Annotated in this window: 50 protein-coding genes (2 of these 50 only partly in view); 19 read left to right on the top strand and 31 right to left on the bottom strand. The window is 61.8% G+C overall.

Annotation, left to right across the window (positions count from 1 at the left end; translation table 11 throughout):
- The 6 genes in view from ACP15P_RS14710 to speB are tightly spaced (at most 44 nt apart) and all read left to right on the top strand, a layout consistent with a single transcriptional unit that may run on beyond the window.
- Nucleotides 1–244 carry the 3' portion of a GntR family transcriptional regulator gene (locus ACP15P_RS14710; protein ID WP_424929234.1) on the top strand. Its footprint begins 416 nt before the window's first position, so only the last 244 of its 660 coding nucleotides appear in the window; the start codon falls outside the window, past its left edge; its stop codon occupies nucleotides 242–244.
- Nucleotides 245–288: 44 nt separating this feature from the next.
- Nucleotides 289–1,677: a glutamine synthetase family protein gene (locus tag ACP15P_RS14705; protein WP_424929233.1), complete on the top strand. Its 1,389-nt coding sequence runs from the start codon at nucleotides 289–291 to the stop codon at nucleotides 1,675–1,677.
- On the top strand, nucleotides 1,677–2,978 hold the full coding sequence (locus ACP15P_RS14700) for an NAD(P)/FAD-dependent oxidoreductase (protein WP_424929232.1): 1,302 nt from the start codon (nucleotides 1,677–1,679) through the stop codon (nucleotides 2,976–2,978). The genes ACP15P_RS14705 and ACP15P_RS14700 overlap by 1 nt, the downstream gene beginning before the upstream one ends.
- 18 nt (nucleotides 2,979–2,996) lie before the next feature.
- On the top strand, nucleotides 2,997–4,346 hold the full coding sequence (locus ACP15P_RS14695; RefSeq protein ID WP_424929231.1) for a glutamine synthetase family protein: 1,350 nt from the start codon (nucleotides 2,997–2,999) through the stop codon (nucleotides 4,344–4,346).
- Nucleotides 4,346–5,653: an NAD(P)/FAD-dependent oxidoreductase gene (locus tag ACP15P_RS14690; protein WP_424929230.1), complete on the top strand. Its 1,308-nt coding sequence runs from the start codon at nucleotides 4,346–4,348 to the stop codon at nucleotides 5,651–5,653. Before ACP15P_RS14695 ends, ACP15P_RS14690 begins: the two co-directional genes overlap by 1 nt.
- Nucleotide 5,654: 1 nt before the next feature.
- The gene (speB, locus tag ACP15P_RS14685; RefSeq protein WP_424929229.1) at nucleotides 5,655–6,623 is read left to right on the top strand and encodes an agmatinase; all 969 of its coding nucleotides are present in this window, start codon (nucleotides 5,655–5,657) and stop codon (nucleotides 6,621–6,623) included.
- A 4-nt stretch (nucleotides 6,624–6,627) separates the two neighbouring features.
- Here speB and ACP15P_RS14680 read toward each other — a convergent pair whose 3' ends face one another.
- Nucleotides 6,628–7,572, bottom strand: coding sequence for an ornithine cyclodeaminase family protein (locus ACP15P_RS14680; protein ID WP_424929228.1), 945 nt, complete (start codon nucleotides 7,570–7,572; stop codon nucleotides 6,628–6,630).
- Between the two features lie 185 nt (nucleotides 7,573–7,757).
- Between ACP15P_RS14680 and ACP15P_RS14675 the strand changes: the two genes are divergently transcribed.
- Both ACP15P_RS14675 and ACP15P_RS14670 read left to right on the top strand, forming a co-directional pair.
- Nucleotides 7,758–9,095 carry a dicarboxylate/amino acid:cation symporter gene (locus ACP15P_RS14675; protein ID WP_424929227.1) on the top strand — a complete coding sequence of 446 codons (1,338 nt, stop codon included), beginning with the start codon at nucleotides 7,758–7,760 and terminating at the stop codon, nucleotides 9,093–9,095.
- Nucleotides 9,096–9,241: 146 nt separating this feature from the next.
- Nucleotides 9,242–11,401: an esterase-like activity of phytase family protein gene (locus ACP15P_RS14670; RefSeq protein WP_424929226.1), complete on the top strand. Its 2,160-nt coding sequence runs from the start codon at nucleotides 9,242–9,244 to the stop codon at nucleotides 11,399–11,401.
- A 57-nt stretch (nucleotides 11,402–11,458) separates the two neighbouring features.
- Here ACP15P_RS14670 and ACP15P_RS14665 read toward each other — a convergent pair whose 3' ends face one another.
- The 4 genes from ACP15P_RS14665 to ACP15P_RS14650 form a co-directional block, all read right to left on the bottom strand.
- Nucleotides 11,459–12,973: a malonate--CoA ligase gene (locus tag ACP15P_RS14665; protein ID WP_424929225.1), complete on the bottom strand. Its 1,515-nt coding sequence runs from the start codon at nucleotides 12,971–12,973 to the stop codon at nucleotides 11,459–11,461.
- Nucleotides 12,974–12,977: 4 nt separating this feature from the next.
- The gene (locus ACP15P_RS14660) at nucleotides 12,978–14,225 is read right to left on the bottom strand and encodes a malonyl-CoA decarboxylase (protein ID WP_424929224.1); all 1,248 of its coding nucleotides are present in this window, start codon (nucleotides 14,223–14,225) and stop codon (nucleotides 12,978–12,980) included.
- 137 nt (nucleotides 14,226–14,362) lie between these two features.
- Nucleotides 14,363–15,259, bottom strand: a complete 897-nt coding sequence (gene yghX, locus ACP15P_RS14655) for a YghX family hydrolase (protein WP_424929223.1) — start codon at nucleotides 15,257–15,259, stop codon at nucleotides 14,363–14,365.
- 140 nt (nucleotides 15,260–15,399) lie between these two features.
- Nucleotides 15,400–16,170 carry a transporter substrate-binding domain-containing protein gene (locus ACP15P_RS14650; protein ID WP_424929222.1) on the bottom strand — a complete coding sequence of 257 codons (771 nt, stop codon included), beginning with the start codon at nucleotides 16,168–16,170 and terminating at the stop codon, nucleotides 15,400–15,402.
- Between the two features lie 236 nt (nucleotides 16,171–16,406).
- Here ACP15P_RS14650 and ACP15P_RS14645 point away from each other — a divergent pair, with 236 nt between their 5' ends.
- Nucleotides 16,407–17,168, top strand: coding sequence for an amino acid ABC transporter permease (locus ACP15P_RS14645; RefSeq protein ID WP_424929221.1), 762 nt, complete (start codon nucleotides 16,407–16,409; stop codon nucleotides 17,166–17,168).
- 20 nt (nucleotides 17,169–17,188) lie between these two features.
- Here the strand turns inward: ACP15P_RS14645 and ACP15P_RS14640 are convergent, their stop codons facing one another.
- Nucleotides 17,189–18,445, bottom strand: coding sequence for an aminotransferase class V-fold PLP-dependent enzyme (locus ACP15P_RS14640; protein ID WP_424929220.1), 1,257 nt, complete (start codon nucleotides 18,443–18,445; stop codon nucleotides 17,189–17,191).
- A gap of 128 nt (nucleotides 18,446–18,573) precedes the next feature.
- Complete coding sequence (locus ACP15P_RS14635; protein WP_424929219.1) at nucleotides 18,574–18,774, bottom strand: DUF1127 domain-containing protein; 201 nt, start codon at nucleotides 18,772–18,774, stop codon at nucleotides 18,574–18,576.
- 84 nt (nucleotides 18,775–18,858) lie between these two features.
- Here ACP15P_RS14635 and ACP15P_RS14630 point away from each other — a divergent pair, with 84 nt between their 5' ends.
- Nucleotides 18,859–20,277: an aminotransferase-like domain-containing protein gene (locus ACP15P_RS14630; protein ID WP_424929218.1), complete on the top strand. Its 1,419-nt coding sequence runs from the start codon at nucleotides 18,859–18,861 to the stop codon at nucleotides 20,275–20,277.
- Between the two features lie 7 nt (nucleotides 20,278–20,284).
- On the opposite strand, the gene gcvP is transcribed toward ACP15P_RS14630, so the two are convergent.
- The 7 genes from gcvP to ACP15P_RS14595 form a co-directional block, all read right to left on the bottom strand.
- Nucleotides 20,285–23,137, bottom strand: coding sequence for an aminomethyl-transferring glycine dehydrogenase (gene gcvP, locus ACP15P_RS14625; protein WP_424929217.1), 2,853 nt, complete (start codon nucleotides 23,135–23,137; stop codon nucleotides 20,285–20,287).
- Nucleotides 23,138–23,152: 15 nt separating this feature from the next.
- Nucleotides 23,153–24,250 carry a glycine cleavage system aminomethyltransferase GcvT gene (gene gcvT / locus ACP15P_RS14620; RefSeq protein WP_424929216.1) on the bottom strand — a complete coding sequence of 366 codons (1,098 nt, stop codon included), beginning with the start codon at nucleotides 24,248–24,250 and terminating at the stop codon, nucleotides 23,153–23,155.
- Between the two features lie 132 nt (nucleotides 24,251–24,382).
- The gene (locus ACP15P_RS14615; protein WP_424929215.1) at nucleotides 24,383–25,144 is read right to left on the bottom strand and encodes a hypothetical protein; all 762 of its coding nucleotides are present in this window, start codon (nucleotides 25,142–25,144) and stop codon (nucleotides 24,383–24,385) included.
- Between the two features lie 158 nt (nucleotides 25,145–25,302).
- Nucleotides 25,303–26,088 carry an ABC transporter permease gene (locus tag ACP15P_RS14610; protein WP_424929248.1) on the bottom strand — a complete coding sequence of 262 codons (786 nt, stop codon included), beginning with the start codon at nucleotides 26,086–26,088 and terminating at the stop codon, nucleotides 25,303–25,305.
- Nucleotides 26,088–26,837, bottom strand: a complete 750-nt coding sequence (locus ACP15P_RS14605; protein ID WP_424929214.1) for an ABC transporter permease — start codon at nucleotides 26,835–26,837, stop codon at nucleotides 26,088–26,090. Before ACP15P_RS14605 ends, ACP15P_RS14610 begins: the two co-directional genes overlap by 1 nt.
- A gap of 10 nt (nucleotides 26,838–26,847) precedes the next feature.
- On the bottom strand, nucleotides 26,848–27,618 hold the full coding sequence (locus ACP15P_RS14600; protein ID WP_424929213.1) for a transporter substrate-binding domain-containing protein: 771 nt from the start codon (nucleotides 27,616–27,618) through the stop codon (nucleotides 26,848–26,850).
- 28 nt (nucleotides 27,619–27,646) lie between these two features.
- Entirely contained in the window at nucleotides 27,647–28,447 is an 801-nt protein-coding gene (locus tag ACP15P_RS14595) for an ABC transporter ATP-binding protein (protein ID WP_424929212.1), read from the bottom strand.
- A 381-nt stretch (nucleotides 28,448–28,828) separates the two neighbouring features.
- Between ACP15P_RS14595 and ACP15P_RS14590 the strand changes: the two genes are divergently transcribed.
- From ACP15P_RS14590 to ACP15P_RS14580, 3 genes are read left to right on the top strand one after another with little or no spacing between them, the layout of a single operon-like run.
- Nucleotides 28,829–30,016: a pyridoxal phosphate-dependent aminotransferase gene (locus tag ACP15P_RS14590; RefSeq protein WP_424929211.1), complete on the top strand. Its 1,188-nt coding sequence runs from the start codon at nucleotides 28,829–28,831 to the stop codon at nucleotides 30,014–30,016.
- Nucleotides 30,013–31,626 (top strand): 5-guanidino-2-oxopentanoate decarboxylase, encoded by a 1,614-nt coding sequence (locus tag ACP15P_RS14585; protein ID WP_424929210.1) that lies wholly within the window; start codon nucleotides 30,013–30,015, stop codon nucleotides 31,624–31,626. Before ACP15P_RS14590 ends, ACP15P_RS14585 begins: the two co-directional genes overlap by 4 nt.
- Nucleotides 31,619–32,401: a dimethylarginine dimethylaminohydrolase family protein gene (locus ACP15P_RS14580; protein ID WP_424929209.1), complete on the top strand. Its 783-nt coding sequence runs from the start codon at nucleotides 31,619–31,621 to the stop codon at nucleotides 32,399–32,401. The genes ACP15P_RS14585 and ACP15P_RS14580 overlap by 8 nt, the downstream gene beginning before the upstream one ends.
- Nucleotides 32,402–32,431: 30 nt before the next feature.
- Here the strand turns inward: ACP15P_RS14580 and ACP15P_RS14575 are convergent, their stop codons facing one another.
- Entirely contained in the window at nucleotides 32,432–33,184 is a 753-nt protein-coding gene (locus ACP15P_RS14575; RefSeq protein ID WP_424929208.1) for an SDR family NAD(P)-dependent oxidoreductase, read from the bottom strand.
- A 199-nt stretch (nucleotides 33,185–33,383) separates the two neighbouring features.
- Here ACP15P_RS14575 and betC point away from each other — a divergent pair, with 199 nt between their 5' ends.
- Entirely contained in the window at nucleotides 33,384–34,892 is a 1,509-nt protein-coding gene (betC, locus tag ACP15P_RS14570) for a choline-sulfatase (protein ID WP_424929207.1), read from the top strand.
- Between the two features lie 10 nt (nucleotides 34,893–34,902).
- Here betC and ACP15P_RS14565 read toward each other — a convergent pair whose 3' ends face one another.
- The 7 genes from ACP15P_RS14565 to dctP all read right to left on the bottom strand — a co-directional run bounded on the left by ACP15P_RS14565 (nucleotide 34,903) and on the right by dctP (nucleotide 42,463).
- Nucleotides 34,903–35,679 (bottom strand): metallophosphoesterase family protein, encoded by a 777-nt coding sequence (locus tag ACP15P_RS14565; protein WP_424929206.1) that lies wholly within the window; start codon nucleotides 35,677–35,679, stop codon nucleotides 34,903–34,905.
- Entirely contained in the window at nucleotides 35,676–36,572 is an 897-nt protein-coding gene (locus tag ACP15P_RS14560) for a diacylglycerol/lipid kinase family protein (RefSeq protein ID WP_424929205.1), read from the bottom strand. Before ACP15P_RS14560 ends, ACP15P_RS14565 begins: the two co-directional genes overlap by 4 nt.
- 101 nt (nucleotides 36,573–36,673) lie before the next feature.
- On the bottom strand, nucleotides 36,674–38,560 hold the full coding sequence (locus tag ACP15P_RS14555; RefSeq protein WP_424929204.1) for a bifunctional sugar phosphate isomerase/epimerase/4-hydroxyphenylpyruvate dioxygenase family protein: 1,887 nt from the start codon (nucleotides 38,558–38,560) through the stop codon (nucleotides 36,674–36,676).
- Nucleotides 38,560–39,408, bottom strand: a complete 849-nt coding sequence (locus ACP15P_RS14550; RefSeq protein ID WP_424929203.1) for a shikimate dehydrogenase family protein — start codon at nucleotides 39,406–39,408, stop codon at nucleotides 38,560–38,562. The genes ACP15P_RS14555 and ACP15P_RS14550 overlap by 1 nt, the downstream gene beginning before the upstream one ends.
- Before the next feature lie 137 nt (nucleotides 39,409–39,545).
- Nucleotides 39,546–40,862 (bottom strand): TRAP transporter large permease, encoded by a 1,317-nt coding sequence (locus tag ACP15P_RS14545; protein WP_424929202.1) that lies wholly within the window; start codon nucleotides 40,860–40,862, stop codon nucleotides 39,546–39,548.
- Complete coding sequence (locus ACP15P_RS14540) at nucleotides 40,862–41,410, bottom strand: TRAP transporter small permease (RefSeq protein ID WP_424929201.1); 549 nt, start codon at nucleotides 41,408–41,410, stop codon at nucleotides 40,862–40,864. Before ACP15P_RS14540 ends, ACP15P_RS14545 begins: the two co-directional genes overlap by 1 nt.
- Nucleotides 41,411–41,476: 66 nt before the next feature.
- Nucleotides 41,477–42,463, bottom strand: coding sequence for a TRAP transporter substrate-binding protein DctP (dctP, locus tag ACP15P_RS14535; protein WP_424929200.1), 987 nt, complete (start codon nucleotides 42,461–42,463; stop codon nucleotides 41,477–41,479).
- 135 nt (nucleotides 42,464–42,598) lie between these two features.
- Here dctP and ACP15P_RS14530 point away from each other — a divergent pair, with 135 nt between their 5' ends.
- Entirely contained in the window at nucleotides 42,599–43,240 is a 642-nt protein-coding gene (locus ACP15P_RS14530) for a GntR family transcriptional regulator (protein WP_424929199.1), read from the top strand.
- Between the two features lie 100 nt (nucleotides 43,241–43,340).
- Here the strand turns inward: ACP15P_RS14530 and ACP15P_RS14525 are convergent, their stop codons facing one another.
- Nucleotides 43,341–44,843, bottom strand: coding sequence for a CoA-acylating methylmalonate-semialdehyde dehydrogenase (locus ACP15P_RS14525; protein WP_424929198.1), 1,503 nt, complete (start codon nucleotides 44,841–44,843; stop codon nucleotides 43,341–43,343).
- A 107-nt stretch (nucleotides 44,844–44,950) separates the two neighbouring features.
- On the opposite strand from ACP15P_RS14525, the gene ACP15P_RS14520 reads away from it, so the two are divergent.
- The 3 genes from ACP15P_RS14520 (at nucleotide 44,951) to ACP15P_RS14510 (ending at nucleotide 48,142) form a co-directional block, all read left to right on the top strand.
- Nucleotides 44,951–45,847, top strand: coding sequence for a LysR family transcriptional regulator (locus ACP15P_RS14520; RefSeq protein WP_424929197.1), 897 nt, complete (start codon nucleotides 44,951–44,953; stop codon nucleotides 45,845–45,847).
- 152 nt (nucleotides 45,848–45,999) lie between these two features.
- Nucleotides 46,000–46,932: a formate/nitrite transporter family protein gene (locus ACP15P_RS14515; RefSeq protein ID WP_424929196.1), complete on the top strand. Its 933-nt coding sequence runs from the start codon at nucleotides 46,000–46,002 to the stop codon at nucleotides 46,930–46,932.
- A gap of 241 nt (nucleotides 46,933–47,173) precedes the next feature.
- Nucleotides 47,174–48,142, top strand: coding sequence for an autoinducer binding domain-containing protein (locus tag ACP15P_RS14510; RefSeq protein ID WP_424929195.1), 969 nt, complete (start codon nucleotides 47,174–47,176; stop codon nucleotides 48,140–48,142).
- Nucleotides 48,143–48,211: 69 nt separating this feature from the next.
- Here ACP15P_RS14510 and ACP15P_RS14505 read toward each other — a convergent pair whose 3' ends face one another.
- The 7 genes from ACP15P_RS14505 to ACP15P_RS14475 all read right to left on the bottom strand — a co-directional run bounded on the left by ACP15P_RS14505 (nucleotide 48,212) and on the right by ACP15P_RS14475 (nucleotide 55,923).
- Nucleotides 48,212–49,273, bottom strand: coding sequence for an ABC transporter ATP-binding protein (locus tag ACP15P_RS14505; protein ID WP_424929194.1), 1,062 nt, complete (start codon nucleotides 49,271–49,273; stop codon nucleotides 48,212–48,214).
- 1 nt (nucleotide 49,274) lies between these two features.
- The gene (locus ACP15P_RS14500; RefSeq protein WP_424929193.1) at nucleotides 49,275–50,201 is read right to left on the bottom strand and encodes a DUF4432 family protein; all 927 of its coding nucleotides are present in this window, start codon (nucleotides 50,199–50,201) and stop codon (nucleotides 49,275–49,277) included.
- Nucleotides 50,198–51,730: a sulfatase gene (locus tag ACP15P_RS14495; protein WP_424929192.1), complete on the bottom strand. Its 1,533-nt coding sequence runs from the start codon at nucleotides 51,728–51,730 to the stop codon at nucleotides 50,198–50,200. Before ACP15P_RS14495 ends, ACP15P_RS14500 begins: the two co-directional genes overlap by 4 nt.
- 9 nt (nucleotides 51,731–51,739) lie before the next feature.
- Nucleotides 51,740–52,621 (bottom strand): carbohydrate ABC transporter permease, encoded by an 882-nt coding sequence (locus ACP15P_RS14490; protein ID WP_424929191.1) that lies wholly within the window; start codon nucleotides 52,619–52,621, stop codon nucleotides 51,740–51,742.
- The gene (locus ACP15P_RS14485; protein WP_424929190.1) at nucleotides 52,618–53,493 is read right to left on the bottom strand and encodes a carbohydrate ABC transporter permease; all 876 of its coding nucleotides are present in this window, start codon (nucleotides 53,491–53,493) and stop codon (nucleotides 52,618–52,620) included. Before ACP15P_RS14485 ends, ACP15P_RS14490 begins: the two co-directional genes overlap by 4 nt.
- 54 nt (nucleotides 53,494–53,547) lie before the next feature.
- Nucleotides 53,548–54,870, bottom strand: coding sequence for an extracellular solute-binding protein (locus ACP15P_RS14480; RefSeq protein WP_424929189.1), 1,323 nt, complete (start codon nucleotides 54,868–54,870; stop codon nucleotides 53,548–53,550).
- Between the two features lie 132 nt (nucleotides 54,871–55,002).
- On the bottom strand, nucleotides 55,003–55,923 hold the full coding sequence (locus ACP15P_RS14475; RefSeq protein ID WP_424929188.1) for a LysR family transcriptional regulator: 921 nt from the start codon (nucleotides 55,921–55,923) through the stop codon (nucleotides 55,003–55,005).
- Nucleotides 55,924–56,094: 171 nt separating this feature from the next.
- Here ACP15P_RS14475 and ACP15P_RS14470 point away from each other — a divergent pair, with 171 nt between their 5' ends.
- Nucleotides 56,095–56,817: a hydratase gene (locus ACP15P_RS14470; RefSeq protein ID WP_424929187.1), complete on the top strand. Its 723-nt coding sequence runs from the start codon at nucleotides 56,095–56,097 to the stop codon at nucleotides 56,815–56,817.
- Here the strand turns inward: ACP15P_RS14470 and ACP15P_RS14465 are convergent.
- Nucleotides 56,804–57,671: the 3' portion of an amidase gene (locus tag ACP15P_RS14465; RefSeq protein WP_424929186.1), read on the bottom strand. It continues 482 nt past the right edge of the window; only the last 868 of its 1,350 coding nucleotides appear in the window; its start codon lies off the right edge, out of view; its stop codon occupies nucleotides 56,804–56,806. The genes ACP15P_RS14470 and ACP15P_RS14465 overlap by 14 nt on opposite strands.

Here is a 57,671-nt window from a genome sequence, read left to right as displayed (position 1 = left end):
CTTCACGATCTACCGCCTGGCCGGTTCCGCGATCCTGTTCCGCACGGTTCAGTCTCTTTGGGTCCAGGCCGGACCGGCACTTCGGGTTGTCTGCGGGCGGTACGGCACCGCCAATCTGCCGGACAAACACAGCACGCTGATGGATGCGCTTGAGCGCGGCGACGGCCCGGCGGCGGCGCAGTCGCTGCGCGAGGATCTCGAGCAGGGGCTGGATCTGGTGCGGGAATCCATTCGGGTCGACTGACAAATATGATCAAAAATTCATCAAAATTTCAGACGGAATGAACAATGGCTAAGCGCAGAAAAGTCACGGAACCGAGTTCATGGCTGGGCGACCTGCCGGGACCATTTCTCGATTACCTGGCCGGGCGGCGCCTGGAGGAGGTCGAGTGCATCATTCCCGATCTGGCGGGCACCTCCCGTGGTAAGGCGATGCCCTCCTACAAGTTTCGGCCTGAGGAGACGTTTTTCCTGCCGATCTCGCTCTTCTACCAGACCATCTCCGGCGAATACGTGAACATGGAGATCGACAACCAGTGGCTGGAGACCGATGTCGTACTGATCCCTGACATGTCGACGGCCACGGCGGTGCCCTGGGCGGATGATCCGACGCTGCAGATCATCTGCGACATGAAAACCCGCGACGGCGTTGAACTGGCGATTGCGCCGCGCAACGTGCTGCGGCGCATCGTTGGGCTCTATCACAAGATGGGCCTCTCGCCGGTGGTGGCACCGGAGATGGAGTTCTATCTCACAAAACCGAATATCGATCCCAATGAGCCGATCGAGCCGCCCGTCGGTCGCACGGGCCGTAAGGGGGCCAGCCGACAGGTCTATTCGATGTCGGCGGTGGATGAATACGGCCCGGTGATCGACACCATCTATGATTTTGCGGACGACCAGGGCCTTGAGATCGATACGGTGATCCAGGAGGGCGGTGCCGGACAGATCGAGATCAACCTTCAGCACGGCGATCCGCTGACACTTGCCGACCAGGTTTTCTACTTCAAGCGGACGATCCGTGAGGCCGCGCTGAAGAACGGGGTGTTTGCGACCTTTATGGCGAAACCCATCCGTGACGAGCCGGGCAGCGCGATGCATCTGCACCAGTCCGTGGTCGACATGAAAACGGGAAAGAACATCTTCTCAAACGAGGATGGCAGCGCGTCGGAGTCGTTCTACCATTTCATTGGCGGGTCGCAGAAATACCTGATGCAGGGGGTTCCGCTTCTGGCGCCCTACGTCAATTCCTACCGCCGCATTACGCGGGACGGGCAAAGCGCACCGTCCAATCTTGAATGGGCGTCTGATAACCGCACTACCGGCCTGCGCGTGCCGCAGTCAGAGGCCGATGCGCGACGGGTCGAGAACCGGGTGATCGGGATGGACTGCAACCCGTACCTGGCCATCGCGACATCGCTGGCCTGCGGGTATCTGGGTCTCGTGAACAGGGTCGAGCCGCGCCCGGCCGCCTTGAACGAGGTTTGGGAAACCGATGATGACCTTCCAGAGACCCTGAATGCGGCGCTAGACCGGTTTGAGGATGCGTCAGAACTGCGGTCGGTGCTCGGGGAGGAGTTCAGTCAGCTTTATTACGACATCAAGCAGGCCGAAAACGAGGAGTACCGTCGCGAAATCTCCCCGTGGGAACGCCAGCATCTGCTGTTGAATGTCTGATGGATCTTCTGACAGCAAATGACCGGATCGGGGAATACCCTGGATCCTTCTACGCCGGTGTAACCGAACACCTGGCGCCGTTTCCGCCTGCGGAAGGCGGGATCATCTGCGACGTCTGTATTGTGGGCGGCGGGTTTACCGGCCTGTCCTCGGCCCTGCATCTGGCGCAGCGGGGGTATAACGTGCGCCTCGTGGAGGCGCAGCGCGTGGGTTTTGGCGCATCGGGTCGCAATGGCGGCCAGGTGGGGCAGGGGCAGCGTCTTGAGCAGGATGAGCTTGAGGAGATGGTTGGCCCCGATCACGCCCGCGAATTGTGGCGGATCGGGATGCAGTCGGTGGAGCTTGTCCGGGAACTGGCCGCATCTGAGGAGATCAACACGCCGTTCCACCCGGGCATTGCCCATGCCGATCACCGCGAGCGCTATGTGGAGCACAGCCGGAAATATGTCGACCACCTGCGCGAGCACTACGGATATGAGCATGTCCGGTTTCTCGACCGGGACGAAATGCGCGAACAGGTGCGGTCCGACGCGTATTTTGGCGGAACGCTCGACACGCGCTCAGGGCATATAAATCCGCTCGCCTTCGCGTTGGGACTGGCGCGGAAGGCGGTGTCGGCCGGTGCGGTCATCCACGAGCGCAGCCGTGTGACGTGGCTCGACCAGGGGTCGAAACCCGTGGTGACAACGGAGACGGCACGGATCACGGCCGATCATGTGATCCTGGCCTGTAACGGATATCTCGGCGACCTGCAGGGCGATGTGGCGAACCGGGTCATGCCAATCAATAACTATATTGTCGCGACCGAGTCGTTGGGGCCCGATGGTCAGGAGAAGCTGATCCGCGACAATATCGCCGTGGCCGACAGCCGGTTCGTGGTGAACTACTTCCGGTTTTCCGATGATCACCGGCTGCTGTTCGGTGGCACGGAGAGCTACGACTGGAAGTTTCCGGCGGATATCGGCGCGATGGTGCGCCGGCCCATGACGCAGATCTTTCCACAGCTGGCGAATGTGCGGATCGATCAGGCCTGGGGCGGGACGCTCGGCATTACCATGAACCGCATGCCCCATTACGCGAGCTATGGCGGCAACATCCTCAGCATGTCCGGTTTCTCCGGGCATGGCGTGGCGATGGGAACGCTGTCGGGCCAGATCGCGGCGGAGATGATTTCAGGTCAGGCCGAGCGGTTTGACATTATGGCACGGGTGCCAAGCCCCCGGTTTCCCGGCGGTGTGAGACTGCGCAGGCCGCTCCTGGTGCTTGCTATGCTTTGGTACTCGTTGAGGGACAGGATTTAGTCAGCATGGAAACCTATCATGTCGGGTGATGATATTGCGGCCTTCATGGCGGAGCATCCGCAACTGAGGTCGGTAACGGTGGCGGTCTGCGACGTAAACGGCGCGTTTCGCGGCAAGCGTCTGCCCCTGGCTCAGATCGAGAAGATCGCGGATGGCGGGTTTCGGATGCCGCTGTCGGCCGTGACGCTGGACATCTGGGGCAGGGACATTGAGGGCAGCGCGCTCGTCTTCGCGTCCGGAGACGCGGACGGGGTGTGCAGCATGACCGGTCGCGGCGTTCTTCTGAGCACTTGGCTGAGCGAGCCGACCGCGATGATTCCCGTTTGGATGAACAGGGAGGACGGCTCGCCGTTTCCCATTGATCCGCGCCGGGCGCTGGCGATGGTTCTGGACCGGTATGCGGCCAAGGGGCTGCGCCCGGTGGTGGCGACGGAGCTTGAGTTTTATCTCACGGAACCCGGTGGCGAGCGGCCGCGACGCCCGAAATCGCCAATGACGGGGGAGCGGCTTCATTCCGATGAAATCCTCTCGGTCAGTGAACTGGACGGTTTTTCCGCGTTTCTCGACGACGTTTATGCGGCCTGCGCCATCCAGGACATACCGGTGGACTCGGCCATTTCCGAAGGGGGGGCGGGGCAGTTTGAGATCAATCTACTCCATACTGATGACCCGCTGAAAGCCGCGGACGATTCCGTTCTGTTCAAGCGCCTGGTGCGGGGTGTCGCGCGCAAGCACGGGTTTGCGGCGACGTTCATGGCCAAACCGTTTGGCGACGGGGCCGGCAACGGTATGCATGTGCATTTTTCGGTGCTCGATCGGGACGGCAACAACATCTTCGACAATGGTGGACCGGAGGGGTCACAGGCGCTGCTCCATGCGGTGGGGGGGCTCCTTGCGACGATGCATGAAAACACGCTGGTGTTTGCCCCGCACCAGAACAGCTACCGCCGCATCAGTCCCGGTTCCCACGCGCCGACCGGCGCCTCCTGGGGGTATGAAAACCGCACGGCGGCCATTCGCATTCCAGGCGGTGACAACAAAGCGCGTCGGATAGAGCACAGGCTCGCCGGAGCGGACGTGAACCCGTACCTTTCCATGGCGGCCATTCTGGGAGGTGCGCTGCTCGGGATGGAGCAGGAGATCGAACCATTGGAGCCGCTGACCGGGAATGCGTATGAGGCGGAAATACCCTCCCTGCCGCTCGACTGGCCGTCGGCAATTGCGGCGTTTGAGGAGGGGGAATACGCGTCCCAAATTTTTGATCCAAAACTGCAGCAGCTTTTCGCGCAGACAAAGCAGCAGGAACTCAAACGGTTTTCCGAAACCGTGACCCGGTTTGAATACCAGACCTATCTGGAGGTGGTGTGATGGCATCCGTGACGCAATATGCCGGCGACGGTCGGCACACGACAAGTTACTACGCGGCCTCCGCCAACCGCACGGAACTGCGTGAACCGCTGAGGGGCAGTCAGGAGTTTGACGTGTGCGTCGTCGGGGCCGGGTTCTCCGGCATTTCGACGGCGCTGCATCTGGCCGAAAAAGGCCACAACGTGGCGGTGGTCGAGGGCGCGCGCATCGGCTGGGGCGCGTCGGGCCGGAACGGCGGACAGATCGTCAACGGCCTGAACGCGTCGCTTCAGACCATTCGGCGCAGATACGGACAGGACACGGCATCCTTCGTGGCCGGAATGGTCATGGAGGGCGGTGATATCATCCGGGAGCGGGTGGTGACCTATGAAATCAAATGCGACCTGAAACCGACCAATGTGTTCACGGCCGTCACTTCGGCGCACATGCGCGAGCTGGAGGAACGGCTGGCTCTCTGGCGCGGATACGGCATCGAGACGCAGGAGATGATCGGAAAGGACCGGATCCGGGATTATGTCGGAACCGATTTCTATGCCGGTGGCATGATCGACCACGCCGGCGGTCACATGCATCCGCTGAACCTCGTTCTTGGTGAGGCGGATGCGTTTGAATCGCAGGGGGGCACGATCTTTGAGATGTCGATGGTGGAGTCGGTCGAGCTCGACGGCGCGCGGCCAAGGATCACGACGAAGGAAGGCTCCATCACCTGCCGCACGCTGGTTCTGTGTGGCAACGCCTATTTGGGCCATGTTGTTCGTGAACTGGAACCACGGGTGATGCCGGTATCCACCCAGGTCATGGCGACGGAGCCCCTGGGCGAGGACGTGGCGGCAAGGCTGCTGCCCACGGATACCTGCATTGAGGATATCCGTTACATTCTCGACTACTACCGGCTTTCCGCGGACAAGCGGCTGCTTTTTGGCGGCGGCACGGTCTACGGGGGGGCGGACCCTGCGGATATCGAATCCAAGCTGCGCAAAAACATGGACAGGGTGTTCCCGGAACTGGCTTCCGTGAAAATCGAATATGCCTGGAGCGGGAACTTCGCGCTGTCCTTCAGCCGTGTGCCTCAGATGGGGCGTCTGAATGACAACGTCTATTTTGCCCATGGCTATTCCGGGCATGGCGTGACGGGGTCGCATACCTTCGGGCGTATTCTGGCGGAGGCCATCAATGGTGACCGCAGCCGGTTTGACGTGTTCGAGAAAGTGCCGTGGATACCGTTCCCGGGCGGACGCATGTTCCGGGTGCCCTATTCCGTAGTGGGGTCGTGGTATTACGGACTGCGCGACAGGCTGGGGATCTGAGATGAGCGGTTACGGGGATCAGGCTTTCCGCAAGACGGAGGCCAAGGGCCGCTGGCCGGAAATGACCTATGGCGGGGCGCTGAGCTTTTTGCGGCGGCCCTACTGCCGTGATCTGGATGGGATCGATGTGGCCGTCATGGGCATCCCGTTTGACAATGCGGTGACCTTCCGTCCGGGCTGCAGGCTGGGGCCGCAGGCCATTCGGGCGGCGTCGGTGCAGCTTGCTGAACTGAATGCGTTCCCGTGGGGGTTCGATCCGTTTGCGACCCTGAGCGTCGTGGATTTTGGAGACGTGTATCTCGACCCCCATCACCCGGAAAGCGTTGGCCCGGCGATTGAGGCTCAGGCGGCTGACATTATTGCGTGTGGCACGAAACTATTGAGCCTCGGCGGCGATCATTCGGTGGCCTATCCGCTTCTGAAGGCTCATGCCGAGCGGCACGGTCCGGTGGCTCTGATCCAGTTCGACGCGCATTGCGACACCTGGGAGGATGACGGCACATGCACCAATCACGGCACGATGTTTGCCCGTGCGGTGGCCGAGGGCATCGTCGATGTGAAGCGGTCCACGCAGGTGGGTCTGCGGACGTTCAACGCCACCGATGCGGGGTTTGAAATCCTTTCCAGCCCCTGGATTCACCGCAACGGTATTGATGCGGCCATTGATGTGGCCCGTGTCCGGGCGGGCGACGCGCCGGTGTATCTGAGCCTGGACGTGGACGGAATGGATCCCGCGTTTGCGCCTGGAACCGGCACCCCGGTGCCGGGCGGTCTGGCCTCGTGGCAGGCGCTGGAATTTGTACGGGGTTTAACACCGCTAAACCTGATCGGCTTGGACGTGGTGGAGGTCTCGCCGCCGTTCGACCATGCCGAGATCACGGCGCTTGCGGCGGCCCACCTGGCCCATGACTGGCTCTGCCTGCTGGCCGAGAAGGCCGGAGCGGAGCGGGTTTCCGTCGGTCGGCTCTGAGCGTTTAGCGGTCCTGGTATTTTTGCCAGGCAAGCGCGGCCAGGGCAAGGTCACCAATTGCGAGGCCACGAAACAGAAACGCCGTGCGCTGGTCGTCGCTCAGACGTCCGGCGAGTTTGCCGGACACGAGGCCGTGGAGGTCGCCGTTCACATCGCGAGGGTCGGCGAGAGGTTTGGGCAGGCTCGCCTCCTGTTCCAGATCGTCGACAGCCAGAAGATCAAGGCTCCCGAAACTCTTCCGGTGCCAGGGCGCGCCCAGGTCCGCCATGATGGCACAGGCGCCGGGGCGAAGGTGGTTCGCATCGAGAAACGGCTCGCTCACGGCGGTATGTGTTACGGAGGTCACCACAATGTCCGCGTTCCGGACCGCATCCTGTGGGGTGTCACAGATCTCCGACGTCAGTCCGCGCGCCTCTGCCGCTTCGCTAAGCAGGTCGATATTGGTCTGACCGCGCCCTGAAATGAGAATGTGCTTCAGCGGAAACAGGTCGCCCATTGCATCGAGATGACTGCGGGCCTGGACCCCGGTGCCGACGAAGCCAATGGTTTGGGTGTCCTTTCGCGCAAGATACCCGGCCGCTACGGCGCTCAGTCCGGCGGTGCGCACGGCGGTGATCCAGTTGCCATCGATGGTGGCGAGCGGCAGACCGGTTTCGCCGTGAATCAGGGAAACGAGACTGTTAATCGGGGGCAGACCGGCCTCGCGGTTGCGGTCGTTCAGCACCAGGGACTTGGTGGCAACGAGGGGAGGATCGCTCATGGCCGCAAGCGTGGACATGATGTAGCGCCCGTCCGGTGGCGTCAAAACAGCTTTCGGCGCGTGCCAGGCGGTGTTGTCCGCAGCGTCGAGGATCAACCGGCTCAGGAATTTCACGACCTCTTCGGTAGTGATGCCGAACCCATCCAGGTCGGCCGGGCTCAGGTGGGGAATTGCACTATTTGCGGTCAAGGTATCGCTCCTTTGGTTGCCGACAGCCTGACGCAAAACGCCACGGGCAACAACCCGCCGCCCGGCCGGGTCTTCGGCGCGGCTGACGGAAAAAGTAGACCTGTGGGATGCTTGTTCCTAATGTGAAGGAATTATTACCAATACAACCAGCGATGGAGGGTGGCTACATGTCTGTGGGAAACAGAATGAGTCTGACGGCCAAGGTCCTGACGGGTATGGGACTGGGTATTGTTTTGGGATTGGCGTTCAATCTTACCGGCATGAATGCGCCGGGAACTCTGGTAAACGAATACGTTGTTAACGGGCTGTTCCACGTGATCGGCACGATGTTCGTTAACCTGTTGAAAATGCTTGTAGTTCCGCTTGTGTTTTTCTCACTGATCTGCGGAGTTTGCGGGATCGGGGATATCAGGATGCTCGGCCGGGTGGGGTCGAAATCCTTTGGTCTTTACTTGCTGACGACGGCCATGGCGATTGCGACGGCAATTATCATCGCGAGTGTTTTCGGCATTGGTCAGGGCCTTGAGATGACCACCGAGACGACCTTTGCGGGGGCGGAGGCACCGCCACTCACGCAGGTTCTGATCGATATCATTCCGACTAATCCGATCAGCGCTATGGCCAATGGTGACATGCTGCCGATCATCTTCTTCTCGATCATCGCCGGTATCAGCGTTCTGATGGTTGGGAACAAGGCGAAGTCCTTCGTGGAAGGGGCCGAGATTGCCAACGAGGTTATGATGAAAATGGTGACCATCGTTATGGCTCTGGCCCCGTATGCCGTATTTGTTCTCATTGCACGCGCGGTTGCAAACCTTGGGCTTGATCTGCTGGTCTCGCTGGCGGGTTATGTTCTGGTCCTGGTCGGCGCGCTGATGTTCCACCTGTTTGTGACGCTGATGGTGGTGCTGAAGGTTTTCTCCGGACTGAACCCGGTGACCTTCATGAACAAAATCCGCAACGTTCAGGTTTTCGCCTTCTCGACTGCAAGTTCCAACGCCACGATCCCCGTGACCATGCGCACGGTGACGCAGCGGTTTGGGGTCAACAACTCCGTTGCCTCCTTCACCGTGCCGTTTGGGGCCACAATCAATATGGACGGCACCGCGATCATGCAGGGCGTGGCGACGGTCTTTATCGCGAATGTCTACGGCGTTGAACTTGGAATTGGCGGATATCTGACCGTCATTTTGATGTCGGTTCTGGCCTCCATCGGGACGGCGGGCGTGCCGGGGGTTGGGCTGATCATGCTGTCGATGGTGTTCGCGCAGGTCGGCCTGCCGATTGAGGGCATTGGCCTCGTGCTCGGTGTTGACCGTCTGATGGACATGATCCGGACAGCAGTGAACGTCTCCGGCGATGCTGCGGTTTCAACCATTGTTGCCAAGAGCGAGGGCAAGCTGGACGTCTCGGTCTATGACGATCCCAATGCCGGGGTTCTGGACGGCGATGAGGGCATTCACATTGATGCGCAGGCGGAGCATGACATCGCCGATTTGGTTGAGGCGACGCACAGCCGCTGACCGGATTTCCCCAAACTAAAACGGCCTGTCGGATCGCGACAGGCCGATTTCCGTTCGCGGGTAACTGTCACAAAACTGTCCCATCTTCGTAACGTTGACGTTGCAAACCCTGTCCATCGGTTTCCCCAAATAAACAGGGGACAATCATGAAATTCACTATTCTCTCCACGGCGTCCGTTCTGGCGATGTCCGCGGCCGTGACGCATGCGGAAAATTTCAACCGCATCGCGTCGTTTCCGGTCGTCAGCAACATGGCGGAGGGAGAGGACACCTCCCGCGAGACTTCCTCGGAAATCATTGCCGCCACTGCCGACGGCAATACGCTCGTCTACACCGACAGCCCGCTTGGCGTGATTGGGATGATCGACCTGACCGATGCCGCCGCGCCGAAGCCGCTGGGCAATGTGGATGTGGACGGGGAACCGACTTCCGTGGGTATCATCGGGACAACCGCGTTCGTCGGGGTGAACACGTCAGAGAGCTACACCGAACCGTCCGGTCTGCTGAAAACCTTCGATGTGGCTTCCGGTGAGGAGATTGCCGCCTGTGATCTGGGCGGCCAGCCGGATTCCGTTGCGGTCGCAAAGGACGGCTCACTGGTGGCCGTTGCGATCGAGAACGAGCGTGATGAGGATCTGAACGACGGCGTCATCCCGCAGATGCCCGCCGGTCACCTGGTTCTCCTGGACGTTGTGGACGGTGCCGTTGACTGCGGGGGGATGCGAAACGTTGACCTGACCGGGCTGGCCGAAGTGGCACCTACCGATCCGGAGCCGGAATTTGTCAGCATCAATGACCTCGGTGAAACGGTCGTGACGCTTCAGGAAAACAACCATCTTGCGGTTGTTTCCCGCGACGGGGAGGTCGTCAGTCATTTCAGCGCGGGTGCGGTGGATCTCGACGGGATCGACGCAACGGATGACCGCGGCTCCCTGATTTTTGACGAGTCCCAGGCCGGTCGCAAGCGCGAGCCGGATGCTGTCAAATGGATCGATGACAGCCATTTCGCCACAGCCAACGAGGGCGACTACGAGGGTGGTTCCCGCGGATGGACGATTTTCAACAAGGACGGCACCGTCGTTTATGACAGCGGCACCTCCTTTGAGCACGCCGTTGTTCAGGTTGGCCATTACCCGGACAAGCGGTCCGACGCCAAGGGCGTGGAGCCCGAGTCGGTCGATTTCGCGGTGTTTGGCGACACGCCCTATGTTTTCGTCGGTGCCGAGCGGGCTTCGGTCGTTGGCGGCTATGACGTAACCGATCCGGCCAATCCGGTGCTGGAACAGATCCTGCCGTCAGGCATTGGCCCGGAGGGTTTCGTGGCCCTGCCGGATCGCAACCTGCTCATCTCCGCCAACGAGGTCGACCTGATCGAGGATGGCGGCGCGCGGTCCCATGTCATGGTCTATGAGTACCAGGATGCGCCCGCGACCTATCCGCATCTGACATCGGCCGGCATGGACGAGCTGACCGGCTGGGGTGCCATTTCCGGTATGGCGGCTGGTGAGGATGGCATGATCTACGCGGTCAATGACAGCTTCTATGGCTATCAGCCCACGATCTTCACCATCGACACGACGCAGACGCCTGCGGCCATCACTGGCGCAATGACCGTCACGCGGGGTGGTCGTGTGGCCCAGAAACTCGACATCGAGGGCATCGCGCTCGACGGAGAGGGCGGCTACTGGCTGGCCTCCGAGGGCCGCACGGACCGGGTCATCCCGCATGCGCTTTACCATGTGGACGCGGGTGGCGCGATTGACGCCGAGATCGGACTTCCGGCTGAGCTGATGGCCGTGGAGAAGCGGTTCGGGTTTGAGGGCGTTGCCCTGATCGGTGACACGCTTTGGATGGCCGTTCAGCGCGAATGGGGCGACGACCCCGCAAACCACGTCAAGCTGGTGGCCTACAACACCGAAAGCGGTGAGTGGGGTGCGGTACGCTACGAGAAGGCTGAGCCGGAAACCGGCTGGGTCGGGCTCTCCGAAATCACGGTATTTGGCGATCACGCCTATATCGTAGAGCGTGACAACCAGATTGGGGCCGCGGCGGTTACGAAGAAAATCTACCGCGTTCCACTGGCTGAACTGTCGCCCGCGCCGCTGGGTGGCGACCTGCCGGTCGTGAGCAAGGAACTGGTTCGGGATCTTCTGCCCGACCTTGTTTCCACCGGCGGCTATGTACTCGACAAGGTTGAGGGTCTGGCAATCATGTCCGACGGCACCGCCTGGGTGTCCACGGACAATGACGGTGTCGATGACCACTCCGGCGAGACCATGCTGTTCCAGTTCAGCGCCAGCGAATAACCACGAAGGCTGCCCGCATCATCTGGTGCGGGCAGCATACCTCTGTTGCGGTTAAGGTCAGGCGGTAAACAGGTCGCCGAACTGGTCCCGCAGCGCGTTTTTCTGAACCTTGCCCATCGTGTTGCGCGGCAGTTCCGGCAAGATCACCATCTCACGCGGCTGTTTGAAGCGCGCCAGTGAGCCGGAAATGCTGGATTTGATCCCTTCGAGATCGGGATGGCCGCCCTTTTCGGGAACGAGCACCGCCACGACGGTTTCACCGAAATCCGGATGCGGCACACCGATCACTGCGCTTTCCAGAACGCCAGGCTGTTCGTCGAGCAGAAGCTCGATCTCCTTCGGATAGATGTTGTACCCACCGGAAATAATGAGATCCTTGTTCCGGCCGACGATGTGAACGTACCCGTCCGCATCGATCTGACCCAGGTCGCCGGTAATGAAAAACCCATCCGGGCGCAGTTCCTCAGCGGTCTTTTCCGGCATCTGCCAGTAACCCTTGAAGACGTTCGGACCGCGGACCTCGATCACGCCAATCTCGCCATCCGCGACCGTGTCACCGGTTTTGGGATCGGTCACCTTCAGTTCCACGCCCGGTAGCGGAAAGCCGACCGTTCCGGCCCGCCGCTCGCCGTCATAGGGGTTGGAGGTGTTCATGTTGGTTTCGGTCATGCCGTAGCGTTCAAGGATGCGGTGACCCGTGCGGTCCTCAAACGTGACATGGGTCTCAGCCAGCAGGGGCGCGCTTCCCGACACGAAAAGACGCATGTGACGGGTCAAATCCCTCGTGAAGCCGGGATGGTCGAGCAGCCGTGTGTAGAAGGTCGGAACCCCCATCATGGCGGTGGCCTGCGGCATCCGCTCCATCATGGCGTCGGCGTCGAATTTCGGCAGGAAGATCATGCTGCCACCCGCCAGCAGCGTGACATTGGTCGCCACGAACAGACCGTGTGTGTGGAAAATCGGCAGGGCGTGGAGCAGCACGTCATCCGCCGTAAACCGCCATTCCTGAACCAATACCTCAGAGTTCGACAGGAGATTGGTCTGGGTCAGCATCGCGCCCTTCGACCGCCCCGTGGTACCGGAGGTGTAAAGGAACGCGGCAAGGTCGTCGCCATCGCGGTCCACCGTGGTGAATTCGGTGGACTGGTTTGCTGCGGCCTCCGGGAAGGATCCGCTGCCATCGCCGTTCAGTGTTTCAATCGCCGCGTCTGCGGCCTGAGTCACTGGCGTGAGCGTATCCACGTTGGCCTCGTCACAGATCAGCAGCTTCGCACCGCTGTTTTCCACAAAATAGGACACTTCCGGCGCGGAATAAGCCGTGTTGAGCGGCAGGAAAATCACACCGGCCTGAACGCAGGCCGCGTAGACAGCGAGAGCCTCCGGGGATTTGGCGATCTGAACCGCGACCCGGTCACCGGTCCGGACGCCCATGTCCCATAGGGTATTGGCAAACCGTGCGGCGGTTTCGAGGAATTTCGCATGGGTTACGGTGCCGCCATCCGGCAGGTGCAGAAAAACCGTGGATTTACCGGAATGGCGGCCAAAGAGGCCGTCGAAAAGAGGATTTGCCAAAGTGTCAGGCTCCCAGGCTGCTTGTTTTTATTGACGCGCTCAGCTGCTGGACCTCAGGCGAGGACACGACGGTCCTGCTTCCGGCGAACTTCTCATGGTTTCGCGATATCTGATCGAGATCGTAGAGATAGTTCACCATGGTTCCGTTGGACTGTTTCATCCCGTTGAGCGACGTGTCCGCATTGTTGTGGACCGCGTGAACCCGGGCGCCGTTGCCGAGATGGAAACGCGCGACCGGGTCATATGGCATACCGTCGGAGCGTTTGGCTTCCAACAGGTAATGTGCTGCCAGAACCCGGTTGTCCCACCGCTCCGCAAAGCCCGGTTCCATGTTCGACAGCCACCGGTTCAGTCCCGGAATGGGCGAAAGGGTCACAAACGTCGACAGGTTGCCGTGATCCCGTGACAGATCTGCCACAACCTGTTTGATCAGCGAATTGCCGAAGGAAATCCCGGCCAGCCCCGCCTGGCAGTTCGAAATCGAATAGAAAACCGCCGTGTCGGCCTCTTCCGCCTCAATGGTCTTGCGCCCATCAGCCAGCAGCGCCTGGATGGAGCCTGGCACTCCCCGGGTCAGGGCCACCTCCACGAAAATCAGGGGCTCACCCGGCATGGATGGGTGGAAAAATCCGTAGCAGCGCCGGTCTGCCGGCGCGAGCCTCCGGCGCAGATCGTCCCAGCTGTCGATGGCGTGGACGGCCTCATAGGCGATGATTTTTTCCAGAATGCTTGCGGGCGTGTCCCAGTCAATCGGGCGCAGCACCAGAAAACCCCGGTTGAACCAGGACGCGAAGAGATGCCGGAAATCCTCGTCCAGCGGCTCGAGATCCGGGTTGTCCCGCATCAGTCTCAAAAGGTCACGCCGCATGGAAACAAGTTGCCCGGTGGCACCCGGCACCTGGTTGAGACGCCGCGCCAGTTCCTGCCGCGCGGGCTCACTGGCTGCGGCGAAGGCCTTCCAGGTCTTTTTCGACGGGCTGTTCTGATAGTCCTGAAGGGTGGAGCGCACCCGGTCCGGGTTGATGTCCAGATCGTGAGTCATGAAGCTGAAGAACGCGCGTTTGCCTTCCTCATCCAGGACAGCAAAGCGGTCCAGAATGGTGTGGGCAAGTGAGGTGCCGGACACCTCCCCGTGGCTTCCGAGCAGCGCGGAGGCGAGTTCGGTCAGGCTTCGGCTGTCCCTGTCGGGGCCTTTTGCCCTGCGGTAGCTTCTCTCAAAAACGGTTGAGATCAGATCCGTGAAAATACTCATGACGTCTGGTGTCCTGTCCCCATTCCCTGCGGGTATCCGCAGGTTGAAGTTACATTGCCGGTCCCCAAAAGAAAAATCCACCGGTCGCCCGGTGGATTTCAGAATTTTCACCTCTGTCAGGAACCGGGCCCTGTGCGTCAGGTAAGATTGGCCTCGAAAAATTCCAGCGTCCGTTCCCAGGCAAGCGTTGCGGCTTCCTCGTCATAGCGGGGTGTCGTGTCGTTGTGGAAACCGTGGTTCACGTCCGGGTAGAAATACACCGTGTACTCCTTGCCGGCCTCCTCCAGCGCGGCCTTGTAGGCATCCCAGCCCGCATTGATCCGCTCGTCGAGCCCCGCATAATGGATGAGAAGCGGCGCCTCGATGGCCGGTACGTCGGCGGCATCGGGCTGACGGCCGTAAAACGGAACTGAAGCCGCAAGGTCCGGATAGGCCACGGCAAGCGCGTTGCAGACACCGCCACCGTAGCAGAAGCCGACCGCACCAACCTTGCCGGTCGAGTCCTCATGGTCGCGCAGGAACTCGAACGCGGCAAAGAAGTCTTCCATGAGTTTCGCGGCGTCCAGTTCCCGCTGCATTTCCCTTCCTTCGTCATCATTGCCCGGGTAGCCCCCCAGCGGCGTCAGGCCGTCCGGCGCGAGTGTCAGGTAACCGGCCTTGGCCGCACGTCGGGCAACATCCTCGATATAGGGGTTGAGGCCGCGGTTCTCATGCACCACCAAAACGGCGGGCAGGGGGCCGGAGGCGTCGGCGGGCCTGGCCAAAAGCCCCTTGATGGTGCCGTGCCCTTCGGGGCTTTCGTACTCGATGACCTCGGTGGTGATGTCCGGGTCGTTCGGGTCGACCTGCTGCGCAAGGGCATAGTTCGGTTGAAGCTGCTCCAGGATCATCGCGCCGGTTACTCCGGCAGCCGCGTATTTTCCCGCGCGGGAAATGAAGTCGCGTTTCGACATCTTCCCGTGGACGTATCCGTCAAATATCTCAAGAATGCGCTGATCGAAATCCTGGGCCTTTTTACGTGCCGGCTGTGTCATGGTTTCCCCTGCCTGTTGCTCCCAAAAAGCCGTCGGCCCGCCTTAATCCTCCATACGGGCCGACGGCCCCTGGAACTTTAGATACGGCGCGCCCGGTTTTGGGATAAATCGCGCCGTGTTGACCATATTGTGATGGGGGGTCAAAGACCCCACTCGCCGCGCACGCCCTCGAAGAAACCCTGGGCCTGTTTGAGCTTGATCCAGTTGTTGACGTAGTTGATCCAGACCTGGTCATCCTGGGGCAGCAGCATCGCAATGGGGGTCGGTTCGCGCGGTTCGGTGTTGGGAACGCGGGCGATGTCGAATTTCTCGGTCAGGGTGGCCCCCTCAATGTTCGAGGTCACAAACACGTCCGCACGCCCGGCAATGACCTCCTGAAAGCCTCTGGCCGGAGCCTCCACGACCTTAAGCTCGGCATCCGGGAACCAGGCGCGCGTCATGGCCTCAAACGACGTGCCGAGGGTGGTGGCGACGGTGACATCCTCCTGATTGATCGAGTCCCAGCCGTCGAAATTCCCGACATTGCCGTTCATGGCGAAGGGAAAAAACTCAACGGAAAGATAGCTTTCCGAGAAACCGGCGGCTTTCATGCGGGCCGGAGAAACGGACGCCGACCCGGTGATGTGGTAGTTCCCGGCAACGATGCCGTTCACCAGGGTTTTCCAGTCGGTCGCCACGAATTCGATCTCGACACCAAGATCGTTGGCAAGCTCGGTCATGACGTCGATGTCAAAGCCCTTGTAGCTGTTGCTCGCCGGGTCGCGCAGGGTCATCGGGTTCCAGTCACCGGTTGTGCCGACCTTCAGCACCCCGCCGTCCAGAATGTCGTTGAGCGCGGACTGCGCGAGGGCGGAAGTGGCTAGTCCCAACGCAAGAAGTGTTGCGGCGGTATTGGCGATCAGTCGGTTCATGTCGGTCTGTTTCCCGTCAGTTGTCACGGTCGAGGAGCGGAGGCGATGGCCGCCAGGCCCGCCCAATGAGGCTTGAATGAGAGGTCAAAGAGACGGTAATCTCAAGTAGCAATTTTGTGTTGAATGGTTCGCCTCGGCGCACTGGTTTTTTGGCGGGAACGGGCGAACATATGGGCGGCAGCGCGGCACGTATTTCAGGGCATTGGTTCAGTGAACCGCGTCGGCGGTTGACCCGCATGGCGGGTCCGGTCGCGGCCCTCTTCTGCGTCCTGCTGCTCTCTGGCTGTTCGTCCTCCGGTGGCTGGGGCTGGTACGTGATCGACCCGACCACGGAGGCGGGACGCACCAACATCCGCTTTCTGGTCGGCGGCTTTGGCGCGACCATCCTGATGTCAGCGGTCGCCGCAATGATTTCGATTGTGGTGGGCCTCATTGTGGCTCTGCCGGCTTTGTCCAGCCGGCGTTGGGTGCGGATCATCAACCGGATCTACGTGGAATTCATCCGTGCGATCCCGCTTCTGCCCATGCTGTTCTGGGTGTTCTATGGCCTGCCAATTGTGTTCCGCTCCATTGGCCTAGATCTTAATATCGATCCGTTCTGGGGGGCGGTCATTACCCTTGCAGTCTCCGACAGCGCATTTACCGCGGAGATCTATCGCTCCGGCATTCAGTCAGTGGGACGGGGCCAGGCGGAAGCGGCGCAGTCCATTGGCCTGAACTACTACCAGACCATGCGCCTCGTCATTCTGCCCCAGGCCATCCGGCGTATCCTTCCGCCGCTGGCGAACCAGTTTATCTACATCGTTAAAATGTCGGCCTTCGCCTCGGTCATCGGGATGCAGGAGCTCACCCGTCGGGCGAATGAACTGGTGGTCACCGAGTATCGTCCTTTGGAAATCTACTCGCTCCTGATCCTCGAATATCTGGTCCTTGTCCTGATTATCAGCGCCTTCGTGCGCAAGCTGGAGCGCAAAATGGCCCCGGAAGAGCGGGCGTGACGGCAGCGGTTGCCGCGGGATCAGACCGCCGCCGCCTCGTTCATGGCGGTCAGGAAGCGGCTTACCTCGCCGGGCGAGTTGTAATGGCTGAATGACACGCGGATGCAGGTGTCAATGCCGAGCGGGCCGAGCACGTTGCCGCAATAGGTGTCGTTTTTGCGGATATGGACGCGGATTTCCCGGTCCTCCAAAAACTGAACGAGGCTGGCCGCGTCCATGGTGTCGAGGGTCAGGGAGACAACACCCTCCCGGCCTGGATTGTCGAGGCCTCCCAACACGGTCACGCCGGGGATGTCGGCAAGGCCGCGCTGGTTGTGGGTGCCCTCAATCATCGCCTGGGCTAGAATCTGTTCCTGCGCGTGGATTGCGGTTGCGGCCGCCTCGATCCGGGTCCGGGGATCCGTGCTTTCGGTGAACAGCCCGCCAAGCCAGAGAAAGTAATCGACCACGTCCGAGAAGGTGGCATAGCTGCCCGCGTCGCGCGTTCCCTGTTCCCAGCCGGTGGGGGAGGAGCCCACAAGCGTTTCCTTGGTGCAGGCGGTCAGCCGGTCCGAGGCCCAGCCGATGCCGTATCCATGGCGCGAAAACACCTTGTAGGGTGACACGGCATAGCCGTCGGCATTGAGCGCGTCGAGGTCGATGCCGCCATGGCTGGCGTGCTGAATTCCATCGACAATAATGAAACAGTCTGGGGCCTTATCGCGGATGGCTGCGACGATCCTGTTCACATCGACGCTGATCCCGGTCACGGGTGACGTATGGACGATGGAGGCAACACGCAGATCGGGCGTGATGTGCGGCAGCCATGCCTCCACATCGACGGTTCCCGTGGCGTCGTCATGGGCCACCAGCGTCAGTGGCCGACCCGTCACATCGGCCCACCGGGACATGGCGCTGCGCGAAGCCGGATGTTCCAGCGTTGTGCCCAGCATTGTCCCGCCGGGTTCAGCGCCAAGTGCTGCCGTGCGGACGAGACGGAACAGAACCTCGGTGCCGCTCTCCCCCACGAACACCTGACCGTCCGGAGCGTTCATCCACAGCCGCATGTCCGCGCGCCCCTTGTCGATGGCGGACTGCAGCGCGGTGGAGGCCGCGTTGATGCGTCCCTGGTTGTCGGGATAGGAGGCGTAGAGGCCGGAGGTCTCGACCACGGATTTCAGTGTCAGCGCCCCGCCGGCGTTCTCAAAGAATATGCGCGGGCCGGAATACGGGCAGGTGTCGATATGGGCGAACCTGTCGCGGACCTGCTCCAACAGTCCTGGAACTTCAGAAATCATGTGCGCCCTCCAGCCGTACCACTCCGGTATTTGTTTGTTCCCGAATGTCTAAAGCCGGGCGCGTCGGCTTGTAACCCCCAAAAAAAAAGTCCGGGTACAACCCGGCCAGTACAGGGAAAATCGTGACTTCAGTCCTGCCAAAAATATTTCGCCGCCTCATCCCGCGCTTCCGCTGGATCGAGCCCGATATCGCGCAGCAGGTTTGCGTCGAGTTTTTCAAGCGCGCGTCGTGTCCGGCGCCGGTGCGCCCAGAATGTCACCAGAGCCAGGATGTTGGAGGTAAAACGACCGGCGTACGCGGTACGCACGGTGAGGAGTGCGTGTGACATGGGATTGTTCCGTATTTGTATTGACACAATGCAACGTAGTGTTACAATTATTGAGTACAATAACATTTCAAACCGGTCCACAAAATGATTGTAGCGGATACAATTTGGCAAACTAATCTCCGGGCCTCGGGCCGGTCAAAATACAGGGCCATCGCCCAGACCATTCGCAACGGCATTGTATCGGGTGACCTGCGTGAGGGGGAAAAGCTGCCCCCGGTGCGGGACCTGGCCTACCGGATTGGCGTGACGCCTGGTACCGTCGCACGGGCCTATGCCCTGCTCACCGATGAGGGGCGGCTGGTCGCGGGTGTGGGCCGTGGCACCTATGTTGCGGGTCGCGCCGGGGCGCCGGTGGAAACCCTGCCGCCGCTAATTCACGACCCGAAAACCGTCACCCGGGATCAGCTTCATCTCATGAGCCCGAAAATGCCCGAGGTGGGGCAGGGCAGGCTGATGCGCGACGCCATGTCCCATCTGTCGCAGACCATGCCGTGGGACCATCTGTTGCAGTATCCCAACCGGGACTCCGACGCGGCGGCGCGGGAGTTGTTCCGAAGTTCGGTGGTCGATACCGCTGTCGGCGCGGTCGAGCCGGAGGACGTCGTCGTCACCAATGGCGGACAGAACGCGGTGGTCATGATCCTGCAGACCGTTCTGCACGGCTCGGCACCCGTAATCGCGGTGGACGAGTTGAGCTATGGCGGTTTCCGTTCCGCGGCCAGATTGTGCCGTGCTGCGGTGGCGGGTGTTCCCTGGGATGCGGATGGCCCGCGGCCGGACGTGTTTGAGGAACTCGTGCGGACCCAGGGCGTGCAGATTTACTGCACCTCCTCGGAGGTCTGCAATCCGATTGTACGTGGCGTAACGCCCGCCCGTCGCCGGGAAATTGCGCGGATCGCCGACCGGTTCGGCGTTCATATCATGGATGACGAATGTTACCGGCTGATGCGCACCGACCGGCAGGGTCCGGGATACCGGTCATACCTGCCGGAGCTGACCTGGCATGTCACCTCGCCGTCCAAATCCCTGAGTGCCGCATTGCGGATCGGGTTCGTCATAGCGCCGGTGGGGTGGGGCGGGGCGCTGGCCCGGACCTCGTCCTTCAATTTCTTCGGTGTGTCGCGCCTGATCACCGATCTCTACGCGCATGTCATGGCGCGCACGGAACTGCCCGGCATTCTTGACCGTGTGCGGGACCGGATCGGAAACGACATCCGGGCCGCGGTGAACGCGCTCGGGCGAAGCAAAATCAACTGGTCGGAGGACGTGCCGTTCCTGTGGCTGGAGCTGCCGGCCGGTTGGCGCGCTGGCGAGTTCTGCAAGGCCCTGGAGGCGGAAAACATCCTCGTAAAATCAGCCGAGGATTTCTCGCTCCGGGATGGCCGCGCCGTCCATGCCGTTCGCATTGCCGTCAACGGACAGGTTCCGCACGAGGCGTTCGTGGCTGGAATGAAGACGGTCCGGCGGCTTCTGGATACGCCGCCCGACCGGGTTTTTGCGTGAACGGCCTTTACTCGGCCGCCTCGCTATAGGCTTCCATCGGCGGGCAGGTGCAGACGAGGTTGCGGTCGCCATAGGCGTTGTCGACGCGGTTGACCGCCGGCCAGTACTTGTCCACCCTCAGCGCGCCAGCCGGATAGCAGGCCGCCTCGCGCGAATAGGGCCGGTCCCATTCGCCCACCAGATCCGCGACCGTGTGCGGTGCGTTTTTCAGCGGGTTGTTTTTGGGATCAATTCTGCCGTCCTCGATGTCCTGCGCTTCCGCCCGGATGGAGAGCATCGCGTCGCAGAACCGGTCGAGTTCAGCCTTGGGCTCCGACTCCGTCGGCTCCACCATCAGCGTCCCGGCCACGGGCCATGACATCGTCGGCGCATGGAAGCCGCTGTCGATCAGGCGTTTGGCGATGTCATCCACCGTCACGCCCGCGCTGTCCGAGAGCGGCCGCGTGTCGAGAATGCACTCATGGGCGACGCATCCGTTATTCCCGGTGTAGAGAATTTTGTACGCGCCTTCGAGACGCTTCGCGATGTAGTTGGCGTTCAGGATGGCAATCTTTGTCGCCTGGGTCAGCCCCGATCCGCCGCAGAGCAGGATATAGGCCCAGCTCACCGGCAGGATGCTCGGAGAGCCAAACGGCGCCGCCGATACCGGACCCACCGCCTGGCCATGCTCAGGATGCCCAGGCAGAAATTCGGCCAGGTGGGCCTTTACGCCAATCGGCCCCATGCCCGGTCCGCCGCCGCCATGCGGGATGCAGAAGGTCTTGTGCAGGTTCAGGTGGCTCACGTCGCCGCCGATGTCCGCGGGCCGGGACAGGCCGACCATGGCATTCATGTTCGCGCCGTCGATATAGACCTGGCCGCCATATTTGTGGGTGATCTCGCAGACCTCCATCACCGTGTCCTCAAACACGCCATGGGTTGAGGGATAGGTGATCATGCAGGCCGCGAGGTTGTCGCCATGCTGCTCCGCCTTGGCCCGGAAATCCTCAAGGTCGATATTGCCATGGGCGTCGGAGCCCACCGGCACGACCTTCCACCCCACCATGCTGGCTGAGGCCGGGTTCGTGCCATGTGCGGAGGTCGGGATCAGACAGACATTGCGATGCCCGTCCCCGTTCGCGACATGCCAGTTCCGGATGGTCAGCAGCCCGGCATACTCGCCCTGCGCGCCGGAATTGGGCTGCTGCGAGATCGCGTCATATCCGGTGATCTGACAAAGCTTGTGGTTCAGGTCGCTGATCAGTTCCGAATAGCCCTCGGCCTGATCCGCCGGAACAAACGGGTGCAGGTCGCCGAATTCCGACCAGGTCACCGGGATCATTTCCGCCGTCGCGTTGAGCTTCATGGTGCAGGAGCCAAGTGGGATCATCGCCCGGTCCAGCGCCAGATCCCGGTCGGCAAGGCGGCGCATGTAGCGGGTCATCTCCGCTTCCGCCCGGTTCATGTGGAAAATCGGATGGGTCAGATAGGCGCTCTCGCGCAGCATCGCCTCGGGCAGGCGGTACTCGCGTTTCTTAACGCTGTCGTAATCCAGTTCCACGCCGAACGCGGCCCAGACCGCCCGGATCGTGTCGGGCCGGGTGCGTTCGTCCAGCGAGATGCCGATCCGGGTGTTACCGATTTTGCGCAGGTTTATGCCGTTGCGCACCGCCGCCTTCATGATGACGTTCTGAAGCGCGCCAACCTCGACGGTAATCGTGTCGAAGAACTCGTTTGGCTCCACGGTGAAGCCCACGCTCTCAAGACCTTTGGCCAGCCGCACGGCCTTGCGGTGGACTGACTGCGCGATGGCCTTAATACCGTCGGGTCCGTGATAAACCGCGTACATGGACGCAATAACGGCCAGCAGCGCCTGCGCCGTACAGACGTTGGAATTGGCCTTGTCGCGGCGAATGTGCTGCTCGCGGGTCTGAAGCGAAAGCCGGTAGGCCTTGTTGCCCCGGCTGTCGAGCGAGACGCCAATGATGCGCCCCGGCATGGACCGTTTCAGCGCGTCACGGCAGGACATGTAGGCCGCGTGCGGCCCGCCATATCCCATGGGAACGCCAAACCGCTGGGTCGAGCCTATGGCAATATCCGCCCCCATTTCGCCTGGGCTTTTCAGCAGGGCAAGCGCCAGGGGGTCGGCGGCCACAATACCTATCGCCTTGTTCTCGTGCAGCGCCTCCATGGCTCCGGAGAAATCCCGGACATGCCCGTAGGTGCCAGGATACTGGAAAATCGCTCCAAACACCTCGGTCGCGTCCAGCTCATCGGGATCCGCAACCCTCACCTCGATGCCCAAAGGTTCGGCGCGGGTTTTGATGACAGCGATGTTCTGCGGGTGGCAGTTCTCGTCGACGAAGAACACGTTCGCCTTCGACTTCGCCGTGCGCTTCGCCATGGTCATCGCCTCGGCCGCGGCGGTGCTTTCGTCGAGGAGAGAGGCGTTGGCAATATCGAGACCCGTGAGGTCGGACACCATCGTCTGGAAGTTCAGCAGCGCCTCAAGCCGCCCCTGCGAAATTTCGGGCTGATAGGGCGTGTAGGCCGTGTACCAGGCCGGATTTTCCAGGATGTTCCGCAGGATCGGGGCGGGCGTCGTGGTGCCGTAATAGCCCTGACCGATAAGCGATGTCAGAACCTGGTTTTTTTCCGCCACCTCCCGCATGTGGAACAGCGCGTCCCGCTCGCTCATCGGCTCGCCAAAATCCAGCGGCTCTTTCTGGCGAATGGCATCGGGAACCGTGGCCGAGATCAGGTCATCAAGCGTGTCGTATCCGATGGTCTCCAGCATCTGCGCGATCTCGGAGGGCGAGGGACCGATGTGACGACGGTTGGCAAAGTCATAGGCTTCATAGGTGGTCAGTTCGAAAACCATGTCGGTATACCTCGGTCAGCGCTTGTAGTTCTGTTTGACGAACGGAAGTTCAACGATTTCGGCAGGCTGTGGCTTGCCCCGTATAATCAGGTTCACCTGCGTGCCGGGTTCGGCCAGATCGCTGGTGACATAGCCCATCGCAACCGGGGCCTCCACCGTGGGTCCGAAGCCGCCGGATGTGACCGCGCCAGCCGGCGTGCCGTCCGTTGACTGCACCTCAACACCGGCCCGCGCCGGGGCCCGGCCAACCGGTTTGATGCCCACGAGTTTGCGCGACGTGCCCTCGGCCAGTTCCTTTTGGATGCGGTCCGCCCCGGGGAAGCCGCCTTCCTCGCGGCGTCGTTTCTGAATGGCCCAGGTCAGTGACGCCTCAACCGGGCTGGTGTCGTTGTCGATGTCATTGCCGTAAAGGCACAGCCCCGCCTCCAGCCGAAGACTGTCCCGCGCGCCGAGCCCGGCGGGTTCGCAGTCCTCATGGTCCAGCAGCTTTTTGGTGATCCGGACCGCGTCCGCCCCGGGGATCGAAATCTCAAAGCCGTCCTCGCCGGTATAGCCCAGACGCGAAATGCGGCATTCCACGCCGTCGATGTCCGCCGTGGTGGTTTCCATGAATTTCAGATCGCGCGCCGCGGGGCAGAGCCCGCCCACGACATCTTCCGCTGACGGCCCCTGAACAGCCACCAGCGCCCGGTCGAAAATCTCTGTGACCTCAACCCCTTCAAGGTTGTTCGCCATATGCGGGATGTCCTGATGTCGCATGGACGCGTTAACCACGACGAAAAGATGATCCCCTGCGTTTGACACGATCAGGTCGTCCATGATGCCGCCCTGATCATTGGTGAAAAACGTGTAGCGCGCCTTGCCCTCTTTCAGCGTCGTCAGCGCCGACGGCACCAGGGTCTCAAGCTTTTCCGACACATTGTCACCGCGCAGGATCACCTGACCCATATGGCTCACGTCAAACAGACCGGCCTTGGCACGGGTATGTTTGTGCTCGGTCATGATGCCCTTCGGGTACTGAACCGGCATCTCCCAACCGGCGAAGTCCACCATCTTCCCCCCAAGCTCCAGGTGCAGATCATGGAGTGGCGTACGTTTGGCTGCGTCTGACATGACGGATCCTCCCCCGAAAATTCTCCGGGAGAGTCATGCCACAGTCAAAGGGCGACAGAAAGGTGGGAAACGCGCCTCAGCCCGTCAGCAACGGACGCCGGACCAAAACGTGATCGAAACCTGATGCGATGCTCAGGCCTGATGGGGGGTGGACAGGTCCGCGCCCAGCATGTCGCTCAGGCAGTCCCACAGGACCCCTGCGGCCAGTTCCGCTCCTTCGGAACTCGCGTGGTAGTCATCCGTGTCATAGACCGGGTGTCCGCTCTCAACCGCCGCCAGCCAGCGCGCCGGGACCGGAGCCACGGTGAAGCCATATTCCTGCGACACCTTCTCGTAGAACTCCATTGTCCGGTTCGCAAACTCGCGCGGGTTTTGTGGGGTCAGGTCAAAACCGTAATGGATGCGGGAATAGAACGGGTGCCCGGCGGCGCGGGGCCAGGGCGGGTAGAGCAGCACGCGCTCCGGCTCTGCCATGGAGGCAAGCCGGGTCATGGTTTCCCTCGACAGCCTGCGGTCATCCGTCCGGAACGGGGTGGTGGTGTGATCCTGCAGAACCAGCACGTCCCAATGCGCCCGGTCCAGCATCATGGTCAGGTGCTCGGACATGATGGTCTCGCGAAGCCGTGCGCCGTCCCGCGCGGCCATGCCGATCCGGACCCTGGCACCTGCTTTTTCCGCCAGTGCCGCCACGCGCGAGGGCACGTCATGCCGGCGCGTGATCGAGTTGCCAACAAACAGAATGCGCGGTTCCTTCAGCCCGGCGTCCGGGGTCTCCGCGGGAAGGGTGTCACTCGGGGCGTGCGCGAGGGCGGGGCCACTGATTGCGGTTGCCACACCGCCAGCGAAAAGAGCCAGCAGGTCGCGTCGGGTGGTTTGGAATTTCGTCCGGGCCATACCTGTCCATCCACGATGCGTTGACGTTTTCCCTGAAACGTTTTTCCGCCAAAGGGGTTTCTGGATGGTTAACGATGCGTGCCAAACTGTCTGTGAACGGCTTCATACTGCCTGCAAAACAGGCACGTTCAGGGCTGCTCCGGGTTAACGAAACCGGGTCAGTTGCGGCTGACCCGCGAGGGAATGCGCTGCTCAAATTTACGGAAGGCAAAGGCGATGACCCCCGCAATCATCATGTAGACAAGCGCGAGCAGGAGCAGCGGCTCATATACGATAAACGTGTCCTGCCGCACCCGCGATGACACCGCGAAAATCTCAACCACGGTAATGGTGGCGACAAGCGGCGTCGCCTTGAGCTGGAGAATGGTCTCTCCGCCCAGTGTGGGAAGAACGTTGCGGATCGCCTGCGGCAGCCAGATGCGCCGGAACATGGTGAAGGGCGGCATTCCAAACGACCGCGCCGCCTCAAGCTGGCCACGCGCGACCCCGGAAAAAGCACCCCGCATGATCTCACCCTCATACCCTGCGAAGGACAGGGTCAGGGCCAGAACGGCATAGGGCCAGGCCTGGCGCAGGTAGGGCCACATCCAGGTTTCGCGAATTCCATCAATGGTTGGGAAAAGCGATCCAAGCCCATAATAAAGCAGCCAAATCTGCAACAGAAGCGGCGTGCCACGAATGATGGTGCAAAACACCTTGGCGGGCCAGGCCAGATACCACGGCCCAATGGCCTGCGCGATCCCCAGCGGTATGGCCAGCAGGAACCCCAACACAACGCTGGCCGCCAAAAGCCAGATCGTCCGCCACAGGGCCTCAAGCGCCAGCGGCGCATATTCCGGCAGCCAGTCCCAGCGCAGCGATACCGCCGCCCAGATCACAATGCCCACAAAAATCAGAAACAGAATAATCCGGTGCGGCACAAGGAACGGGCGAATGGCCTCCATCATCCTGCCCCCCGCAGCTTCGGCTGACCCTTCCGGGCCCAGTTCTCCACGTATTTAAACACCACACCGGACAGCAGCGTGACCATCAGATAGAGGAAACCCGCTGCCAAGAAGAACGTAAAATACGCCCGCGTGGAAGAGGCTGCCTGGCGTGTCTCAAGCGTCAGTTCGCTAAAACCCACCACGGCGAGCAGCGCCGTGTCCTTGGTGGCAATCAGCCACAGGTTCGCGAGACCCGGCACGGCAAAGGACATCATCGCCGGTATGGTCACCCGCCGCATGATCAGTGTGGGGGACATGCCAAAGGACCGTGCGGCCTCGATCTGCCCTGGTGGCACGGCCTGAATCGCGCCACGCAGGATTTCCGTGGAATACGCTCCCTGAACAATGCCCAGAACCCAGATCCCGGCGGCAACGCCACTGATCTCGACGGGACCGCCCCCAAGGGCCTCGGAGGCCTTGTTGATGAGGTCGGTTCCGACAAAATACAGGATCAGGATGAGCACAAGCTCCGGCACGGCCCGAACCACGGTGGTGTAGATGGCCAGCAGGTCACGTGTGACCGGCCCGCCATAGAGCTTGCCACAGGCCCCGAAGAGACCAATGACCAGCCCGAACCCGAAGGCACCCAGCGCGATCTGAAGCGAGTTGGCCAGCCCCCTGAGAAGGTTGGCCCCCCAGCCAGGCTCAGACAGTGACAGAAGCTGCGCGCTTTCCGTCAGCCCGAACAGTTGCAGGAGCGTTTCCAATGGCCTGGCGTTATCCGCTGATGTCTACCGAGAAGTATTTCGCGGTGATCTCATCATAGGTGCCGTCTTCCTTGATGGCGGCAATCCCCTTGTTGATTGCATCACGGATCTCATCATCGCCCTTGCGGATGCCCGCACCAACGCCGGAGCCGAGAATGGCCTCGTCATGGGCGACGCTGCCCTTGATCTCGCAGCAGGCGGCGCCGGTCTCGGACTCAACAAAATCGGCCATTGCGATGCTGTCGGCCTGGGTTGCGTCAATACGTCCGGAGAACACGTCCTGGTTCGCCTCGTCCTGCGTCTGGTAGACCCGGATCTCGGAGTCCGGGAAGTATTTCTGCGCATAGGTCTGGTGAATGGTCGAGGCTTGAACGCCCACGATCTTGCCAGCCAGCGATTCCGGTGTGGGTTCAACATCAAGCGATTTGTCCGCCACGATCACCGCCGGGGTGTTGTAGTAGGGATCGCTGAAGTCGATGGTCTTCTGACGCTCCTCGGTGATCGACATGGAGGACATGATCACGTCGATCTGCTTGCCGGTCAGCGACGGAATGATGCCGTCCCAGGCAACCGGCGTCAGCACGCAGTCCAGTTCGGCCGCCGCACAAACCGCGTCCATAATCTCAATTTCCCAACCTTCCCACTCACCGGAGGAGTTGGGGGAGGAGAACGGCGGATAGGGCTCGGCGGCGACGCCGATCTTGAGTTCCATCGCGCCGGCGGTGCCTGCAATCAGGGCTGCGGCCGCCAGACCGGAGGCCAGTACATTTTTCAGTTTCATCAGTATGTTTTCCCGTGTTGTTGGTTTGTCAGTTTATGGTTTTCAGGAACTGCCGAAGCCGTTCCGACTTTGGATTTCCAAAAACCTCCGACGGAGGTCCCTGTTCCTCGATCCGCCCCTCATAGAGATAGACAACATGGGTTGCCACCTCCCGGGCGAAATTCATCTCGTGGGTTACCACAAGCATTGTGCGACCCTCCGCCGCGAGATCCCGCATCACGTTCAGAACCTCGCCCACCAGTTCGGGGTCGAGCGCGGAGGTCGGTTCGTCAAACAGCATGACGCTGGGATCCACGGCCAGCGCACGCGCAATCGCCGCGCGCTGCTGCTGTCCACCGGACATGAAGGCGGGGTAGGTGTCCTCCCGGTTGGCGAGCCCCACGCGTTCAAGCAGCTGTCGCGCGCGTTCGATGGCCTTATCCTTCGGCACCTTCAGGACATGCACCGGCACCTCAATGACATTCTCCAGCAGCGTCCGGTGGGTCCAGAGATTGAACGACTGGAACACCATCGCCAGTTTCGTGCGGATGCGCTCCAGCTGACGGCGGTTCGCGGGCGACCCGTCCGCCTTCATCTCAACCTCCTCACCACCGATGATGATGCGCCCCGAAGAAGGCGTCTCGAGGAAGTTGATACAGCGCAGCAGGGTGGACTTGCCCGAGCCGCTGCCGCCGATGATTGCAATCACGTCACCACGGTTGGCCGAAAGGCTGACGCCTTTGAGAACCTCCAGCTCCCCGAAAGACTTGTGAAGGTCCTCAACACGCAGCGATCCGGCCGGAGTGCTGTCGTCCGCGGGAGCGGAACCTTTGGCGTGTGGTGCTGTCAAACGGTGACTCCGGTTTTTTGGACTTGAGAATGCGTCCCGAAATGATAGTTATACACCTGTATAACAAAATGCCAACCACGGCATGCGGCTAAAACAACCGGCACCTTCCGATGCCGGGCGGAAGCGGCGTGGCGGGTTGTCCGGGGATCAACTTTCAGAAGGGGGCGTAAGGATGAGTTTGGATGTCCCGGAATGCCGGAATGCACTGCAACAGATAACTTCACTCCATCCAACCCTGTCTGCCGATACTGCCGCGCAGGATGGCGCGAACCCGGGCGGTTGACAATACTGCACGGCAAAATTGCCAGATGGACCCCGCATGACAGCCGGACAGGGTATCCACCCACACCGGCTGTCCCTGACGTAAAGGAACGGAACTGAATGAAATTCGCCTCTATTACCGACCGTGTTGCGGATCTCGGCGGTGCCAAATGGGATGTGTACCTCAGGGCCAGGGATCTTATCGCCCAGGGTCAGGATGTCATCAGCCTTACCATCGGCGAGCCCGACGTGCCGACCCCCGCCGATCTGATCGACGTGGCGGCCCAGGCCATGCGGGACGGTCGCACGACCTATTCCAACGGCAGGGGGGAGGACGGCCTGCGGGCGGCTCTCGCCACCTATTACTCTGAATTGTCCGGCCAGGACATCGAGCCGGACCACGTGCTCTGCTTCCCCGGAACCCAGACCGCGCTCTATGCCGTAATGACCTGCCTCGCCGAATCGGGGGATGAGGTGCTGGTGGGCGATCCCATGTATGCCACCTATGAAGGTGTGATCCGTTCAACCGGCGCGGACATGGTGCCCGTTCCCCTGCGCTGGGAAAACGGCTTCCGCATCAGCGTCGACGACATCCGTGAACGCATCACACCGCGCAGCCGGGTCCTGCTCCTGACCACGCCGCACAACCCCACGGGTGCCGTGCTGACCCGTGACGATCTTGCGGCCATCGGTCGCCTCGCGAAGGAACACGACCTCTGGATCGTGTCCGACGAGGTCTATGGCGAACTGGTATTCGACGGCACTGAATTCACCTCCGCCCTGTCCCTGCAGGAATTTGCGGAACGCACGGTCGTGGTCTCGTCGATCTCCAAATCCCACGCCGCGCCAGGCTTCCGCAGTGGCTGGTGCATCGGGCCTGAGCCGTTCGTGGAGGCGCTTCTGCCGATCTCGGAAAACATGCTGTTCGGCAACCAGCCCTTCATCGCCGATATGACCGAAGCCGCAATCCGCAACGGTTCCGGCGTCGCGGCCGGAATGCGCCAGAGGTTCGCCTCCCGCGCCGAACTGCTCCAGTCGAATTTGGAGCCACATACCGGTCTGCGCGTCCACCGGCCGGATGCGGGCATGTTCGCAATGGTCAATGTCGCGGAAACCGGCATGAACGGCTACAACTACGCGCTGCATCTCCTTGAAAACGCTGGCGTTGCCGTGATGCCAGGGACGAGCTTCGGTGAGACCATTAATGACTGGGTCCGCGTTGCCCTGACGGTCGAGGACGGGCCTTTCCTGGCCGCCTGCGACCGCATCGCCGCCCATGCCACCGGCTTTCAGAGGGTTTCCGCATGACCACGATCGGTGAAGCCCTCATCCAGGAACTTGAAAGACGCGCGGTCGACTGCGTCTTCGGCATCCCTGGCGTACACACCATTGAAATGTATCGTGGCCTGGCGTCCTCCGGTATTCGGCACGTCACACCCCGGCACGAGCAGGGCGCGGCCTTCATGGCGGACGGCTATGCGCGCGCCTCCGGCAAACCCGGCGTGGCCTTCGTCATCACCGGCCCTGGCTTCACGAACACCCTGACCGCAATGGCCCAGGCCCGGGCGGACAGTGTGCCCATGCTCGTGGTCTCCGGCGTCAACGCACTGGACACTCTGGGGCGCGGCCTCGGCCACCTGCACGAACTCCCCGATCAGCTTGGCCTGTCGCGCAGCGTGGCCCTGGCCGCCGAGCGCATTTCCTGCGCCGCCGATCTGATCCCCGCTCTCGAACGCGTCTTCGCGGCCATTACCTCCGCCCGGCCTGGTCCGGTTCATATCGAACTGCCACTTGATGTTGCCGGACTGCCCTTTGAAGCAACGGCACGCGAACCGGCCCCGGTCCAGCGCCGGTCGGTTGACACGGGAGCTGTCGCCCGGGCCGCTGAACTGCTGAACAGCGCGAAACAACCCGTTGTGCTCGCCGGTGGTGGAAGCATTGCAGCCGCCGACAAAATCCGCGCCCTGGCTGAACGTCTCGATGCGCCGGTGGTGCAGACCGTCAACGCCCGTGGCGCCATGTTCGGCCATCCGCTGGGCGTCCCGGCCAGCCCCAGCCTCCGCTCGATCCGCGACTTGATTGCGGCTGCAGACGTGGTTCTGGCGCTCGGTACGGAACTCGGTCCGACCGATTACGACATGTATGACGATGGCAATGCAGCCCGGATGCAAAACCTCATCCGGGTGGATATCTGCGGGGACCAGCTTGCCCGCCATCCGGCGGAACTGCCAATCCAGGCCGATGCAACCGCGTTTCTCGGCGGTGTCATGGACGCGGTTACGCCCCGCTCCGGCGACGGCGCGGCGCGTGCGGAAACCGCCAGAACAGCCGCCCGCGCCGAAATCGGCATGGACATGGGCGCGGCGGTGGACATGCTCGACGCGCTCCGCACCGCTTTGCCCAACGCGCTTTCCATAGGCGATTCCACGCAGCCGATCTACGCGGGCAATCTCTACTACGACCATGACCGCCCCGGTGGCTGGTTCAATTCCGCGACCGGCTACGGCGCGCTCGGCTATGGCATCCCCGCCGCCATCGGCGCGGCCATTGCACAACCCGACGTGCCCGTCACCTGCCTCGTGGGCGATGGCGGCGCGCAGTTCAGCCTGCCGGAAGTTATGACCGCGGTGGACGAAAGCCTGCCCGTCGTTTTCATCATCTGGAACAGCCGCGGCTATCTCGAAATCGACCGCTCGATGCAGGCCGCAAACGTTACGGTCGTGGGCTGCGACCCGACGCCACCCGACTTTGAGTTGACCGCGAAATCATTCGGTGTTCCCTATGTCAGCTGTGCCCTCGAACCGGGTGATCTGACCGCCGCCCTGCACAGGTGCAGGGAACAAAACGGCCCGTCAGTGATCGAGGTCCGGGCCTACGAATCCTATAATTCCGAGCAGGAAAGCACCGTAAATGCCTGATCCCACTTTTGAATTTTCCCGCGCCATCACGCGCCAGCCCTCCAGCGCCATTGTCGACGGTCTGCGCGCAGTCGATACCGGCACGCCGGACCTGGATCAGATGCTGAAGGACCACGCGAGCTATGTCGAGGCGCTCAAAAGCACCGGGGCCGAGGTCGCTGTACTGCCGGCCCTGGAGGATTTCCCGGACGCCGTTTTCGTCGAGGACACCGCACTTTGCCTGCCCCAGGGGGCGGTGCTCATGCGACCCGGTGCCGCCACCCGAATGGGCGAGGTAACTCACATGGCGCCGGCCCTGTCAAAGTTCTACGACACCATTCGCGAGATCTCCGGCCCCGGCCATATCGAGGGCGGCGACATCCTCGTAACATCACGCGAAATCCTCGTGGGCCGCTCCGACCGCACCGATGCCGAAGGCGTTGAGGAACTGAGGCGGCTCGTGGCCGACTGGGGTCATTCCGTGCGCGAGGTCTTCACGCCCGAGGGCGTTCTGCACTTCAAAACCGACTGCTCGCTCCTCGACGGGGAAACGATCCTCTCAACCAAACGCCTTGAGGCGTCCGGCTGTTTTGAGGGCTACCGCGTCCTCAACACTGCCGAGGGGGAGGAGGCCGCGGCCAACACGATCCGGTTCAACAACCTCGTGCTCATGCCGGCGGGCTTCCCGAAAACGGCGGAGGTTCTGGACCGGGCGGGCTACGAGGTCGTCCAGATCAACAACACCGAATGCGCCAAAATCGACGGCGGCATGTCCTGCCTGTCCCTCCGCTTCTGACGCATTGCAGCGTTACGTGAAAAGCCCGGGTCAGCAGGTGTAGTTCATCCCCAGGCGTCCACCATCGACATAGATGGTCTCGCCGGTGATGTAACTCGCCTTGCTGCTCGCGAGAAACGCCACCACGTCGCCAATCTCACGCGGGCTTCCGATCCGCTGCAGCGGCGTGCGCGACATGATCCGGGCCATGGCCTCCGGATTGGCATTCACCCCGGCGAGCATTTCCGTGTCGATGGAACCCGGCCCTACCGCATTAACCCGGATGTTGTGGGGGGCAAGCGCGAGGGACGCGGATTTCGTCAGCTGCATCACACCACCCTTGGACGCGCAGTAGGCCGGGATGCTGGGGATCGAAACGACGGCATTGATCGACGACATGTTGACGATCGCGCCCTCGATTTTGTTCGCAACCATGGCTTTCGCCGCCCGCTGGATCGCAAGGAATGTGCCGGTCAGGTTGATATCAATAACCTTTTTGAAGTCCTCAACCGGGGCTTCAAGAATGTCACCGGGTATCGCCACTCCGGCATTGTTCACCAATATCGACAGAGGCCCGTGATCGGCCTCAATCCGGTCGAACATGGCGTTGATCTGATCCAGGTCGCCCATGTCACAGGTCATGGCTGACGCGCCCTGGCCCAGCTTTTCAGCCGCAGCCTCCACCGCCGGACCGTCAATATCCGCGAGGATCAGGGCGGCCCCGTCCTCCGCCAGAGCCTCGGCACAGGCATAGCCAATTCCGCGGGCGGCTCCGGTCACCAGAGCGAGTGGTTTGTCTGCCATAACTGTTCCCCCAAATGTTGCGCGCAGAAGGTGAAGCAATGGCCACGAAGCGTCAACAAACAATCCGGCGGTTTTGCCCCGCCATGGGCCACGGCAACACGCCTCCAAGTCTGACCCGCAGACCGTCGCTTTTCGACTGGCCGACCGCATTCCGCCTGATAGGGTCTCCACGGAGCCAAACAGACAACAGGGGGGCGGCATGTCAAAACCAAACATACTGATTTTCATGGTGGATCAGCTGACCGGCACGCTGTTCGAGGACGGCCCGGCCGACTGGCTCCATGCCCCCAACCTTAAAAAACTCGCGGCAAAATCCACCCGGTTTTCCAACGCCTATACCGCCTCGCCACTCTGTGCGCCGGCCCGTGCCAGTTTCATGACCGGGCTTCTCCCGTCGCGCACCGGCGTCTACGACAACGCGGCTGAACTGTCCGCAGCCCTGCCCACCTATGCCCACCACCTGCGCCGCGCCGGGTACCAGACCTGCCTGTCCGGAAAGATGCATTTCGTGGGCCCCGACCAGCTTCACGGCTTCGAGGAGCGGCTGACCACCGACATCTACCCCGCCGATTTCGGCTGGACCCCGGATTACCGCAAGCCAGGCGAGCGCATCGACTGGTGGTATCACAACATGGGCTCCGTGACCGGTGCCGGTGTGGCCGAGATCACGAACCAGATGGAATATGACGATGAGGTCGCCTGGAATTCCGTGCGCAAGGTCTATGATCTCGCCCGCGGCCACGACCCGCGCCCCTGGTGCCTCACGGTCAGCTTCACACACCCGCACGACCCTTACGTTGCGCGCAAAAAATACTGGGATCTCTATGAGGACTGCGACCACCTGATGCCGGAGGTGGGTGAAATGGAGTACGCCAGCCATGACAGCCACTCGCGCCGCATCCTCGATGCCAACGAACGCTCCGCTTTCGACATCTCAGACACGGACATTCAACGCTCCCGCCGGGCCTATTTCGCAAATGTCAGCTACCTCGACGACAAAATCGGTGACATTCTGGAGGCGTTGGAGACCACCCGCCAGGACGCCACAATACTGGTGCTCTCCGACCACGGTGACATGCTTGGCGAACGCGGCCTGTGGTTCAAAATGAGCTTCTTTGAAAATTCCTCCCGCGTGCCACTCATGATCTCAAGCCCCGACATGACACCGGGCCGCGTGGACGATCCGGTCAGCCTGATCGACGTCTGCCCCACGCTGGTGGAACTCGCGGGCAGGGACGTCTCCGAAATATCCCCCTGGTGCCAGGGCGAAAGCCTGGTGCATCTCGGCAATGGCGGACGGCGCGAGACACCGGTGATGATGGAATATGCGGCCGAGGCCTCACAGGCCCCTCTGGTCGGCCTTCGCCACGGACCCTGGAAATACATCCGCTGTGACCTCGACCCGGAACTTCTCTTCAATCTTGACGATGATCCGCACGAGCTGAACAATCTCGCGGAAAACCCGGACTTTGCCGATACCCTCGACGACATGCGCGCCATGGCTGACAGCCGGTGGGATCTGTCAAAATTCGACGCGGAGATTCGCGCCAGCCAGTCCCAGCGCTGGATCGTTTACGAGGCCCTGCGCCAGGGTAAGTACCGGCCATGGGATCATCAACCGTATCAGGATGCATCCGAACGCTTCATGCGCAATCACATGGACCTGAACGTGGTGGAGGAAAACGCCCGCTTCCCGCGCGGCGAATAACCCGGAACGGTCAGCGTTTCGGGTTCAGCTGGTGCCAGGCCACGCTGTCTTCCCGAAACCGCGCTCCCTCGGCGACCATGCGATGCACGCGGCAGCCGCCATCGACAAAATCGAGGATGGCAAAGTCGTTCTCCTGCCCCCGCCGCCGCGTGGACAGGCCGGTACCGACATGGACCTGCAAAATCCGGCCCACACCTTTTCGTTGCACAAACGGCTCGGCCCACCAGCGATGCAGGTGACCCGACAGGATCAGGTCGGTGCCACAGTCCGCCAGACGGCTGAGCGTTTCCTCCGCCTTCGGCATCAGTTGCTTGTGGCTCTCGCGTGACTGCGAAAACGGGTGGTGACACATCAAAACCCTGACACCGTCGAAACCCGAAAATCCGGAACAGGCGCTGGTGATCTGTCGGTCGCGCAGTCTGCCCTTCTGCCAGGAATACGGGTCTGAGGTGTTCAGCGTGTGAACCCTGACGTCATTGACGGTGATCGTCGGCGCCAGGTTGGCATCCACAAAACGCCGGTAGTTCAGATACGGAATCGTCCATCTCATCAGCGGATTGTGAAGCGGAATGTCATGGTTGCCTGGTACGCAGATCCACGGGGAGGGCAGGCGGTCGAGAAACGCCCGCGCCGCACGAAACTGCGAGCTTCGCGCCCGTTGGGTCAGATCACCCGACACGGCGATCAGGTTGGGCTCCGCTCCGGTCACCGCATCGAAGAGCGGCTCGATCAGTTCCGCGTCATCCGCACCGAAATGCAGATCAGAGATATGTACAATACGCGTCATACGGGCTTTTCGGGAGCGATCAGGCGCAGTTTCCTCTCATGGTGACTGATGCGGAGCGGCGTCCGCATCACGAATTTTTCGCCGTCACAGGCAACGAGCACACGTCTACGCTTAAGGCTGATGTCAATATTCTGCCCTGTCATCATTTTGTAATCCGGCCCCCGCCTTGCCTGGCCGCTCCAGACCCGCAGAGCCGATCCAAGCAGCGTCATGCGGTCCTCATCCGGCACCACAATTACGGCAAATTCGCCGTCACCAAGCTCGTCCTGGCCAGCCATGTTGAACTCTTTCAGCTGGAACGCGCTCTTAGCTACAAACACCAGCGGAGTCCGGCTGTTCCAGACCTGGCCATCCAGCGAAATCGTCGCCTTCAGCACCCTCGGCCGGTTCACGAGCGTGGTGAAAACCGACCAGTAGGCCGCCGGCCGCGACCGTCCATACTTTTTGTAGACATCCTCACGGTTCTTCAGAATGCGCGGATACACTCCGATACTGACATTGTTGAGGAATATCCGGTCGTTGACCGTGCCGAGGCGCGTCTCACGCAAAGTGCCCTCCGCGATCAGCTGAACGGCCGCCTCCGCGTCCTCCGGAATCTCATGGGCCCGGGCAAAATAGTTGAAAGTGCCCTGCGGGATCACCCCCATCCGTACACCGGCCGCATGGCACGCCCCGGCCACCGCGCCGATGGTCCCGTCGCCTCCCGCAGCGACCACCGTGTCCGCGCCAACGTCAATCACGCTTTTCGCAAGGTCTCTGATGGTCCCGTCCGGCTGCAGCGAGTGAAATCGTGCCTCAACCCCAAACTTTTTGAAAATGGTCCCAAGATGCGAGGTCCGCGATTCCGCCGAAGAGGCGTCGCCAGCATTCTCGTTGACTATAACGTCGATCATACACGGAGTCCTACAGATCATCGGCGCGGCGCGATACTGCGCTCCGCCAGTCCGTAAACCCGCAGACCGTTTTTAAGTTCCGCAGCGCGGCTACGCCCAAATCAAAGTTTTGGCATACCCTTCGCGCGCATCATGCGTTTCTGCGCCGCAATCCGGAACGCCGCATTCGGCGCACCAAACCCGGTATAGTTCCCCTGCCGTTCGACAATCTCGAAGAACATGCCCCCCGCAAACGCCTGTGAATAGAACTGGAAAAACGCCCCCTCCGGCTCCTCGTCATAAAGAATGTTTCCGGCCCTGAGCCGTTCCAGCATCTCCGGTTCAAGGTCAAACCGCGCCGCCAGGTCCGCATAGTAGTTTTCCGATATCGCCAGCGGCTCGAAGCCCCGCTCCCTGAGCGCCGCCGAGGTGGCAAAAATATCATCGGTCGCCAGCGCGATATGCTGCAGCGATGCCCCAAAACTGTCGGCCAGGAAATTCCCCGCCATGGTCCGGTGGGTCTCCGCACCATTGAGCGTGATGCGAAACGTCCCGTCCAGCGTCTGCAATGCCTGGCTGCGCACCAACCCGTCCGGGTCAATCACATCCACAATCGGCGATTTCCGCATCCGGAAGAGCGTGGTGTAAAACAGCGACCAGCTGAGCATCTCGTCGTAACTCATGGTCTGCGCCAGGTGATCCACCTTCGTCAGCCCGGCGCCCCGGCCCGGATTATCGCTGTCCGGAAACTCCACCGACCACACGTCGCTCAGACCGCTGGGCCGATCGATGAAATGAAACACGCTCCCGCCAAGGCCCCGAATGGCCGGGATCTGCAACTCACCGGCACCCACCGGCTGCTCAAAAGGCTCCGCGCCCAGGTGTTTCGCGCGAGCGAGCGTATCGTCCGCTGATTTGACCTGAAGCCCGACATCGCAGGCCGTGGTCCCGTGCACCGTGTAGGCGCTCCCGGCATAGCCCGCCGTTTCCCGGTTCACCACCAGCCGGATATCCCCCTGGGTCCAGAGCGCGACCTCCTTGGCGATATGCTGCCCCGACAGCTCAAACCCGAGCGTACGCAGGATGTTCTCCAGCTCATCAGCCTCGCCATCACGGGTCGCAAACTCCACGAAGGCGACATCCTCAACCCCGGCTCTGGGCGGGATCGGATCAAGCCCGGGGCAGGCCTCCGGCTCGGCCCAGCAGACATCATCCATCAGCGCGATCAAAGACCGGTACCCGTCCCGGGCAATGGATTTCGGCCGGCCGCCGCGAAACTGATCGTTGAAAATCTCCAGCGAGACGTGACTGGAATAGCCGGTCGCCATCACCGCCCGCATAAACTCCGTCACCGGAAGGTCACCCTCGCCGGGCATGTTGCGGTAGTGCCGGGACCAGTAGAGCAGATCCATCTCGATCCACGGCGCATCGGCCAGTTGCACGAAAAAAATCTTATCGCCCGGAATCCGGCGTATCGTCTCAGGATCAATGCCTCGCGACAGCGTGTGAAAACTGTCGAGGATCAGACCCACATTCGGATGATCGGCCCGCCGCACTACCTCCCAGGCATCGCGGTGGTCGTTGATGTGCCGACCCCAGGCCAGCGCCTCGAACCCGACGCGCAGCCCGCGTTTCTCCGCCCGCTCGCCCAGTTCGCGGAAATCACCGGCCGTGCGGTCAATGCCTCCCAGTGCTTCGGGATGGGTGGTGGAACAGACCAGAACCAGATCCGTGCCCAGGTCCTGCATCAGATCAAACTTCCGCTCCGCCCGGTCAAAGGCCTTTTCGCGCAGCGGCGAGGGCAGGGACTCAAAATCGCGAAACGGCTGAAACAGCGTAATCTCCAGGCCCATCGACCGGATCATGTCCCCGACCTCGCGCGGGCTGCCGTCATGGGCGATAAAATCCTGTTCGAAAATCTCGATACCGTCAAAACCGGCCGCGGCTATGGCTTCGAGCTTCTCCGGAAAGTTCCCTGAAATCGAAACGGTCGCGATCGATGTCTTCATTACCCTGTACTCCGTATGGCTGCGCGCAGCTCCACCTGATCCACGCCCGCACCCGTAAAGATGTCCCAGGCATCGACCCCCTGTCCAAAGAAAAGCTCATAACCGGTTATCACAATTAGCCCAAAATCCCTGGCATTGCGTAGAAATTCGGTCTCAACAGGGGTGTAAACCGCATCAAATGCCCAATGCGAATTCGCCAGTGCTTCTTTTTTGACGGGCGTGCCACCGATTCCCGTCATGCCCAACGGCGTGCAGTTCACGATTCCATTTGCATGCACGGCCGCTGATTCCGCGTCCCTCGCCGTCACAATCCGCGTTTCCCCGGCGACCGGCGTCAGGGAATCGGCCAGCTCTTTCGCCCGGTCGGGCTCGAGGTCAACGCACCTGATTTCCTCAGCGCCAAGAGCCACGAGCGCAAACGCGACCGCCTTGCCAACGCCCCCCGACCCGATGAGACAGACCGTGCCCGGTTTCGCGTCCTCCTGAATGCCGCGCCAGGCGCGGATGAACCCGGAATAATCGGTGTTGAAGCCTTTGGACCCATCCGCCTCAAAAACCACCGTATTGACCGCACCAATCGCGCGCACCAGCGGGTCATCCACCGTTACTTTCGCCGTCACCGTTTCCTTGTAGGGATAGGTCACATTGATGCCGCGAAACCCGTCCTTTCGCGCCATCTCAAACACGCCGTCGAAATCGAGCCCCAGTTCTTTGGGCACCAGCCGGTCATAGGTCACGTTCAGACCCGCCAGCTGCCCGGCGGAACAGTGCAGGTCCGGCGCCCGCGACTTCGCGATGTTGTCGCCGATCAGGCCAAGCCTGATAACCTCCGGATCACCTTTCGACATGAAATTGCCGCCTCCCGCTGGACACCCTTCAGGCGTCGCGCGGCGGGCATTGCCACAGGAATCCTGCGCGACCGGGTCAGCCTAACCGACCAGCCACGGGTTCCCAAGGTCCAGCATTCGGCGGCCCATGCGGCAGCCTACATCCCCGGTCCCATGACCAGATTGGGCAGCCAGAGCGCAATGCCTGGAAAAATGCTCAGCAGAACAATTGCCACCACCATGCACAGCACAAACGGAAGCGACCCCATCAGGATCGTGCGCAGCGAAATATCCGGCGCGATCCCGTTGATCACATAGAGGTTCAGCCCCACCGGCGGCGAAATCAGCCCAATCTCCATATTGATCGTCAGGATCACCGCAAACCAGATCGGATCGAACCCGGCCGTCGTGATGATCGGCAGCAGAATGGGCGCGGCCATCAGGATCACCGCCACCGGTGGCAGGAAAAACCCGGCGATCAGAAGGAACACGTTGATCGCCCCCATAAGCACCCAGCGGTTGACCTCAAGCTCCCCGATCCAGCCCGCAATCGACTGCGTGATATAAAGCGAGGACAGCATGTAGGAGAACACACCCGCCGCCGCGATAATGAACAGGATCATCACCGATTCCCGCGTGCTGTCGCGCAGCACCACCCACAGATCACGCGGGTTCCACAGCCGGTAAATCACCATCGCAATCAAAAGGCAGAGCAGCGCACCCACCGCAGCCGTCTCCGACGGCGTCGCGATACCGCCATACATCGCATAGAGCACACCGACGATGATCACCAGGAACGGCACCACCCGTGGCAGGATCTCAAACCGTTCGCCCCAGGTGTAGCTCCCCGCGCTCAGCACGGACGCATCCCCCGACCGCCAGGTGGAATAGAGCGACCACAGCATAAACAGCCCCACGAGCAGCAGCCCCGGAAACACGCCGGCCAGGAACAGCCGCCCGATCGAGGTCTCCGTCGCAATCCCGTAGACGATCATCGTCACCGATGGCGGGATCAGAATCCCAAGCGTGCCACCGGCGGCAATGGACCCTGCGGCCACGCCGTCGGGATACCCGCGCTTGCGCATCTCGGGAATGCCCATCTTGCCAATCGCCGCACAGGTCGCGGGGCTGGACCCCGACATCGCCGCAAACAGCGCACAGGCCCCAAGATTTGACACCACCAGCCCACCCGGCACCCGCGTCAGCCAGCGTTCCAGGGCCTCATAAAGATCCGCGCCCGCCCGCGTAGAGGCAATGGACGCCCCCATGATGATGAACATCGGAATGGACAAAAGCGCAAAATTGTCGAGCTTCCCGAACAGGATCTCCGGCATCAGCTCCAGCGAGCGCATCCCATCGAAAACCATCAAGAACCCGGCCGACACGATCAGCAGACCGAGCGCAACCGAAACACCGGAAAACAGAACCAGGATCGTTGCAACCGCAACAACCGCACCAAGGACCAGCGGATCCACTATTTTTCCTCCAGACCAAAGGGCCGGTCATCGCCGGTCAGAACACCATAAAAATCCGCCGCCAGCTGCAAAAGCAGCAGAACAAATCCCACCGGCAGGGCCAGATACGGAATCCACAGCCGCACGCCCCAGACCGTGTCCGACCGCCAGCCCCGGTCCCAGGCGAAATGCCAGTACTCAAACCCGTACCAGAGCATGATCCCGACAATCAGGATCGACACCCCCAGAGTCAGCAAAGCCAGCGCCCGCCGCGCGCCCATGGGCAGCATCAGCGGCACGAGGTCCACATTCACATGCCCCCGCAACAGCTGCACGTATGGCAGACCCACCAGGGTCGCGGCAATCATCAGGTAAATCACGGCCTCGGTCTGCCAGACCGTCGAGCCGTTCAGAACAAACCGGATGAAGATCATCTGACAGGTGATCGCAACCGCCGCCACGATCATCGCGGCGGCACACCATCCGGCAAGCGTCGAGATGCCATGAACAACACGGGCAAACCCGCTGCGCGCGACGCGCTTCGATCCCGCCGGAGTGTGACCAGCCATACGGTGCTCTCCCTGTGAAAAACCCGGAATGCGGGGGAGGGCGGCCCGCCACCCTCCCGGATCGGCCTATTCGACCGACAGAGCCAGATCGAGGAACTTCTGCCCGTCCGGAGTTTCCTCCACGAACGCCTGATAGGAGGTGTTCTGCGCAATCTCGCGCCAGGCATCAAACTCCTCGGCGGTCATGTCGGCAATCTCAACACCGGCCTCCTCAAACACCTTGCGGCTCTCGGCGTCCTCTTTCTTGGCTTCCTCAAGATAGTAGGCCTCGGCCTTCGCGGACGCATCGAGCAAAGCCTGCTGCTGCTCGTCGCTCAGATCCTCAAACGTCCGCTTGTTCATCAAAAGCGGCTGATACATGAACCACAGCGCATATTCGCCGGCGGGCGTATAGCACCCCACCTGTTCGTAAATGCGGTAGCTCACAAAAGACGAGGATGAGGTGTTGGCCGCATCCAGAACCCCGGTCTGCATCGCGTTGTAAATTTCGGAGGATGCCATCGAGGCAATCGACGCCCCCGCACCGGCCAGCATCTGCTCAAACGCCTTGCCCGCCGCACGGGTCTGAAGCCCCTGCATGTCATCGGGCGAGGTGATGCATGTGTCCTTGCCCGCAAAACCACCAGCCAGGTAGCCGTGCACCAGCACCATCACGTCATCCTCGGCCATGATTTCCTCAACGGCCTCCATGAACGGGCTCTCATTGAGCCGCGCGGCATGATCATGGTTTTTCACCAGCCCCGGCATCAGCGTCAGGTTATAAACCGGCTGCTGCCCACCGGCGTAGGACAGGGGCAGAACCGTCATGTCCAGCTGACCCCGGCTCAGCGGCGAATACTGTTCACGCGCCTTGAACAGCGACTGGGTCGGGAAGATTTTAATCTCCAGATCAACATCGGCAGCCGCCACCTCATCGGCCACGATCTTCGCGACCTGATGGCGCACGTCGCCTTCCGACCACTGATGGGACAACCGAAGTTCCGTGGCGTTCACCGCCGTCGCCGCCGCAAACAGCGCACCGGCGGACACAAATGTCCTGATCGTATGTTTCATGATTTCCTCCCGTTTATGTTCGAATCCGGATCCGATTTTCCAACAGGCTGACATTCCTGGGAATCCAGGTCAACATTCCTGCATACAAAAAGCACCAGATTGCATCCAATCCGCCCCGCGTGATATTGCGGGCGGATGACACGCAAACGCGCCGACGTCATTTCCGATGAGCTTGAAAGCCTCGTTCTCGACGGCACCTTCAGCAATGGCGAACGGCTCGACGAGGTTCAGCTGGCCGCACGTTTCGACGTCTCCCGCACCCCAGTCCGCGAGGCGCTGCAAAAACTCGCCGTCTCCGGTCTGGTGGAACAGGTCCCCCGGCGCGGTGTTTTTGTCCGCCATCCAGGCCCGGTCGAACTGATCGAGATGTTCGAGGTCATGGCCGAGCTTGAGGCCGTCTGCGCCCGACTCGCCGCGACCCGCATCACGGATGAGGCCCTGACAGACCTGCACGACATCAACACCCGCTGCACCGGCGCGGTCAGCAATGGCGACACTGATGGCTACTACCGGGAAAACGAGCGTTTTCATGCGGTTCTCTACCGACAGTCAGGTAATGGTTTCCTTGAGCGCGAATGTCTGCGTCTTCAGCGCCGGCTCCAGCCCTTCCGCCGCCTGCAACTCCGCGTCCGCGGCCGGCTCAGCCAGTCCATGGCCGAACACGAGGCCATCGTCAAAGCCCTCGAAGCCGCCGACGGCGCCGCCGCCGCTGAACTGATCCGCAACCACGTTGCCGTCCAGGGCGAGAAATTCCACGTACTCATGTCGGGCATCTAACGCACCTGCCCACGGAACAACGCCTGATAACCCAAAGCCCTGAAACAAAAAACCGCGCCGGAGAACTCCGGCGCGGTCCCTTCAATCCATCTGAACCCAATCAGCCGAGGGTCGGCATCACGAACTCGGACTGGGTCCGCATGCCCGACGGCCAGCGGGTCGTGGTCGTCTTGATCCGGGTGTAGAACCGGACGCCTTCCATGCCGTGCATGTGGTGATCCCCGAAGATCGATGCTTTCCAGCCACCGAAGCTGTGGAAAGCCATCGGAACCGGGATCGGAACGTTCACGCCAACCATGCCAACCTCAATCTCGTTGCTGAAGTTGCGGGCCACGTCGCCGTCACGGGTGAATACCGCCACACCGTTCGCGTATTCATGCGAGTGGATCAGATCCACGGCTTCCTTGTAGTTGTTGCGGCGAACCACCGACAGAACCGGGCCAAAGATCTCTTCCTTCCAGATGCTCATGTCCGGGGTCACGTCGTCGATCAGCGTACCACCAACGAAATAGCCGTTCTCATAGCCCTGCATGTCCTGTTTGAACGTGCGGCCATCCACCACGATTTTGGCACCTTCCGCCTCACCGGCGTCGATATAGCCACGCACCTTGTTCATGTGCTGCTCGGTCACGAGTGGACCCATGTCGGAGGCACGGTCGGAGGCCGGACCGATTTTCAGCGCCTCAATCTGCGGCACCAGTTTCTCGATCAGCGCATCGGCAACCGCATCCGTCACCGGAACCGCAACCGAAATCGCCATGCAGCGCTCACCGGCAGAGCCAAACGCCGCACCCATCAGGGCACCAGCCGCCATGTCGAGGTCGGCGTCGGGCATGATGACCATGTGGTTCTTCGCGCCACCCAGCGCCTGGACCCGCTTGCCATTGGCCGTGCCGGTCTGGTGGATGTACTGCGCGATCGGCGTGGAGCCCACGAAGGAAATCGCCTTGATGTCCGGATGATGCAGAAGCGCATCGACGGCTTCCTTGTCGCCCTGAACCACCGAGAACACACCCTCGGGCAGACCGGCCTCGGTCAGCCATTCAGCCATCAGAAGCGACGCGGACGGATCCCGCTCGGACGGCTTGAGGATGAAACAGTTGCCACAGGCAAGCGCCACCGGGAACATCCACATCGGAACCATGGCCGGGAAGTTGAACGGCGTGATGCCGGCAACAACACCCAGCGACTGACGGATCATGTGGCTGTCAACGCCGGTGCCCACATTCTCGGAGAACTCGCCTTTCATGAAGGACGGGGCGGAGGTTGCGTACTCAACAACTTCCAAACCACGGGTCACCTCACCCAGGGCATCGTCATGGGTTTTGCCATGCTCAGCCGAAATGGCCTCGGCCAATTGATCGGCACGCTCCCACAGGATGGTCTTGAACCGGTCCAGAACACGTGCACGGCGCAGGGCAGGGGTCTTCGACCATGCAGGCCAGGCTTCCAGCGCGGCGGCAACAACCGTGTCGACTTCCTGCGTGGAGGCCAGAGCGACGGTCTTCTCGGACGAGCCGGTAGCCGGGTTGAAAACGGGCTGGCTGCGACCGGAGGTTCCGGCCTGGCGGCTGCCTGCGTAGTAGTGTGCGATCTCGGACATTTGCTTCTCCCTAAATATTTGATGAGCCGGATGTATAACATTCATGTTTGCATATAAACCCCTACATTCGACTATCCGTTATGCACAAACGATGATAAGGTTACGGCATGGACTGGGACGACACAAAGTATTTTCTGGCAATTGCCCGCGACGGTCAGATGCTGTCCGCCGCCAAACGCATGCAGATCAGCCAGGCCCGTTTGAGCCGCCGTCTGCAATCCCTCGAGACCTCTCTCGGCACCCGCCTGTTCGACCGTTCCACCAAAGGCTGCGAACTCACCGACGAGGGACGCCTGTTTCTTGAAACGGCCGAACGCATCGAGGCCGAAATGCTCTCGGGCCTTGCACGCCTCGGTGACAGCGTCGCGGAAATCGCCGGCACCGTCCGCATCGGCGCGCCCGACGGCTTGGGCAGCGCCTATATTTCCCCGCGCCTCGGCCGGATCACGGAGGTATCCCCAAAGCTGCGCATCCAGCTCGTACCGCTGCCGCGCAATTTCTCGCTCTCCGAACGCGAGGCTGACATAGCCATCATGATCGGCCGCCCCACACGCGGACGCCTGCGCTGTCAGCGCCTCGCCGACTACACCCTCGGCCTCTACGCCCACCGGTCCTATATAGACGCCCACGGCACACCGGACACGCTCGACGATCTCCACGACCATCCCCTGATCGGTTACGTGGATGATCTCGTCTATACGGAGGAGCTGAACTACGCTGCCGAATTCCTCAGCGACTGGACCTCGACCTTCGAGGTCTCCACCGCCATCGGCCAGTTCGAGGCCGTCCGCTCCGGAGCGGGCATCGGCATCCTCCACGATTTCATGACCGCCGGTCACCCGGACCTCATTCGGCTGTTCCCCGAAAAAAGCGCCCTGCGCAGCTACTGGGCTGTCTGGCACGAAAACCTGCGCGGCTCCAACCGCGTCTCCGCCGTGGTCGATTTCCTCCGGAAATCCATGCAACGCGACGCGGCCCTGTTTCGGCCGGACCTGCAAAAATAACATAATGCCTGATATGTGAAAAGCCTGACCGGAACCAAACCCGGCCTCACGAAGTTATCCCGCATCGCGCACAGCCTTACGCAACCAGGGCAGCGCACAACCGAAAATGGGCTCCAAATCACGTTCGGCCCAGTGAGAAACGGGAAAACACGATGACGGAACGCCGCGGTTTGGAGCCCACACTGAAAGAACATTCCGAAAACCCGGAGCCGCAAACGGACGTCCTGAGCGCCAGAGCCGAAGAACGTCAGACGCGGCAGGATACCCCGTCAGCCGCCGAAGAACCGCTCACCCGCGAGGAGCGCGACCACGTCTCGAAAAACCGGCGGCTGTCCTCCCTGACCGTCTATTCCGTTGTTTTGAAAGACGGTGAGGAGGAACTCGACCGCCCCAAAACATCCCTGTGGTGGTCCGGCGTGGCCGCCGGCATCGCCATTTCCTCGTCCGTTCTGGCGGAAGGCGTTATTCGGTCCGGGCTGGGTGCCGACCACCCCTATCTGCACATGATCGAAAGCTTCGGGTACAGCTTCGGCTTCGTGCTGGTGATCATGTCCCGGCTCCAGCTTTTCACCGAAAACACCATCACCGTGGTTCTGCCCGTACTGGCCGCGCCCAGCCGAAACAATCTTTACTGTTCCCTGCGGCTTTGGGCGATCGTGTTTTTGGCGAACATGGTGGGAACATCACTGACCGCAGCGATTGCGGTGCACGGCGGCGTTCTGCCCCTGGAGGTGCTGGAGGCCATCGTCGGCATCTCCCGCGAGGTGGCCGAACTCGACCCTGGGCAAACCCTTCTGCGCGGAATTCCCGCGGGCTTCCTGATCGCCGCGCTGGTCTGGATGCTGCCCTCCGCAAGGGGAACCGAGCTCTTCATCATCGTCATGGTCACCTGGCTGATCGCGGCCGGCGGTTTCACCCATGTCGTTGTCGGATCGAACGAGATATTCACCCTCGTGTTCAGCGGAGAACTGACGGTCTTCTCCGCCTTCATCCACCACATCCTTCCGACCCTGATCGGGAATGTCTTTGGCGGCACCGGCCTGTTCGCCATGCTGGCCTACGGTCAGATCAGTCAGGAAATGTGAGGCGGCGGTCCGGTCGCCATTACAGTCGATTTTAATCAACTGACACCACATTAATAACACCGCTTAAGTATCGATCTTTAAACGCAATCGACTAAACGTCGACAGGGTTTTCTAACCTTGCGGTAAGCAACATCTGCCATAGGGGTTCTTTGGGCGGGCCACGCTTGAGTCCGCCGATTACTTCCCCTCCCCAGGGACCGCAATTCAGGGTGCGGCCCGTGTGGAAAACTTGAGGACTGCCATGAACTGGTTCGCAGAGGTGCTTGACGACCTTATCAACCAAAACGAGAAGATCGAACTCGACACGATTGCGGAGCTGCGCCGTGTCCGGGACCGGATCTCACAGGACGGAGGCCTCCCGTCGCGCAACCCGGAAACCGAAAACCTGGCCTCGCGCATCGGTGATGCCGAGACGCTCGACCAGGTCGCGGAGGCGTTTGGCGAGATTCCGTGCGAGTTCGGCTTCGACCATATCACCCTCATCATTCTCAGTGAGGGCGGCCGCTATCTTTCGCGCCGCGTGCTCTCCAGTCTGCCGGATGAATGGTGGGAAAAATACCACTCACTGCGTCTGTATGACCGCGACCCGCTGATTGAGGGCATTGTCGCGCGGGACCACGAACTGTTCCTCGACGAACTCGTCCCCACCGACGCAAACGCCCCCATGCCCTACACGAATGCGGCCCATTCGCTGAACATCGGGACCAACGGCGTGATCTTCAAAATCGCCTACCCCACCGGCGTTGTTGCCGCCGTGATCCTTAACACGTTCAAATCGCCGCAGTTCGCGCGCAGCCAGTTCCGCAAATACCGCGAGGACCTGCTCTCGCTGGCCTTTGCCACCTGCGACGGGCTGATCCATTTCTCCCGCATCGGCGCCTCGACAATGGCCGACCTGACCTGCGAGGAAATTCACTTCCTGCGTCTTGTGGCCCTTAGCGAGGACCCCGCCCGTGCGCTGAAAATGGACGTGCGCTACGGTTCCGCCGCAAACATCCAGATGCAGATCATCCGCAAGCTTGGCGTGAAGTCCATCTTCCAGGCGGTCCTGATCGCCGCGCGTCGCGGCCTTATCGACGCCGCCATATTCCACCCGGATGAGATCATCGGAACCCGGCCACAGATCGCCGGCTGGGACGTGCTGCAGGAGTTCGACCCCAACAACATGGCCACGCACGCCCCGGGTTTCGCCGAGGATTCGGACTACTAAACCCAAAACCGGCACCCGGTCCCGACGCGCATTGCGCAGCACAGGGACCCGGTGTCGAAAAACAGATCCCTAAAGCTCCGCCGATCCCGCCGGAAACGCATGAGTGCGGCCCGCATCCGGCGCAAACCACACCGTGTCACCCGGTTTGGCCGACAGCCGCTCATGCGACAGTATGGTGATGTTCTGACCCGCCTTGCGCACCACAAGCTCGGTCGAGGCCCCGGTCGGTTCCACCACGACCACCTCCGCCCGCAGATGCCCGTCCCGCGCTTCCGATCCCAGCGAGAAACTCTCGGGCCTGATCCCCACCGTTGCCAGTCCAGGCTGCGCCGGACCTGCCAGCCGCATCGTCTCGCCATCGGAAAACCGCGCCGTGGTCGGATTGTCCGCCGGCACCTCAAGGTCCAGCAGGTTCATCGTCGGCGACCCGAGAAACGCGCCCACAAAGGCGTTCTTTGGATTGTCATAAAGCTCCAGCGGCGTGCCGATCTGCTCGATCATCCCGTCGCGCAAAACCACGATCCGGTCCGCCAGCGTCATCGCCTCCACCTGATCATGCGTCACATAGATCGTGGTGGTCTTCAGCTTCATGTGCAGCTCCTTCAGCTCCGCCCGCATCTTCACGCGCAGCTTCGCATCCAGGTTCGACAGCGGCTCATCAAACAGAAAAACCTCCGGTTTGCGCACAATGGCCCGGCCCATCGCAACCCTCTGGCGCTGCCCACCCGACAGCTGCCGCGGCAGCCGGTCGAGATACGGCCCCAGCCCCAGAATATCCGCCGCCCGCTCCACCTTTCCGCGCCGTTTCTCCTCCTGCTCACCCGCAAGGCGCAGGGAAAACGACATGTTGTCGGCGCTGTTCATGTGCGGATAGAGCGCATAACTCTGAAACACCATCGAGATGCCCCGGTCGCGCGGTGGCACGTCGTTCATGGGAATGCCCCCGATATCAAGCTGCCCCGAACTGATGCTCTCCAGCCCCGCGATCATCCGCAACAGCGTGGACTTGCCACAGCCCGAAGGCCCGATCAGAACAACAAACTCCCCATCCTCGATGTCGAGCGAAACATCCCTGATGACATCGACCTTGCCGTAACTTTTGGACAGGCCGTTCAGCCGAACATGCGCCATGTCATTCCTCCTGATTTTGGGACGTAAACGTGTAGCTGAGCCGCGTCCTCCAGCTCTCGCCCGGCTCCAGCCATGTGCCCGGCCCGCTGGTGCCATCCGCCGCGCGGTCGCAGTTCGAGGGTTCCAGGGCCAAAATGTTTCGACGGGGCCGCGCATCGCGCCAGACCTGAAAATACGGCAGATCACTCTCCATCCTCATCCGCGCCGACGGCCAGCGGGTACAGCCCGGTCGCGTCAGGTCGACGCTCGAGCCAATCGGCGTCGGGTGACAGACCGGCGCACCATGCTCCGCCGCAATCTCCTGCCCCCCAAGTGTCAGCTCCATGCCGTAATCCACCATCGGAAAGCCGAAATTCGTGTGGTAGAGTACCCGCATCTCCGCCCGCTCCGGGCCGATATTTTCCACCCGGTCGATCACGGTCAGCCGCGCCGCCCCAACCGGCGCCTCAATGCGTCGGAAAAGCCGAAAGCACGCCCCGCCCATATGCGCCGTGGTCACCTCACCCTCGGCATGGAGCACCGGCTCCTCCCGGTCCCAGGCCTCGCCACACCCCGTCACCCGCGCGGGCGTCAGGGGCAGCGATCCGTGCAACGGCATCCCGTCGCGCGGCTGCCTCGCATTGTCGAGACCACAGGTCACCAGAAACCCCGACATGGCGCGCTGAATCCCCGTACCGCCATCCGCCTGCGCATCGTGCAGACCCGGCGCGACAAACCCCGCCGGGTGTTGCCAGCCCACCGGCATCCCGCGAAAGCTCAGCGGCCCGATATCCAGACTGCGGTCGGCCAGCACCCAGAACGCCAGCCCGCCACCGGTGTCAAAGGCCAGCGCCCGCACCCCCCGCTCCGGCCCGTCATCGAGGACGATCCGCCGCACCGAGGCCACCTGGCGCAGGTCCGCGACCCTGTCCCGCCAGTCGGGTGTCATGTGACCGCCGCTTCCGGCACCAGGTCGAGCCGCGCGAACGCCTCCTCCGGCGCGTTCAGCCCGCGCATCAGCTCCGCCATTCGGCCCGCCAGCCGCGCCTCCAGTTCCGCATCCCGGACCGGCGTCTCCTGCCCCGGATCGGCCTCAAGATCATAGAGCCGCGTATCGCTCTCAATGATGCAGCCCGGACCATAGGTGTTGTACATCGCCGACTTCCCGCTCACCGGCACCTGCAACAGCGGCATCTCCCGGCTGAACGGCATCGGCGGCGCCAGCCGCGCCTGGGCCAGCTCCTCCTGGTGGAAGAAGTCAAAAATATGCGTGGGCATCAGCGTGTACTGATAAATCTCCTGCTCCCGCACGTCCGACGGATACCGGTGATACGTGTGCCGCCCGTCCGTCAGGTTCACCGCCCCGCCAAAATAGCCGAAGATAACCGCATCATGGGGCGAACCCTCCCCGGCCAGCATGGGCCGCAGCGAGGGCGAGGCCATCTGCGACGGGCGCGGCGCATCGAACAGGTCAAGGATCGTCGCCGCCAGATCCGGCGTCTGACTCAGCCCATGCATCCGCGTTCCATCCGCCGCCGGATTGGCCGGGTCGTGAATGAACAGCGGGATCTGCGCGATCTCCTGATAGAGGTTCATCCGGTTCTTCGCCCAAAGATCATGCTCCCCCAGAAGGAACCCGTGATCCGTCGTCACGATCAGCGCCGTATCCTCCCACAGGTTGTCCCGGTCAAACGCATCGAGCACCTGCCCCAGCAACTCGTCACACATGGCAAGCGAGGCATGATAACTGGCGCGAAGCTCATCCTTCTCCTCCAGCGGCCGTTCACTGTGCCCGTATTCCGGCCAGTCGAGCGCGGGACCATCATCGCGCGCGCCCGCAATGTCGCGAAAGCGTTTGGGCGCATAAAACGGCTCATGCGGCGCGAAGGTCTCAATCTGCAGGAACCAGTTATCCGCGGCCCTGTTGGCCTCCATGAACCCCAGACCTGCGGCAAAGGTCTGGAAACTCGGATGCGACGCCTCATCCTCGATGAAGTCACGGTTGACCACGTTATGCCGCGGGTAACTGCGCGGCTTTTGGGACACCTGCGCCGCATCAAAGCGTTTGCCAATATCCTCCCAGTCCGGCGCCACCACACCTTTCCAGCGGTCACCCTCCTGGCCCCGGAAAAACTCGTAGCTGTCATACCGGTTGTGATACGTGGCGCCCCCGTCCTCCCAGTAATGGAAATGGTCCGTGACGAAGTGGCTGTAGACCCCCTTCTCCCGGCTCAGAACCTCCGGAAAAGTCACGTCATACGGCTCCACCGGACCCCAGCTGCGGTGCAGAAACGACATCCGCCCGGTCAGAAGATCGCGCCGCGCCGGCATGCAGGGCATGGACCCCACGACATGGTTTTCAAACCGCGCACTGCGCTGCGCCAGCCGGTCAAAATTCGGGGTGGGCACCGTTTTGCCACCATAGGGCGACAGGGCGCGGCGATTGAGCGAGTCAAAAAGAACAAGAACCGTTTTCATAACAACCTCTTATTTCACCGCGCCGGAGGTCAGGCCGCGGACAATAAATCTCTGGGCAAACAGCAGGAGCAGCAGCGCGGGCAAAATCGACAGGGTCGAGGCCGCCGCCATCTCCGTGAATGCGATGGTGTTTTCCTGGGCGTATTTCCCGATCCCGAGCGGCACGGTGGCCGTCTGCCGCTGGCTCAGCACGAGAACCACGGGGAACTCGTTCCAACTGAAGATGAAGGTCAAAATCCCCGTCGCCGCCAGGCCCGGCCGTACAATCGGCAGAACCACATGCCGCAGGATCTCCGGCACCCGCGCCCCGTCAATCTGCGCCGCCTCAACCAGCTCCTTCGGCACGTCGCGAATGAACACACCCATCATCCACAGGGCCATCGGCAAATGCAGCGTGGTATGGGCCAGAATGATGCCGGTGTAGCTGTTGTCGAGCCCCACCGACCGGAACATGGTAAACCATGCCCCCGCCAGCGTAATCGGCGGCACCATATGAAAAATCACCGACCAGCCCAGCAGCGAATGCAGCACCCAGGCGGGCCACTGAAGCCGGTAGAGCGAAAACGCCGCCAGCGTCGCAATCACCAGCACAAGGAACGTGCTGACCAGACCAATCACCATCGAGTTGGCGAAATTGCGCGCGAAATCCGACGTCTTGTCGAAGATCACGTCCAGAAACCCCTCGATCCGCGGCGTGAACAAAACCTTGCCCATCAGCAGGTCGATCTGCGTTTTGAACGCGGCCGAGACGATCCAGAAAAACGGGAACAGCACGATCAGCGCAAACCCCAGCAGAACGACATGGCGCATCACCGCGACCTGGCGTTCCGAGACGGTAAACCGGCGGTCCGGCAGGGTCATGGTCCCTGGCGTGTCAGATACATGGCTCATGCTTTGGCCCCTTTTCCGGCTGTGGCACGGGTGGCCGTGATGATGCAGGCGGCAATCACCGCAATGACGGCAATCGACATGGCCGCGCCATAACCCGTCTGATCCTCGGTGAAGAACCGGCGATAGATTGTGAAGCTGATCACCTCGGTCGAGGTGCCCGGACCACCCCCGGTCAGCAGGTAAATCTCGTCAAACACCTTGAAGGCCAGGATCATGCGAAAGACGAAGGTCACCGCAATGGTCGGAAGCATCAACGGCAGCGTGATATGGCGCAGCTGCTGCCAGCGCGTCGCCCCGTCGATCTTCGCCGCCTCAAAAATATCATCCGGCAGGCTCTCAAGCCCCGCGAGCAGCAGCAGAAAACAAAACGGTGTCCAGTGCCAGACATCGACGATGATCACCGACAGAAGCGCCAGATCCGGGTTCCCCAGCCAGTCCTGCGGCGCAAGCCCCAGCCACATCAGCACCGAGTTCAGAACCCCGAAATCATAGGAATACATCAGCTTCCAGATCGCACCGATGATAATGCCCGGCACCAGAATCGGCAGAATGAATACGGTCCGGTAAAAAATCCGCCCGCGCACCACATGCGTCGTCAGCAGCGCCAGAATAAACCCGATCAGCATCTGCAGCGCCACGGCCACCACCGCGAAAATCAGCGTGTTGAGCGCACCGGCGCGCAGCAGGTTGTCCTGCGGCAGGGCGGCGTAATTGGCGAACCCGACCCAGTCCCAGATCGCTTCGCGGTCAACCCACTCAACATCGTGAAAACTCAGCGCAAGCAACTTGAGAAGCGGCAAAATGGTCAGCAGCGCAAACAGGACAAGCGCGGGCCACAGCGTCGCATGACGCCAAAAGGTATCGGATTTCATGACGGGCTCCGTTAAATTCGGTGGCCGCGAACCAGGCCGCGACCACCAGGGAGGTTACTGGAGCGGTTCAGGCGCGGGCATGTCGTAGCCGGCGTCCTGCATGACCCTGGTAATCTCGTCAGCCGCGGTGTTGAGCGCCTCCTTGAGGTCCATCTCGCCACCAATCGCCTGGTTAAACCGCAGTTCGGTGATCGCCAGAACCTGCGTGGCCTCCGGGAAGGTAAAGGTCAGCCGCGCATTGGGCAGCGCCTCCGCCATCGCCTTCATCCAGCGGTATTCCGGCTGATCCGCCATCTCCGAGGTCAGAACCGCACGGCTCACCGGCATCGATCCGGCCTCGGCATAGGCCCGCTGCGCCTCATCGGTCTGGAACCAGGTCAGGAAGGCCAAAGCCGCCTGCTTTTTGTCATCCGCAATGTTCTTTGGAACACCGGCCAGCCAGTGACCCAGCGGCGTGGCGGACGGGATCTCAGCCGTACCCGGCGGCGGTGCATAGCCCACCTGACCCACAACCATCGACTTGGTGTCATCGTCAAACAGCCCCGGCGCCGGCACCGAATTGATATGCGCCGCCCGACCCGTGGCCATGTTCTGGATCACGTTGGTCTGGGTCTGACCCGCGGTCGAGGGATGGCCCACGTCATTTGCCAGTTTCAGGTAGGTCTCCATCCCCGCCAGCGTACCGGGCGAATTGATCGTGACCTGATAGCTGCCATCCTCCTGCTGATCCACGATGCCGCCACCATGGGACCAGATGTAGGGAAACACGTCATAGGTCACGTCAAACGTACCGCGCTGACCCCGCTGCGAAATGCCGTAGACGCTGTTGGTCTGAAGCGCCTGCGCATTGGCATAAAGCTCGTCCCAGGTCGTCGGCACCGACAGACCCGCCTCATCATAAAGGTCCTGCCGGTAATGCAGGATCAGCACATTGGGATTGACCGGCACCGACAGAAGATCACCACCGTCACAGGTGATCGTTTTGTCCTCCGCATTCCAGCATGTGCTGTCGTCAAAGGTGTAAATGTCCTCCGACAGAGCGAAATCCGGATCGATGTCCGTCAGCGGCTGCATGAACCCGCCCGTGTAAAACTCCACGAAGAACCCGGCATTCATGATCAGCAGGTCAAACGGGCTCTCATCCGCACGCACCGCGGTCCGCTGCTTCTCGAGGCTGCCGGCAAACGGGTTCACGTCCAGCTCAACGGTGTTGCCGGTATCCTCCTCGTATTTCTCAACCACGGCCTGGAAGCCCGGGAACCAGGGTGACTGGTTGATGACGATGGTAATCGGCGCCTCCTGGGCCGCCGCAAGCGACGCCGTCATCGCAACCGAACTGGCCGCAAGCGTCGTGAACAGTTTTCTGTGGTAAGTCATAAGTCCTCCCAATTGACCGTAGTGCCCCGGTGTCTCCGCGCACCGCTGAGGCGACGTTACGCGGTTGAGAGATATTCCTGAAATGAAAAGAATTCCGGCCTCCATAGCCAACGGCTATGGCTCGTTTGCACCTCAGTTAAAAGGATCAGCCTGGCATTCCTCAATGAGGACTTCCGCCACCGCCCGCGCTGCAGGCGTCAAAAGCCCCGGCTTGCGGAAAATGATCCCCGCCTCCCGGTTCGTTACCAGCTTTGGCACGTCAATCTGCACCAGCCTGCTCCCCTCCGGCGACAGCAGCTGCGACCGGGTCGTGTAAATCAGACAGTCGGTCAGTGTCGCATGGGTCAGCAGAAACGTCGGCGAGGCCGAAACCACATTGGCAACCGGCGGCGTCAGGCCAAGACTGATCACCCGCCCGTCGAGCTTGCGCCGCGCCAGTGTCGTCTCCGGCGGCAGAGCCCAGACCAGCCCCAGCGCCTCCTCCGCCTCAACGTTCTCCCGCCCCGCCAGCGGATGCTCCGGCCGTGCGACGCAGACCAGATCATCGGTGGTCAAAAACCGGAACTCCAGGTTCGCGCTCTCCCCCTCCAGGGGACGTTCCGCCACGACGAAATCCAGCGCGCCGCTCGTAAGCGCATCGAGCAGCGAAATGTCAAATCCCGTCTGCACCTCTACACGCACATCGGGCCGCTGCACCGATATGCGACTGATCGCCTCCGGCAGTTTCCGCCGCACCCAGGACGGCCCGGCCCCGATGGTCACCTGACCACCCTGCCCCTCGCGCAGCTGCGCAATCTCATCCGCCGCGTCCCGCACCTGCGCCATTACCACGCCCGCATGTTCCGCCAGGCGCTGCCCAATCGGCGTCAGCGTAATCCCGTGCGCGTGCCGCTCCAGCAGCGGCGTACCAACCTGCGCCTCCAAAAGCTTCAGCGCCTTTGAGAGCGTCGGCTGCGCCACGTTCAGCTCACCCGCCGCGCGCGTGATGTTGCCGACCTGGGCCGTGCGAAAGAAATACCCCAGAAGCCGAAGATCAAAACTGCCACGGTCCAAGCCTTGCACTCCTTCGCTCAGGGACGGCCTCAAGTCATAGGCCACGACCCCGTCCCGCGACAAGGCTGACGGACCAACCCGCGATTATGCGATGGCGGACCGGGGGCGCGGACGCTAGGAATCGTCCCGGCCAATTTGAAACGTAAACCCTGAACGTCGGAACCGAACCACATGCCAGACATGGAAAACCTGATCACGGACCTCATCGCCGCACACCGCGCCGGCACCCGGTTTGAACCGGAGATCCGCCCTCTGGAGCGCAGCGAGATCCTCAAAATCCAGTCCGCGGTCTGCGACACCCTCGGCGCCGTGACCGGGTTCAAGGTCGGCGCTCAACCGGACGGACCACCGGTTCTGGCACCGATGATGAGCGCCTATTCCGTGAAGAACGGGGGCACCCGCAAGGTTGCGGACCGGCTCGGCATCGAACTTGAGGTGGGCTTTGAGCTACTACGCGAGCTGCCCGGCGATGCCCTGCCCGACAACCCGCAGGACTATTTCCACCCCTGCGTCATGCTCGAACTCGTCGACACCCGCCTCACCGGCCCCGCGGCGACCGACCCAGGCTACAAATTCGCCGATTTCCAGCTCAACGCGGGCTCCGTGAAGGGCGACAGCCTCACCACCTGGAACGGCTCCGATTTCGGCGCGCTGGAGGCCCGCCTGACCGCTGGCAACGAGACCATTCTCGACGGGCCCTGCACCGTCCCCGGCGGCTCGGCGCTGGCCAATCTCGACCTGCTGCTTCGGCATCTCGGCAGCCATTGCGGCGGGCTGCAACCCGGCCAAATCGCCATCACCGGCTCCCTCTGCGGCCTGCCGTATTTTGGCCCGGGCACGGAAATCCACGGCAGCATCAACGGCATCGGCGCCGTCGCCGTCACCCTGGCGTAACCGCCAGATCCGGCCAGCGGAACGGCGCGACGACGGGCTCAACAATGTCCATAAGCGCCCGTTCCGACCCCATTCGCCCCACGATCTGCATCCCGATCGGCAGGCCCGATCCGACCGTCGCGGGAAAGGCAAGCGCGGGCAGACCCGCCGCATTGACCCAGCCCGTGTAAACCGCATGTCCACGCGGCCCCACGGCCTGCCCGTCAATCGCCGGCGGATGGCTCTCGGCAGCAGGCCAGGGGTTCGCCGCCGACGCGGGCGTCAGAATCGCGTCATACCCCCAAAGATCCCGCGCGGCCTGCCGCAGGGCAAAAACCTCATCCAGAATGGCGTAAAAATCCATCGCCGACACCTGCGCCCCACGCTCCGCCATGTCGCGGTATTTCGGCGCCGCCACCCCGGCGACCGCCGGGTCGCGTTTGAAATAGGACGCCAGCCCAATCTCCCCAATCCGCGACCACACCGCGTTCAAGGCGGACAGGTCATGGGGAAACGCCCCCAGCTCAACCTGATGCCCCGCCGAGGACAGCGCGGCGACCGTGTCGGCAAATTCCGCGCGAATGACCGGATCACAGGGCGCACCCTCAAACATCTCGACACAGAGAATACGCGCGGGCCGCTTCTCCGCAACGCTCTCCGGCACCCCGGACATGACAGCATCGAGCAGACGCAAATCGCGCAGCGACCGCGCCATCGGCCCAACAACCTCAAAATCCAGCAGAACCTGCGCAAGCCCTCCGCCCCGCGGCACATGTCCGATCCCGGGCTTCAGCCCATAGAGCCCCGTATACCCCGCAGGTCTCCGGATCGATCCGCCCCCGTCTGTCCCGGCTCCCGCCGCGGCCAGACCGGCC

This window comes from Amaricoccus tamworthensis (assembly GCF_049800875.1).
Lineage (GTDB): Bacteria > Pseudomonadota > Alphaproteobacteria > Rhodobacterales > Rhodobacteraceae > Amaricoccus > Amaricoccus tamworthensis.
This window is presented reverse-complemented; position numbering and strand designations above follow the sequence as displayed.

Coding starts and splice junctions, on each gene's coding strand:
- ACP15P_RS14550 (WP_424929203.1), bottom strand. CDS start 39,408: ATGTCGAAAGGTGATCCGGAGGTTATCAGGCTTGGCCTGATCGGCGAC.
- ACP15P_RS14705 (WP_424929233.1), top strand. CDS start 289: ATGGCTAAGCGCAGAAAAGTCACGGAACCGAGTTCATGGCTGGGCGAC.
- ACP15P_RS14610 (WP_424929248.1), bottom strand. CDS start 26,088: ATGGAGGCCATTCGCCCGTTCCTTGTGCCGCACCGGATTATTCTGTTT.
- ACP15P_RS14490 (WP_424929191.1), bottom strand. CDS start 52,621: ATGAGCCATGTATCTGACACGCCAGGGACCATGACCCTGCCGGACCGC.
- ACP15P_RS14590 (WP_424929211.1), top strand. CDS start 28,829: ATGAAATTCGCCTCTATTACCGACCGTGTTGCGGATCTCGGCGGTGCC.
- dctP (WP_424929200.1), bottom strand. CDS start 42,463: ATGAAACATACGATCAGGACATTTGTGTCCGCCGGTGCGCTGTTTGCG.
- gcvP (WP_424929217.1), bottom strand. CDS start 23,137: ATGGTTTTCGAACTGACCACCTATGAAGCCTATGACTTTGCCAACCGT.
- ACP15P_RS14510 (WP_424929195.1), top strand. CDS start 47,174: ATGAACTGGTTCGCAGAGGTGCTTGACGACCTTATCAACCAAAACGAG.
- ACP15P_RS14615 (WP_424929215.1), bottom strand. CDS start 25,144: ATGGCCCGGACGAAATTCCAAACCACCCGACGCGACCTGCTGGCTCTT.
- ACP15P_RS14630 (WP_424929218.1), top strand. CDS start 18,859: ATGATTGTAGCGGATACAATTTGGCAAACTAATCTCCGGGCCTCGGGC.
- ACP15P_RS14700 (WP_424929232.1), top strand. CDS start 1,677: ATGGATCTTCTGACAGCAAATGACCGGATCGGGGAATACCCTGGATCC.
- ACP15P_RS14505 (WP_424929194.1), bottom strand. CDS start 49,273: ATGGCGCATGTTCGGCTGAACGGCCTGTCCAAAAGTTACGGCAAGGTC.
- ACP15P_RS14670 (WP_424929226.1), top strand. CDS start 9,242: ATGAAATTCACTATTCTCTCCACGGCGTCCGTTCTGGCGATGTCCGCG.
- yghX (WP_424929223.1), bottom strand. CDS start 15,259: ATGACACAGCCGGCACGTAAAAAGGCCCAGGATTTCGATCAGCGCATT.
- ACP15P_RS14645 (WP_424929221.1), top strand. CDS start 16,407: ATGGCGGGTCCGGTCGCGGCCCTCTTCTGCGTCCTGCTGCTCTCTGGC.
- ACP15P_RS14560 (WP_424929205.1), bottom strand. CDS start 36,572: ATGATCGACGTTATAGTCAACGAGAATGCTGGCGACGCCTCTTCGGCG.
- ACP15P_RS14675 (WP_424929227.1), top strand. CDS start 7,758: ATGAGTCTGACGGCCAAGGTCCTGACGGGTATGGGACTGGGTATTGTT.
- ACP15P_RS14690 (WP_424929230.1), top strand. CDS start 4,346: ATGGCATCCGTGACGCAATATGCCGGCGACGGTCGGCACACGACAAGT.
- ACP15P_RS14480 (WP_424929189.1), bottom strand. CDS start 54,870: ATGACTTACCACAGAAAACTGTTCACGACGCTTGCGGCCAGTTCGGTT.
- ACP15P_RS14500 (WP_424929193.1), bottom strand. CDS start 50,201: ATGACACCCGACTGGCGGGACAGGGTCGCGGACCTGCGCCAGGTGGCC.
- ACP15P_RS14580 (WP_424929209.1), top strand. CDS start 31,619: ATGCCTGATCCCACTTTTGAATTTTCCCGCGCCATCACGCGCCAGCCC.
- ACP15P_RS14485 (WP_424929190.1), bottom strand. CDS start 53,493: ATGAAATCCGATACCTTTTGGCGTCATGCGACGCTGTGGCCCGCGCTT.
- ACP15P_RS14660 (WP_424929224.1), bottom strand. CDS start 14,225: ATGAGTATTTTCACGGATCTGATCTCAACCGTTTTTGAGAGAAGCTAC.
- ACP15P_RS14555 (WP_424929204.1), bottom strand. CDS start 38,560: ATGAAGACATCGATCGCGACCGTTTCGATTTCAGGGAACTTTCCGGAG.
- ACP15P_RS14565 (WP_424929206.1), bottom strand. CDS start 35,679: ATGACGCGTATTGTACATATCTCTGATCTGCATTTCGGTGCGGATGAC.
- betC (WP_424929207.1), top strand. CDS start 33,384: ATGTCAAAACCAAACATACTGATTTTCATGGTGGATCAGCTGACCGGC.
- ACP15P_RS14585 (WP_424929210.1), top strand. CDS start 30,013: ATGACCACGATCGGTGAAGCCCTCATCCAGGAACTTGAAAGACGCGCG.
- ACP15P_RS14530 (WP_424929199.1), top strand. CDS start 42,599: ATGACACGCAAACGCGCCGACGTCATTTCCGATGAGCTTGAAAGCCTC.
- speB (WP_424929229.1), top strand. CDS start 5,655: ATGAGCGGTTACGGGGATCAGGCTTTCCGCAAGACGGAGGCCAAGGGC.
- ACP15P_RS14650 (WP_424929222.1), bottom strand. CDS start 16,170: ATGAACCGACTGATCGCCAATACCGCCGCAACACTTCTTGCGTTGGGA.
- ACP15P_RS14575 (WP_424929208.1), bottom strand. CDS start 33,184: ATGGCAGACAAACCACTCGCTCTGGTGACCGGAGCCGCCCGCGGAATT.
- ACP15P_RS14600 (WP_424929213.1), bottom strand. CDS start 27,618: ATGAAACTGAAAAATGTACTGGCCTCCGGTCTGGCGGCCGCAGCCCTG.
- ACP15P_RS14520 (WP_424929197.1), top strand. CDS start 44,951: ATGGACTGGGACGACACAAAGTATTTTCTGGCAATTGCCCGCGACGGT.
- ACP15P_RS14695 (WP_424929231.1), top strand. CDS start 2,997: ATGTCGGGTGATGATATTGCGGCCTTCATGGCGGAGCATCCGCAACTG.
- ACP15P_RS14470 (WP_424929187.1), top strand. CDS start 56,095: ATGCCAGACATGGAAAACCTGATCACGGACCTCATCGCCGCACACCGC.
- ACP15P_RS14495 (WP_424929192.1), bottom strand. CDS start 51,730: ATGAAAACGGTTCTTGTTCTTTTTGACTCGCTCAATCGCCGCGCCCTG.
- gcvT (WP_424929216.1), bottom strand. CDS start 24,250: ATGTCAGACGCAGCCAAACGTACGCCACTCCATGATCTGCACCTGGAG.
- ACP15P_RS14515 (WP_424929196.1), top strand. CDS start 46,000: ATGACGGAACGCCGCGGTTTGGAGCCCACACTGAAAGAACATTCCGAA.
- ACP15P_RS14540 (WP_424929201.1), bottom strand. CDS start 41,410: ATGGCTGGTCACACTCCGGCGGGATCGAAGCGCGTCGCGCGCAGCGGG.
- ACP15P_RS14525 (WP_424929198.1), bottom strand. CDS start 44,843: ATGTCCGAGATCGCACACTACTACGCAGGCAGCCGCCAGGCCGGAACC.
- ACP15P_RS14640 (WP_424929220.1), bottom strand. CDS start 18,445: ATGATTTCTGAAGTTCCAGGACTGTTGGAGCAGGTCCGCGACAGGTTC.
- ACP15P_RS14635 (WP_424929219.1), bottom strand. CDS start 18,774: ATGTCACACGCACTCCTCACCGTGCGTACCGCGTACGCCGGTCGTTTT.